General features: G+C 72.7%; 47 protein-coding genes, 1 tRNA gene and 2 pseudogenes (1 of these 50 running past the window's edge). 18 read left to right on the forward strand and 32 right to left on the reverse strand.

Features of this window, described 5'->3' with window-relative positions; translation table 11 throughout:
* Nucleotides 1-734 precede the first annotated feature (734 nt).
* A complete protein-coding gene (locus Ani05nite_RS28970; RefSeq protein WP_203773599.1) occupies nucleotides 735-2,093 on the reverse strand; it encodes a cystathionine beta-synthase in 1,359 nt (452 codons plus the stop codon).
* Nucleotides 2,094-2,142: 49 nt separating this feature from the next.
* Complete coding sequence (locus tag Ani05nite_RS28975; protein ID WP_203773601.1) at nucleotides 2,143-2,499, reverse strand: YkvA family protein; 357 nt, start codon at nucleotides 2,497-2,499, stop codon at nucleotides 2,143-2,145.
* Nucleotides 2,500-2,697: 198 nt separating this feature from the next.
* Here Ani05nite_RS28975 and Ani05nite_RS28980 point away from each other — a divergent pair, with 198 nt between their 5' ends.
* The 3 genes from Ani05nite_RS28980 (at nucleotide 2,698) to Ani05nite_RS28990 (ending at nucleotide 5,939) form a co-directional block, all read left to right on the forward strand.
* The gene (locus Ani05nite_RS28980; RefSeq protein ID WP_377882381.1) at nucleotides 2,698-3,792 is read left to right on the forward strand and encodes an SGNH/GDSL hydrolase family protein; all 1,095 of its coding nucleotides are present in this window, start codon (nucleotides 2,698-2,700) and stop codon (nucleotides 3,790-3,792) included.
* 28 nt (nucleotides 3,793-3,820) lie between these two features.
* Nucleotides 3,821-4,627, forward strand: a complete 807-nt coding sequence (locus Ani05nite_RS28985; RefSeq protein ID WP_203773605.1) for an SGNH/GDSL hydrolase family protein — start codon at nucleotides 3,821-3,823, stop codon at nucleotides 4,625-4,627.
* 67 nt (nucleotides 4,628-4,694) lie between these two features.
* Nucleotides 4,695-5,939, forward strand: a complete 1,245-nt coding sequence (locus tag Ani05nite_RS28990; protein WP_203773607.1) for an acetyl-CoA C-acetyltransferase — start codon at nucleotides 4,695-4,697, stop codon at nucleotides 5,937-5,939.
* Nucleotides 5,940-7,223: 1,284 nt separating this feature from the next.
* On the opposite strand, the gene Ani05nite_RS28995 is transcribed toward Ani05nite_RS28990, so the two are convergent.
* The 18 genes and pseudogenes from Ani05nite_RS28995 to eno form a co-directional block, all read right to left on the reverse strand.
* Entirely contained in the window at nucleotides 7,224-7,541 is a 318-nt protein-coding gene (locus Ani05nite_RS28995; RefSeq protein ID WP_239130726.1) for a hypothetical protein, read from the reverse strand.
* Between the two features lie 83 nt (nucleotides 7,542-7,624).
* Nucleotides 7,625-8,458 (reverse strand): Bax inhibitor-1/YccA family protein, encoded by an 834-nt coding sequence (locus tag Ani05nite_RS29000; RefSeq protein ID WP_203773609.1) that lies wholly within the window; start codon nucleotides 8,456-8,458, stop codon nucleotides 7,625-7,627.
* Between the two features lie 108 nt (nucleotides 8,459-8,566).
* Nucleotides 8,567-8,648 (reverse strand) — tRNA-Leu (locus Ani05nite_RS29005).
* Nucleotides 8,649-8,717: 69 nt separating this feature from the next.
* Nucleotides 8,718-10,073: an NAD(P)/FAD-dependent oxidoreductase gene (locus Ani05nite_RS29010; protein WP_203773611.1), complete on the reverse strand. Its 1,356-nt coding sequence runs from the start codon at nucleotides 10,071-10,073 to the stop codon at nucleotides 8,718-8,720.
* Between the two features lie 106 nt (nucleotides 10,074-10,179).
* A complete protein-coding gene (locus Ani05nite_RS29015; protein WP_203773613.1) occupies nucleotides 10,180-10,743 on the reverse strand; it encodes a hypothetical protein in 564 nt (187 codons plus the stop codon).
* Between the two features lies 1 nt (nucleotide 10,744).
* On the reverse strand, nucleotides 10,745-12,088 hold the full coding sequence (locus Ani05nite_RS29020) for a DUF58 domain-containing protein (RefSeq protein ID WP_239130734.1): 1,344 nt from the start codon (nucleotides 12,086-12,088) through the stop codon (nucleotides 10,745-10,747).
* A gap of 20 nt (nucleotides 12,089-12,108) precedes the next feature.
* Complete coding sequence (locus tag Ani05nite_RS29025; protein ID WP_203773615.1) at nucleotides 12,109-13,119, reverse strand: AAA family ATPase; 1,011 nt, start codon at nucleotides 13,117-13,119, stop codon at nucleotides 12,109-12,111.
* 13 nt (nucleotides 13,120-13,132) lie between these two features.
* On the reverse strand, nucleotides 13,133-13,738 hold the full coding sequence (locus Ani05nite_RS29030; RefSeq protein ID WP_239130727.1) for a hypothetical protein: 606 nt from the start codon (nucleotides 13,736-13,738) through the stop codon (nucleotides 13,133-13,135).
* Nucleotides 13,735-14,433 carry a DUF4129 domain-containing protein gene (locus Ani05nite_RS29035; protein ID WP_203773617.1) on the reverse strand — a complete coding sequence of 233 codons (699 nt, stop codon included), beginning with the start codon at nucleotides 14,431-14,433 and terminating at the stop codon, nucleotides 13,735-13,737. The genes Ani05nite_RS29030 and Ani05nite_RS29035 overlap by 4 nt, the downstream gene beginning before the upstream one ends.
* Before the next feature lie 53 nt (nucleotides 14,434-14,486).
* Nucleotides 14,487-15,224 carry a uracil-DNA glycosylase gene (locus tag Ani05nite_RS29040; protein ID WP_203773619.1) on the reverse strand — a complete coding sequence of 246 codons (738 nt, stop codon included), beginning with the start codon at nucleotides 15,222-15,224 and terminating at the stop codon, nucleotides 14,487-14,489.
* 69 nt (nucleotides 15,225-15,293) lie between these two features.
* Nucleotides 15,294-15,881: an LppU/SCO3897 family protein gene (locus Ani05nite_RS29045; RefSeq protein WP_203773621.1), complete on the reverse strand. Its 588-nt coding sequence runs from the start codon at nucleotides 15,879-15,881 to the stop codon at nucleotides 15,294-15,296.
* An 82-nt stretch (nucleotides 15,882-15,963) separates the two neighbouring features.
* Entirely contained in the window at nucleotides 15,964-16,965 is a 1,002-nt protein-coding gene (locus tag Ani05nite_RS29050; RefSeq protein ID WP_239130728.1) for an HAAS signaling domain-containing protein, read from the reverse strand.
* Entirely contained in the window at nucleotides 16,962-17,291 is a 330-nt protein-coding gene (locus Ani05nite_RS29055; RefSeq protein ID WP_203773623.1) for a PadR family transcriptional regulator, read from the reverse strand. Before Ani05nite_RS29055 ends, Ani05nite_RS29050 begins: the two co-directional genes overlap by 4 nt.
* Before the next feature lie 321 nt (nucleotides 17,292-17,612).
* Nucleotides 17,613-18,512: pseudogene (locus Ani05nite_RS29060) on the reverse strand (Ppx/GppA phosphatase family protein); the annotation flags it as partial.
* 9 nt (nucleotides 18,513-18,521) lie between these two features.
* Nucleotides 18,522-19,025, reverse strand: a complete 504-nt coding sequence (locus Ani05nite_RS29065) for an amino-acid N-acetyltransferase (protein WP_203773625.1) — start codon at nucleotides 19,023-19,025, stop codon at nucleotides 18,522-18,524.
* 10 nt (nucleotides 19,026-19,035) lie between these two features.
* Nucleotides 19,036-19,536, reverse strand: a complete 501-nt coding sequence (locus Ani05nite_RS29070; RefSeq protein WP_203773626.1) for a DUF501 domain-containing protein — start codon at nucleotides 19,534-19,536, stop codon at nucleotides 19,036-19,038.
* 1 nt (nucleotide 19,537) lies between these two features.
* Complete coding sequence (locus Ani05nite_RS29075) at nucleotides 19,538-20,161, reverse strand: FtsB family cell division protein (protein WP_203773628.1); 624 nt, start codon at nucleotides 20,159-20,161, stop codon at nucleotides 19,538-19,540.
* A gap of 109 nt (nucleotides 20,162-20,270) precedes the next feature.
* Complete coding sequence (gene eno, locus Ani05nite_RS29080; protein WP_203773630.1) at nucleotides 20,271-21,554, reverse strand: phosphopyruvate hydratase; 1,284 nt, start codon at nucleotides 21,552-21,554, stop codon at nucleotides 20,271-20,273.
* Between the two features lie 169 nt (nucleotides 21,555-21,723).
* Between eno and Ani05nite_RS29085 the strand changes: the two genes are divergently transcribed.
* The 3 genes and pseudogenes from Ani05nite_RS29085 to Ani05nite_RS29095 form a co-directional block, all read left to right on the forward strand.
* The gene (locus Ani05nite_RS29085; protein WP_203773632.1) at nucleotides 21,724-22,341 is read left to right on the forward strand and encodes a hypothetical protein; all 618 of its coding nucleotides are present in this window, start codon (nucleotides 21,724-21,726) and stop codon (nucleotides 22,339-22,341) included.
* Nucleotides 22,342-22,399: 58 nt separating this feature from the next.
* A complete protein-coding gene (locus Ani05nite_RS29090) occupies nucleotides 22,400-23,089 on the forward strand; it encodes a hypothetical protein (RefSeq protein ID WP_203773634.1) in 690 nt (229 codons plus the stop codon).
* Nucleotides 23,090-23,553: 464 nt separating this feature from the next.
* Nucleotides 23,554-24,111, forward strand: a pseudogene (locus Ani05nite_RS29095) (transposase); the annotation flags it as partial.
* Nucleotides 24,112-24,127: 16 nt separating this feature from the next.
* Here the strand turns inward: Ani05nite_RS29095 and Ani05nite_RS29100 are convergent.
* The 4 genes from Ani05nite_RS29100 to mfd are packed head-to-tail and all read right to left on the reverse strand — an operon-like array spanning nucleotide 24,128 to nucleotide 31,195.
* Entirely contained in the window at nucleotides 24,128-25,744 is a 1,617-nt protein-coding gene (locus tag Ani05nite_RS29100; protein ID WP_203773636.1) for a DUF885 domain-containing protein, read from the reverse strand.
* A 59-nt stretch (nucleotides 25,745-25,803) separates the two neighbouring features.
* Complete coding sequence (locus Ani05nite_RS29105) at nucleotides 25,804-26,757, reverse strand: nucleoside triphosphate pyrophosphohydrolase (protein WP_203773638.1); 954 nt, start codon at nucleotides 26,755-26,757, stop codon at nucleotides 25,804-25,806.
* On the reverse strand, nucleotides 26,754-27,512 hold the full coding sequence (locus Ani05nite_RS29110; RefSeq protein WP_203773640.1) for a hypothetical protein: 759 nt from the start codon (nucleotides 27,510-27,512) through the stop codon (nucleotides 26,754-26,756). The genes Ani05nite_RS29105 and Ani05nite_RS29110 overlap by 4 nt, the downstream gene beginning before the upstream one ends.
* Nucleotides 27,513-27,568: 56 nt before the next feature.
* Nucleotides 27,569-31,195: a transcription-repair coupling factor gene (mfd, locus tag Ani05nite_RS29115; RefSeq protein ID WP_203773642.1), complete on the reverse strand. Its 3,627-nt coding sequence runs from the start codon at nucleotides 31,193-31,195 to the stop codon at nucleotides 27,569-27,571.
* Nucleotides 31,196-31,421: 226 nt separating this feature from the next.
* On the opposite strand from mfd, the gene Ani05nite_RS29120 reads away from it, so the two are divergent.
* The 4 genes from Ani05nite_RS29120 (at nucleotide 31,422) to Ani05nite_RS29135 (ending at nucleotide 38,147) form a co-directional block, all read left to right on the forward strand.
* Nucleotides 31,422-33,215: a hydrogenase maturation protein gene (locus Ani05nite_RS29120; RefSeq protein ID WP_203773644.1), complete on the forward strand. Its 1,794-nt coding sequence runs from the start codon at nucleotides 31,422-31,424 to the stop codon at nucleotides 33,213-33,215.
* 82 nt (nucleotides 33,216-33,297) lie between these two features.
* Nucleotides 33,298-35,127, forward strand: coding sequence for a glycosyltransferase family 2 protein (locus tag Ani05nite_RS29125; RefSeq protein ID WP_239130729.1), 1,830 nt, complete (start codon nucleotides 33,298-33,300; stop codon nucleotides 35,125-35,127).
* Nucleotides 35,124-37,073 (forward strand): radical copper oxidase GlxA, encoded by a 1,950-nt coding sequence (gene glxA, locus Ani05nite_RS29130; protein ID WP_203773646.1) that lies wholly within the window; start codon nucleotides 35,124-35,126, stop codon nucleotides 37,071-37,073. The genes Ani05nite_RS29125 and glxA overlap by 4 nt, the downstream gene beginning before the upstream one ends.
* Before the next feature lie 3 nt (nucleotides 37,074-37,076).
* Entirely contained in the window at nucleotides 37,077-38,147 is a 1,071-nt protein-coding gene (locus Ani05nite_RS29135; RefSeq protein WP_203773648.1) for a glycoside hydrolase family 6 protein, read from the forward strand.
* A 57-nt stretch (nucleotides 38,148-38,204) separates the two neighbouring features.
* Here Ani05nite_RS29135 and Ani05nite_RS29140 read toward each other — a convergent pair whose 3' ends face one another.
* Together Ani05nite_RS29140 and Ani05nite_RS29145 are read right to left on the reverse strand one after the other, a co-directional pair.
* Nucleotides 38,205-39,779, reverse strand: coding sequence for a lysyl oxidase family protein (locus Ani05nite_RS29140; RefSeq protein WP_203773650.1), 1,575 nt, complete (start codon nucleotides 39,777-39,779; stop codon nucleotides 38,205-38,207).
* Nucleotides 39,780-39,910: 131 nt separating this feature from the next.
* Entirely contained in the window at nucleotides 39,911-41,479 is a 1,569-nt protein-coding gene (locus tag Ani05nite_RS29145; RefSeq protein WP_203773652.1) for a lysyl oxidase family protein, read from the reverse strand.
* 209 nt (nucleotides 41,480-41,688) lie between these two features.
* Between Ani05nite_RS29145 and ppc the strand changes: the two genes are divergently transcribed.
* Nucleotides 41,689-44,466 carry a phosphoenolpyruvate carboxylase gene (gene ppc, locus Ani05nite_RS29150; RefSeq protein WP_203773654.1) on the forward strand — a complete coding sequence of 926 codons (2,778 nt, stop codon included), beginning with the start codon at nucleotides 41,689-41,691 and terminating at the stop codon, nucleotides 44,464-44,466.
* 54 nt (nucleotides 44,467-44,520) lie between these two features.
* Here the strand turns inward: ppc and Ani05nite_RS29155 are convergent, their stop codons facing one another.
* On the reverse strand, nucleotides 44,521-45,213 hold the full coding sequence (locus tag Ani05nite_RS29155) for an SDR family oxidoreductase (protein WP_203773656.1): 693 nt from the start codon (nucleotides 45,211-45,213) through the stop codon (nucleotides 44,521-44,523).
* A 74-nt stretch (nucleotides 45,214-45,287) separates the two neighbouring features.
* Between Ani05nite_RS29155 and Ani05nite_RS29160 the strand changes: the two genes are divergently transcribed.
* The 6 genes from Ani05nite_RS29160 to Ani05nite_RS29185 all read left to right on the forward strand — a co-directional run bounded on the left by Ani05nite_RS29160 (nucleotide 45,288) and on the right by Ani05nite_RS29185 (nucleotide 49,856).
* Entirely contained in the window at nucleotides 45,288-45,650 is a 363-nt protein-coding gene (locus Ani05nite_RS29160) for a MerR family transcriptional regulator (RefSeq protein WP_203773658.1), read from the forward strand.
* A 5-nt stretch (nucleotides 45,651-45,655) separates the two neighbouring features.
* Complete coding sequence (locus Ani05nite_RS29165; protein WP_203773660.1) at nucleotides 45,656-46,108, forward strand: MarR family winged helix-turn-helix transcriptional regulator; 453 nt, start codon at nucleotides 45,656-45,658, stop codon at nucleotides 46,106-46,108.
* Nucleotides 46,105-46,752, forward strand: a complete 648-nt coding sequence (locus Ani05nite_RS29170; RefSeq protein ID WP_203773662.1) for a maleylpyruvate isomerase family mycothiol-dependent enzyme — start codon at nucleotides 46,105-46,107, stop codon at nucleotides 46,750-46,752. The genes Ani05nite_RS29165 and Ani05nite_RS29170 overlap by 4 nt, the downstream gene beginning before the upstream one ends.
* An 85-nt stretch (nucleotides 46,753-46,837) precedes the next feature.
* Nucleotides 46,838-48,022: a S8 family peptidase gene (locus Ani05nite_RS29175; RefSeq protein ID WP_239130730.1), complete on the forward strand. Its 1,185-nt coding sequence runs from the start codon at nucleotides 46,838-46,840 to the stop codon at nucleotides 48,020-48,022.
* 86 nt (nucleotides 48,023-48,108) lie between these two features.
* The gene (locus Ani05nite_RS29180; protein WP_203773664.1) at nucleotides 48,109-48,828 is read left to right on the forward strand and encodes a hypothetical protein; all 720 of its coding nucleotides are present in this window, start codon (nucleotides 48,109-48,111) and stop codon (nucleotides 48,826-48,828) included.
* A gap of 95 nt (nucleotides 48,829-48,923) precedes the next feature.
* The gene (locus Ani05nite_RS29185; protein ID WP_239130731.1) at nucleotides 48,924-49,856 is read left to right on the forward strand and encodes an endonuclease/exonuclease/phosphatase family protein; all 933 of its coding nucleotides are present in this window, start codon (nucleotides 48,924-48,926) and stop codon (nucleotides 49,854-49,856) included.
* Between the two features lie 15 nt (nucleotides 49,857-49,871).
* Here the strand turns inward: Ani05nite_RS29185 and Ani05nite_RS29190 are convergent, their stop codons facing one another.
* Genes Ani05nite_RS29190 through Ani05nite_RS29205 form a run of 4 tightly spaced genes read right to left on the reverse strand, consistent with a single transcriptional unit; the run spans nucleotide 49,872 to nucleotide 53,262 of the window.
* Entirely contained in the window at nucleotides 49,872-50,582 is a 711-nt protein-coding gene (locus Ani05nite_RS29190; protein ID WP_203773666.1) for an ABC transporter permease, read from the reverse strand.
* Between the two features lies 1 nt (nucleotide 50,583).
* The gene (locus tag Ani05nite_RS29195; protein WP_203773668.1) at nucleotides 50,584-51,495 is read right to left on the reverse strand and encodes an ABC transporter ATP-binding protein; all 912 of its coding nucleotides are present in this window, start codon (nucleotides 51,493-51,495) and stop codon (nucleotides 50,584-50,586) included.
* Nucleotides 51,492-52,355, reverse strand: coding sequence for an ABC transporter permease (locus Ani05nite_RS29200; protein ID WP_203773669.1), 864 nt, complete (start codon nucleotides 52,353-52,355; stop codon nucleotides 51,492-51,494). Before Ani05nite_RS29200 ends, Ani05nite_RS29195 begins: the two co-directional genes overlap by 4 nt.
* On the reverse strand, nucleotides 52,348-53,262 hold the full coding sequence (locus tag Ani05nite_RS29205; RefSeq protein WP_203773671.1) for an ABC transporter ATP-binding protein: 915 nt from the start codon (nucleotides 53,260-53,262) through the stop codon (nucleotides 52,348-52,350). The genes Ani05nite_RS29200 and Ani05nite_RS29205 overlap by 8 nt, the downstream gene beginning before the upstream one ends.
* 146 nt (nucleotides 53,263-53,408) lie before the next feature.
* On the opposite strand from Ani05nite_RS29205, the gene Ani05nite_RS29210 reads away from it, so the two are divergent.
* On the forward strand, nucleotides 53,409-57,428 hold the full coding sequence (locus Ani05nite_RS29210; protein ID WP_203773673.1) for a hypothetical protein: 4,020 nt from the start codon (nucleotides 53,409-53,411) through the stop codon (nucleotides 57,426-57,428).
* A gap of 1 nt (nucleotide 57,429) precedes the next feature.
* Here Ani05nite_RS29210 and Ani05nite_RS29215 read toward each other — a convergent pair whose 3' ends face one another.
* Nucleotides 57,430-57,671, reverse strand: partial view of a glycoside hydrolase family 26 protein gene (locus Ani05nite_RS29215; protein WP_239130732.1) — the 3' end only. Its footprint extends 1,078 nt past the window's final position; 242 of the gene's 1,320 nt are visible here — the last part of the coding sequence; the start codon falls outside the window, past its right edge — the gene reads right to left on this strand; it ends in the stop codon at nucleotides 57,430-57,432.

Here is a 57,671-nt window from a genome sequence, read left to right on the forward strand (position 1 = left end):
CCTGGACCCGACAACCACAAGATCCAACCGACAAGCGACCCCCAGGACGCGACAGCGCGGCGCCAGCAAGATCCGGTGGTCCCCCATCGCGGACCTTGGAGAGCCAAGGCATCTCCTTGGGTGCGGGAGCCACAAGATTCGGCCGAAGAGCGACCTCGAAGGTGCAGCGCGGCGGTGCGGACAGGGTCGAAAATTCTGGCATCGGGTCGGCAACCTGACGCGTCGAGAAACTGACGAGACGGGAGGCCGCGCGGCAAAAGGGCGGGGTACACATCGAACCGCGCGGCGCAAGCGAACCGCGCGGGCGCACGGCGAACCGCGCAGGCGCAAGCGAACCGCGCAAGCGAAGCGAACCGCGTGGGCGCAAAGCGCAGCGCGGACGCACGGCAACCTCGGGGAAGCGCGGCGAAGCTCGGAAACATGGCAAACCGAGCAGGCGCACAGCCGCAACGCGAAGGCCGCCGTAGCGCCAGCACCGCGCCGCAAAGCCGCCGAGCCCCCGGCCGCCCACCGCAGGATCCAGCAGCCGAAGGCACCCACCCGAACCACACCAGGGCTCGGCGGCGGGGATGCCCCACGCAGGGATCAAGCCTGACCGCCCGAAGTGGGGCATCCCCGCCCCCAAGCCCAGCATGCACTCACCAGAAACCGACTAGAACAAAGCACGAACCCCGCGTTCGGCGGGAGCGACGGTCAGCACCATGCACCCACCCACGACATGAAATTGATCTTGCTCAGGACAGATGCGCGAGAAGATCCTGCCGAGTGAGGACCCCCGCCGGCTTGCCGTCGACCAGGACCATCGCCGCATCCGCGTGCTCCAGCAGCGACACCGCCTCGCTCACCGGCTGCCCGCCGCCGATCATCGGCAGCGGCTCGGCCATGTGCCGTTCGATGGTGTCGTGCAGGTGTGCCTGGCCGGTGAACAGCGCGTCCAGCAGCGCCTTCTCCGCGATCGAGCCGGCCACCTCGCCGGTCACCACCGGGGGTTCGGCCTTGAGCACCGGGAGCTGGCTGACGCCGTACTCGCGCATGTAGTCGATCGCGTCGCGGACCGTCTCGGTCGGGTGCACGTGGACCAGCGGCGGCATCGCGCCGCTCTTGGCGCCCAGGGCCGCCGCCACCGTGGCCTCGTCGCCGCCGGTGGTCAGGAAGCCGTAGCGGGCCATCCAGGTGTCGTTGAAGATCTTGGACAGGTAGCCGCGGCCGCCGTCCGGGAGCAGCACCACGACCACGTCGTCGGGGCCGGCCTTGCGGGCCACCTCCAGCGCCGCGACCACTGCCATGCCGCAGCTGCCGCCGACCAGCAGGCCCTCCTCGCGGGCGAGCCGGCGGGTCATCGCGAACGAGTCCGAGTCGGACACCTCGATGATCTCGTCGCAGATGCCGCGGTCGTACGTCTCCGGCCAGAAGTCCTCGCCGACGCCCTCGACCAGGTACGGCCGGCCGCTGCCGCCGGAGTACACCGAGCCCTCGGGGTCGGCGCCGATGACCCGGACCGGGCCCTGTTCCTTGAGGTACTTGCCGACGCCGGTGATGGTGCCGCCGGTGCCGACGCCCGCCACGAAGTGGGTGATCCGGCCCTCGGTCTGCTTCCACAGCTCCGGACCGGTCTCCTCGTAGTGCGAGCGCGGGTTGGCCGGGTTGCTGTACTGGTCGGGCTTCCACGCGCCGGGGATCTCCCGGGCCAGCCGGTCCGAGACGTTGTAGTAGGAGCGCGGGTCCTCCGGCGCGACGGCGGTCGGGCAGACCACCACCTCGGCCCCGTACGCCCGCAGCACGTTCTGCTTGTCCTCGCTGACCTTGTCCGGGCAGACGAAGACGCACCGGTAGCCGCGCAGTTGCGCCACCAGGGCCAGGCCGACGCCGGTGTTGCCGCTGGTCGGCTCGACGATGGTGCCGCCCTCACGGAGCAGGCCGGCCTTCTCGGCGTCCTCGACCATCCGCAGGGCGATGCGGTCCTTCACGGATCCGCCGGGGTTGAAGTATTCGACCTTGGCGAGGACGGTCGCCGCTATGCCGTCGGTGACGCTGTGCAGCCGTACCAGGGGGGTGTCCCCGATGATGTCGACGACATTGTCGTAGTACCGCACGTCGCTGTGCCCTTCTGCGCTGCTGACCTGGATCCGGCCAGCCTACGGCTCAGCTCACCACGGAACCCGGCAGGACGGCGTCGCGCGCCTTCTCCCACTCCAGGAAGCGTTCGGTCTCGCTCAGCACCGAACCCGCCAGCCAGGTGATCATCACCGCGTCGTCGGCCAGCCCGAAGACCAGCAGGGCCGCCTCAGGGACGGCGTCGATCGGGGAGACGACGTACAGCGTCGCCGCGGTCATGAGGGCCACCCGCAGGCCGCCGTCGTACTCGCCCTTGGCGGTTGCCTTGATCATCCGGGGCAGCGCGGAAACGCGCTTGCCGATCGACGGGCCGCCGCGGGCCCCTGCCATGAGCGCCTTCGCCAGCGCCGTGAACGCGGCGGTCCGGCGCAACGTTCTGGCCATGTCGTCCCCTTTCGCTCTCACCAGCATGACGGCAATGCGCTAGTAGTGCCCTCTCGGCGCGGGGTTCAGACAGTTGTCGCATGGGCGAGTTAGCCTCGAAAGCCCCACCATCGCCGGCAGCCGGGCTTCTCGACCCTCGGCTGACGGGCAGGTTCCCACCGAGCGAGAGCGAGGGAGAGCGTGCGGCAGGTGCGCAGTTTGACGGCGACGGAGTGGCAGCGCCTCCGTTTCGCGGGTCAGGTAGCGGGCGGCGTCACCGGCGCCGCGGCGGGGCTGACCGTCCTCTCGGCGGGCGTGCTGCTGCGGCAGGCCGCCGAGGCCCGCCGGATCATCCCGATGGCGGAGGCGCCCCCGCCCCGCGGCGACGGCGTGTACGGCCCGAAGTTCCCCGGCAAGCCCCTGAGCATGGTGATTCTCGGCGACTCCACCGCGGCCGGGTACGGCGTGCACCGGCCCCGCGAGACCCCCGGAGCGCTGCTGGCCACGGGGGTCTCGCGACGCCTGCGCCGGCCGGTCCGCCTGCACCGGCTCGCCGTGGTCGGCTCGATGTCGTCGGGCCTGCCGTACCAGGTGGACGCCGCCCTGGAGTACGAGCCGGAGGTGGCCGTCATCCTGGTCGGCGGCAACGACGTCACCCACTTCTCGGCCCGCAACGCCGCCGTGCGCCACCTCGCCGACTCGGTGCGCCGGCTGCGCTCGGTCGGCTGCAAGGTGGTCGTCGGCACCTGCCCCGACATCGGCGCCATCCAGCCCATCAAGCCGCCGCTGCGCTGGCTGGCCCGCCGGTGGAGCCGCCAGCTCGCCGCCGCGCAGACCGTCGCCGTGGTCGAGGCCGGCGGCCGCACGGTGTCCATCGGCGACCTGCTCGGCCCGGCCTTCGAGGCCGATCCGGTACGGATGTTCAGCTCCGACCGCTTCCACCCGTCGGTCGAGGGTTACGCCCGCGCGGCGGCGGTCATGATGCCCACGCTGATGGCCATGCTCGGCGAGGACGACCGGGCCCCCGCCACCGGCGCCGACGGCGTGCGCAGCCTGCCGGAGGCGGCGCACGAGGCGGTCCGCGCGGCGGGCACCGAGGTCAGCCCGGCGCAGGTCGACGGCCACGAGCGGGGGCCGGCCGGCCGCTGGGCCCAGTTGCGGCACCATCCGTGGTTCGGCGAGCCACGTCTGTGGTTCGGCCACCGCGCCGCGTCGTTGTCGTTCGGCGGCGGTCCCGTTCGCAGCGTGCCCGGCCGGTCGGCCCCGAGCGCCGTAGGCTGGACCCCAGCGGATCATCAGACAGCCGTCGACTGACGGAGTGGCACTGCGGCAGGGAGGCGACATGGCGGGCCTGGCGGGACGGATCGGCAAAGCGACGGCCACGACGTTGTTCGCCGGGGCAGTCGGCAGTGTCGCGCTGCTGGCGGGCGAGGCGATCGCGGCCCGCACCCGGCGGTACGCCAAGCCCACTATGGGTCTGGCCCTGCGCACCTCGATGGGCCCGTCGGCGGCCCCCGCGCTGCGGCTGGTGCTGCTGGGCGACTCGGCGGCGATCGGCGTCGGGGTGGAGTGGCTGTCCGAGACCGTCGGCGGCCAGCTCGCCCGGCTGCTCGCCGAGGGCACGCCGGAGACCGGCCAGCGGCACGTCCTGCTGTCCAGCGTCGGCGTGGCCGGCTCCCGGTCGACCGATCTGGCCACCCAGGTGGCCCGGGCGCTGCTCGGGGACCGCCCGGACGTGGCGGTGGTGCTCATCGGGGCCCGCGACGCGACCGGCCTGCGCAGCGCGGAGGAGTCGGCCGCCCACCTCGGCGACGCCGTGCGGCGGCTGCGCAAGGCGGGCGTGCAGGTCGTTGTCGGCACGTGTCCCGACCTGGGCGCCGTACGCTCGATCGCCCCGCCGCTGCGGCAGCTCACCGGCTGGGTGGGCCGCCGGGTGGCCCGGGCCCAGGCGGCCGCGGTGACCAGCGCCGGCGGGGTCGTCGTGGACCTGGCCGACGAGACCGGGGCGGTGTTCCGGGCGGACGCGGGCACCCTCTGTTACGACGGCTTCCACCCCTCGGCCGACGGTTACCGGGTGTGGGCGCACGCGCTGTACCCGGCCGTGCTGGACGCGGCCCAGGCGGCGGGCCGACGCTCGACCCAGGAATAAGTCGGACAATTTGGTGTGACGAACTGATGCTTCCGCGTCAAGTTACCGGCGCGTTAACGTGGGCTCCATGCCGGAAGCTGTCATCGTCGCCACCGCCCGCTCCCCCATCGGCCGAGCCGTCAAGGGCTCGCTGAAGGACCTGCGCCCCGACGACCTCGCCGCGACCATCATCGACGCCGCGCTGAGCAAGGTCCCGCAGCTCGACCGCACGCTGATCGAGGACCTGTACCTGGGCTGCGGCCTGCCCGGCGGCGAGCAGGGCTTCAACATGGCCCGCGTGGTCGCCACCCTGCTGGGCCTGGACGGCCTGCCGGGCGCCACCGTGACCCGGTACTGCTCCTCGTCGCTGCAGACGACCCGGATGGCCTTCCACGCCATCAAGGCCGGCGAGGGCGACATCTTCCTGTCGGCCGGCGTCGAGACGGTGTCCCGGTTCGGCCGCGGCAACTCCGACGGCCTGCCGCCGGAAGCCCAGGCGCTGGTCGGCGGCGGCTGGGAGAACCCGAAGTTCGCCGAGGCCCGGGCCCGCACCACCGAGGCCGCGAAGAACGGCGGCGTCTGGCACGACCCCCGCGAGGACGGCAACCTGCCCGACATCTACCTCGGCATGGGCTACACCGCGGAAAACCTGGCCCAGGCGTACGACGTGAGCCGCCAGGACATGGACGAGTTCGGCGTCCGCAGCCAGAACCTGGCCGAGAAGGCCATCGCCAACGGCTTCTGGCAGCGCGAGATCACCCCGGTGACCACCCCCGACGGCAAGGTCGTCTCGACCGACGACGGCCCCCGCCCCGGCGTCACCATGGAGGCCGTGTCGGCCCTCAAGCCGGTGTTCCGCCCCGACGGCCGGATCACCGCCGGCAACTGCTGCCCCCTGAACGACGGAGCGGCAGCCGTGGTCGTCATGAGCGACACCAAGGCCCGCGAGCTGGGCATCACCCCGCTGGCCCGGATCGTGTCGACCGGCGTCACCGCGCTCTCGCCGGAGATCATGGGCCTGGGCCCGGTCGAGGCGTCCCGGCAGGCCCTGAAGCGCGCCGGCATGACCATCGACGACGTCGACCTGGTCGAGATCAACGAGGCCTTCGCGGCGCAGGTCATCCCCTCGTACCGCGAGCTGGGCATCCCGCTGGAAAAGCTCAACGTCAACGGCGGGGCGATCGCGGTCGGCCACCCGTTCGGCATGACCGGCGCCCGCATCACCGGCACGCTGCTGAACTCCCTGGACTGGCACGACAAGAGCATCGGCCTGGAGACGATGTGCGTCGGCGGCGGGCAGGGGATGGCGATGGTGCTGGAGCGGCTCAGCTAGAGGTTTCCGCCGGGTCCGGCTGCCGTAGGGGGTGGTCGGGCTCGGCGGTTCGCATTTCGCTTCTGCTCTGAGCAAATCCAGATCAAGATCTAGATCATGTCGTGCCTGGTTGCAGATAACTGACCGTCGCTCCCGCCGATTGAGTGCTGATTGCATGGCTTCATCCGGCTTGAGCTGGTGGCGACATCGCACTGCTGATTCCGCGCACCCTTCTCGGTTTCCGGCCGTGTGCGGGGTCTCGGCCGCGGCTCGCTTCCGACCGTGCCCGACTCCTGGCGGTGCGCGGTTTCTGGCGGTGCGCAGAGTCTTCTCGTTCTGCTCTTCAGGGCTCCGCGTCACCCGTTGACGTCCCTCCCCGCCGGATCTTGATGACTTAGCGCCCGAAAAGCGTCTGTGCGTCCCAAGATCCGTGCAGGTGGGGCGGACATGATGCGGCTGCTGCTAGTCGGCTGGATCTTGTTGCACCGCAGCCTCGGAGACCACCCTTACTCACCAAGATTCGTGCGGTGGGCAGTGTGGGTAGGTGTTGCTGACCCACGATCTCAGCGCCGCGGCGTCCCGCTGGGCCGCCGATGCCAGCGCGACGCAGCCAGCACTAACGCCAACCCAGCGCCAGCGAAGCCACCCCCGAGTTACCCGTTGCCGCGAGGCACCCCGTCGTCGGCCCGGGTTGTTTCCGTGGAGGAACGCGGAACCTACGCGCCCGGACCTCCGGTCGAGATCTTGGTAACTCATGGCCCTCAGAGGGGCCGATTCTCATCAAGGTCTCTAGTGGCTTCGAGCGCCGCCCCCGGCCCGCCGTGCACTGGGAGCCCCGCGAGCCGCCGACCCGCCGCAGCTCCCGAGTCGCCCGAGTCGCGCAAGCCCCCAGGCCGCGCGTCCAGCCGCGGCTTCCGAGCCGCCCGAAGCACACAAGCCCAAGGCCGCTCGAGCCACCGCGCCCCTCCGACCCACCGCACGCCTCCGAAGCGCGCGAGCCGTGGAGCCGTCATACGTCACGGGCCCCGCCGGCCTCGCCAGCCGAGGGAGCCACGCCAACCGCGCGAAACCCGCCGACCGCGGAAGCCCAGCAAGCCGCAGGAACCCCGCCGGCCAAGGCAGCCGCGCGAGCCCCAGATAAGGCGACCGCAACGACGCCGTCCGCGACCCCAACGCCCCGTCGGGCCGGCCCCCACGAGCCGCGCGAGCCCCACGAGCCGCGCCCGTTCAACCGCCGCGCCCTCAATCGCCGCGCCGTAGAGCCGCCCCCCTCCCGCACAGAGTGAGCCCTCGCGGGTGAGTGCGTCAGAGCTGAGTCCGGGTTCTCGACACCGCTTCGGTAGCCGAAGACAGGACGTCGTCCGGCGGCTCTGCGATGAGCAGGTCGTCTGCCATCACCCGGAGCTGGTCGGGCAGGACCGTGTCGGCCAGGCGCGGGATCGGGCGGCGCCGGCGTTGTTCGGCGTCCGCGGCGGCGTCGGCCAGTTGTTGGACGAGTTTGCGGACCGCCTCGGCGCGGGTGGTGTCGCCGGCTGCGGCTGGGGCGTTCCAGCGGCTCGCCTCCCAGTGCCCGACCTGCGTGATCAGCCGCTGCACGGCGGTCTCGAACTCATTTGCGCCCACCCGGCGACACTACCCGCAGACGGGGCAGCGCCCGGTCCGCGGGGAGGCGGGCCGGGCGCTGCCGGGTGTTGCTGGCGGGGCGGCTAGTCGTCGCCTTGGAGGAAGCTCAGCAGGCGCAGCACCTCGAGGTACAGCCAGATGAGGCTGACCAGGATGCCGAACGCCGCCGTCCAGGAGTAGCGCTGCGGCAGACCCATCCGCACGCCCTCCTCGACCTCGTTGAAGCTGAGGATGAAGCTCAGCGACGCGACGACGATGCAGATGATGCTGAAGCCGATGCCGAGGGCGCCGTTGCTGCGCAGCCCGGTGGTGACGTCGAACAGGGACAGCACGAAGTTGATCAGCATGACGGCGAACAGGCCGGCCATGACCGCGATCATGCCGCGGACGAACTTCGGGGTGGCCCGGATGACGCGCGCCCGGTAGAGGAACGCCATCAGGAAGAACACGCCGAAGGTGGCGATCACCGCCTGCAGGACGATGCCCTGGTAGCCGGCGATCTCCTGGTAGAACTTGCTCACCAGGCCGACGAACGCGCCCTCGATGACCGCGTAGGCCACGACCAGGGCCGGGTTCGCCATCCGGGAGAAGGAGATGATCAGGCCGAGCACCAGGCCGACCACCGCGGCGCCGATCCAGGCCACGCCGAGCAGCGAGTCGGGGATCAGGTTCCAGGCCGCGACGGCGGAGACGCCGGTGATGCCGAGGAGCGTGACGGTCTTGACGACCACGTCGTCGATCGTCATGGGTTGCACTGCCGGCGCGGACGCCGGATATCCCGGGGCGCTCGGGTACGGCTGCCCGTAACCCGGCTGACCGGCGGCCGGGCCGTACGGTCCGGCCGGGTTGTATCCGGCGGTCCGCTCCCGCTCGGCCGCCTGGCCGAGGCGCGAGAGCACCGGGTTGGAAGTCTTCACTGTGTCCAGCCTCCCTTGAGGTTGAGGCACGTAGGGGCCGTGCCGTTCAAGGGTAAGCGCAATACCACCTGGATGACGCCCGGGGAAGCTGTGAGCAGGCTGAAAACGTGCCCGGGGCGGGTCTCGAACCCGCACGCCTTTTGGGCAGCCGCTTTTAAGGCGGCCGTGTCTGCCGTTCCACCACCCGGGCGGAGGTGATGATGCCCACCGTAGCGGGTCGAGCCCGCCCGGCAGTACGCCGGACGGGCACAAACCACGCTCAGCGGGAGCCCGCGCCCACCGGCTCGGCGCCGCGGTCGTTGCCCAGCGGCGGCGTCACGTGGGTGAACTCCTCCCGCGGGGTGTGCAGCTGCCCCAGCGAGATGACCTCGCGCTTGAGCACGAACGCCAGCGTCCAGTCGACCAGCACCCGCACCTTGCGGTTGAACGACGGGATGCGGCTCATGTGGTACGTGCGGTGCATGAGCCACGCGGGCAGGCCCTTGAGCTTGATGCCGTAGATCTTGGCCACGCCCTTGTACAGGCCCAGGCTGGCGACGCTGCCCGCGTACTTGTGCCGGTAGTCCTTGGGCTGGGCGCCGATGATCACCGCGCGGATGTTGTCGGCCAGCACCGAGGCCTGGCGGACCGCGTGCTGCGCGCTCGGCGAGCACCAGGCGCCGGGGCTGGTCAGGTCGGGGACCTGCGCGCAGTCGCCGGCCGACCAGGCGCCGTCGAGCACCCGGTCGCCGTCGACGACCTGCAGGGTCGTGGCGCAGGTGAGGTGGCCGCGCGGGCCGCGGGGCAGGTCGGTCTGGTCGAGCATGGGCGACGGCTTGACGCCGGCCGTCCAGACGATGGTCTCGGCGCGGAAGACCTCGCCGTCGGACAGGTGCACCTCGCCGTCGACGCAGGACTCCATCCGGGTCTCGAGCCGGATGTCGATGCCGCGCTTCTGCAGCTGGCGGGCCGCGTACGCGCCCATCTCGGGGCCGACCTCGGGCAGGATGCGGTTGGACGCCTCGACCAGGACGAAGCGGAGCTCCTGCTGCTCCAGCTCCGGGTAGTACTTGAGGCCGTCGCGGACCACGTCCTCCATCTCGGCCAGCGCCTCGACGCCGGCGTAGCCGCCGCCGACGAAGACGAAGGTGAGCGACGCCTTGCGCATCTGCTCGTCCGGGGTGGTGGCCGCGATGTCCAGCCGGTCCAGGATGTGGTTGCGCAGGTAGATGGCCTCGCCGATGGTCTTGAAGCCGATGCCGCGCTCGCGCAGGCCGGGGATCGGCAGGGTGCGCGACACGGAGCCCGGGGCCACCACGATGTGGTCGTAGGCGATCTCCTTGACCGGCCCGTCGATGGGCTGGACGGTGACCGTCTTGCGGGCGTGCTCGATCCGGGTGACCTCGCCGGAGACGATGCGGCAGCGCTTGAGCTCGCGGCGCAGCGGCACCACCGAGTGGCGCGGCGAGATGTTGCCGGCCGCCGCCTCCGGCAGGAAGGGCTGGTACGTCATGTGCGGCTGAGGATCGATGACGATCACTTCAGCCTGCGCCGAGTTGAGCTTCCTCGACAGGCGCAGGGCCGCGTAGAGCCCCACGTGACCTGCCCCTACGACAACGATCCGCTGAGGTTTCACCGTTTCATTGTCCCGATGCGGGCGGCGCCGTGCGCGGTTCTGTGACCAAGCACAACCCCGTTGGTCAAGGGCCGTTACGCACAAGTTGCGCTTTCATTTCCCCCGGTCACGACCGGCGCAGCAGCCGGCCCAGCAGCAGGGTCACGGCCACCGCCGCGGCCAGCCCCACCAGCGTCGCCACCAGGAACGCTCCCCCGGCCAGCTCGGCCGTCAGGCCCAGCGTGATCACGGTCAGCACGGCCGAGATCAGCACCACCAGCAGGGCGCGGACCAGCCAGCCGCCGACCACGTCGACGTTCACCAGCGCGTCGTACGGCAGCACCGCCGCCAGCGCGGCCAGCGTGTGCCCGACGTAGAGCAGGGCGGCCAGGCTCAGCACCCGCCACAGCGCGACCCGGGCGTCGTACCAGGTGGTGTCGAGGATCCAGCCGCCCACCACGACCAGCACGGCGAACGTCACGCCCCGCCCGCGCGGCGCGATCGCCGGGTAGACGCCGGCCAGGCCGAGCAGGACGACGTAGCGCGTCGAGGTCAGCGCGGACGGCCAGGCCACCAGCAGGGCCAGCACGAACGCCAGGGCGATCCCGCCCCGGACGAGCAGCGGCAGGGCGGTGGCGCGGGCCGCGACGGTCCGCGTCCGCTCGATCCGCCGGGTGATGCCGTCGAGCATGTCAGCGCCCCCGGGGTGCGGAGGCCAGCCGGGACACGTCCCGCAGCACCAGGTCCAGGCTGCCCGCCCCGGCCCAGGTCACCACCGGTACGCCGTGTTCGCGCAGCCGGCCCAGCACGTTCTCGCGTTCCATCCGCCACAGCCGGGTGGCCAGCGGCGTCCAGGTGCTGCGGTTCGGCGGGGCGGCGCCGGCCGGCAGCGTGTCGACCGCGACGGTGAAGCGGCCGGACTGGGTGAGCCCGGCCAGCATGTCGGCCGAGCGCGGGTCCACCAGCGGGGTCAGCACCACCACCAGCGCGTCGGAGGACACGTGGTGGGCGCCGAACACGTGCTCGTGCGGGCCCTGGTCGCCGGTGTCGGCGCGGACGTCGAGCAGCCACTCGAGCACGGTCAGGTACTGCCGGCGGCCGGTGGCGGCGCGCAGCCGGCGGGCCGAGGAGCCGTACTCCATCAGCGAGACGCGGTCGCCGCGCTGCAGGTAGTGCTCGGCGATCGCGGCGGCCGCGCGGACGGTCGTGTCCAGCACCGACGCCCGGCCCTTGACGCCGCCGGACGCCCCGGCCTCGCCGAGCACGTCCAGCAGCAGCAGCACCTCGGCGTCGCGGTCGCTGAGGGTGGAGGCGACGTGCAGGTCGCGGGTGCGCAGCGACACCCGCCAGTCGATGCGGCGCAGCCGGTCGCCGGGCGCGAACGGGCGTACCCCGGCCAGCTCGCCGCCCTCGCCGGGCCGCCGCGAGCGGTGGTTGCCGACCAGGCCGGCCGCCGCGGGCATCGCCTCGGTGGCCGCGAACGGCTCGGTCTCGGGGTAGACGCGCACCCGCCGGGCGGGCGTGACGACCGGGCGGCAGGCGAGCAGGCCACCGCAGGCGGCGACCCGGGCCGCGGCGGGGCCCACCTCGTGCCGGCCCCAGCGGGTCGCCCGGCCGGGCAGCTCGACGGCGGTCCAGCCGTCGGGCGCCACCGTGACCGCGAACGGCCGGTCGGCGTCCGGCAGGTCCAGCCACGGCGAGGTCCGGGTCCGCACGACCACCAGGTCGTACGGGATGACGTCGGGGTTGGCCACGGTGAGCCCGGCGCCGACCTCCCCGCCCTCGACGATGTGCTCCTCGGCCGCGTCGACGGTCAGCTCGGGCGCGGACCGCGGCATCCGGCGCAGCCCGATGGCCGCGCCGATCGCGAACGGCGCCGCCAGCAGCACCAGGTCGACCCGGCCCAGGGCCACGCCGAGCACCAGCAGCAGGCCGGTGAGCAGCACCGTGCGGCCCAGCGCCCGGGTGGGCACCCAGGCGGGCGCCGCCCACCCCTCGTCGGCCGCCGACGCCGGAGGCGGTACGGCGGCCCGCAACGACGGCGGCTCGATGGCTGTCACTGGCCGGTGTACCCGCCCGCGTACGTCGGCAGGGCGCCGCTGGCCGGCGCCGGCACGTTCTGCAGCACCTCCTGGACCACGAACGACGGGTCGACCCGCCGCAGCCACATCTCCGGCCGCAGCGTGATCCGGTGGGCCAGCGCGGGGACCGCCACGTCCTTGACGTCCTCCGGCACCACGAAGTCGCGGCCGGCCATCGCCGCCCGGGCCCGGGCCAGCAGGAGCAGGGCCAGCGAGCCGCGCGGCGACGAGCCGACCAGGGCGGAGGCGTGCTCGCGGGTGGCCGAGGTCAGCGCCACGATGTACCGGCCGATCGAGTCCTCGACCGCGACCTGCTCCAGCCCGGCCTGCATGGCCATCAGCCGGTGGGCGTCGACCACCGGGGCCAGCTGCGACTCCTCCTGGCGGCGGGACATCCGCCGGCGCAGCACCTCCCACTCCTCGTCGCGGGTCGGGTAGCCGAACGACACGCGCAGCAGGAAGCGGTCGAGCTGGGCCTCGGGCAGCGGGTAGGTGCCCTCGTACTCGATCGGGTTGGCGGTGGCCAGCACGTGGAACGGCGGGTCGAGCCGGTATGTGACGCCCTCGACGGAGACCTGCTTCTCCTGCATCGCCTCCAGCAGCGCGGCCTGGGTCTTCGGCGGCGTCCGGTTGATCTCGTCGGCGAGCAGCATGTTGGTGAAGACCGGCCCGGCGCGGAAGGCGAAGTCCCCCTTGCGCTGGTCGTAGAGGAAGGAGCCGGTGACGTCGGCGGGCAGCAGGTCGGGGGTGAACTGCAGGCGGCGGAAGTCGAGGCCGAGCGCCTGGGCGAAGCAGCGGGCGGTCAGCGTCTTGCCGAGCCCGGGCAGGTCCTCCAGCAGCACGTGACCGCCGGCCAGAATGCCGGCCAGGACCAGCTCGAGGGACTCGCGCTTGCCGACCACCACGCTGCCGACCGAGTCCAGGACAGCGCCGGCCAGCCGGCCCACCTCGTACGGCGGCAGGGCCTCCACGCTCGCGTCCGTCACCGAACCACCCTTCTCAGATCTTCTCTAGTGCCTCGACGTACGTGTCCAGGTCGCGGGGCTTCGGCGCCCGCCGGCCCGGCTGGTCCAGGAACTCCCACAACGGCCCGCCGAGCAGCTCCCGCGCGCGCCGCGGGTCGGACGCGCGGGTGATCCCGTGCCGGAGCCGGAGGCGCTCGTCGGCGAGCTCGGCGAGTACGGGCAGGACGTTACGCGAGAACTTCTCGGCGTCACGCTGCGACCAGTCCAGCTGTTGCTCCCAGCGGCGCACCGCCACCCGCAGGGTATCCGTGCCGGCCCAGCGGTAGTCGCCGTCGTCCTCGCCGCGCCGGGCCGCCGACCGGGGCAGCGGCGGCGGCGCCACTTCGGACACGGCGAGCATCAGCAGGCGCAGCGCCACGAACGCGGCCACGATCAGCAGGACGGACACGCTGATGCCGCGGGACCGCAGCGCCGCCACCGTGACGACGGTGGCCACCCCGACGAGCAGCACGTTGCGGACGGCCCAGCCGAGCCGGGACCGCGGCCGGTCGGCGGTGTCCTCCGGCGGGTCCGGGAGCATGACCTCCGCCGGCCGGCTGCCGAAGAGGTCCTCGAGCCCGCCGTCCTGCTCGCGGCTCACGACGGGACCCCGGCGCCGAGGTCGACGCGCAGCCGTTCGAGGGCCGTGCGGGCCTGCCGGCGCATCTGGTCGTCGACGGTGTGGGTCGCGTACCGGGCCTGGCGGTAGACCGCGGCGAAGGGGGTCAGCACGCCGGCGTCCAGGTGCTGCTCGGCGAGCAGGCGGGCGACCAGGTCGGTGGGGCTGTCGCCGGCGTGCCGGGGGGTACCCGCGGCCGCGGCGGCCTGTTCCAGCCGTACCCAGCACGCGATGACCGCGCGGCGGGGGTCACGGTCGGTGTCGGACAGCTCCTGCAGGCCCGCGTCCAGGGCGGCGACCAGGTCCTCGGCGGTGCGTGACTCCGGCCGGCGCGGATCCCGGCGGCCCGTGCGGCCGGCCCGCCGGCTCAGCGTCTGGCGCACCAGCGCCCAGGCGACCAGGCCGAGGACCAGCACAGCCAGGACGCCGAGCACCACCAGGGCGACGGTGCCGGTCCAGTCGGGCAGCTCGCCGCCGGCCTCGGCCGCCTGCTGCGACGGCTTGACGGCCGGCTCCAGCGAGGGCGGCAGCAGCGGCGGCGCCTCGGTGGTCGGCGCGGCGTCCGGGTTGAACCGCTCCAGCTGCGGCGCCGAGCGGGTGGCCGCCAGCGAGGCCAGGAAGAGCAGCCCGAGGACGGCGGCCAGCGGCCACCAGCGACGCAGTGCGGCGAGATCCAATACGGCAGGCCCTCAGTTCGTCCGCACGGGGCGGAAAATCGGCAGAGAACGCATCATGCCAGGCCCGCCAGGTCTTTGGCACGGCCGAGGACGTCGTCCAGCATCGCCGGGGTGAGCCGGCCGGTGAACGTGTTCTGCTGCGAGACGTGGTAGCAGCCCAGCAACTCCGGCACCCCCGGCTGGCTGACCTGGGCGCCGTGGCCGAAGGCGGGGCGCGGCACGGGCGGGCGTACGCCGTAGACGGCCGTCATCGCGGGCCACCAGGCCGCCCAGGCGAACGCGCCCAGGGCGATGACGACCCGCAGGGTCGACCGGATCAGGGACAGCTCGCGGTGCAGCCACGGCGCGCACGTGTCCCGTTCCACCGGCAGCGGTTTGTTGTCCGGCGGGGCGCAGCGGACGGCCGCGAAGATCCGGGTGTGCCGCACCGCCAGGCCGTCGTCGGCCGCCACGCTGGTCGGCTGGTTGGCCAGGCCGGCCCGGTGCAGCGCGGCGAAGAGCACGTCGCCGGAGCGGTCGCCGGTGAAGATGCGGCCGGTGCGGTTGCCACCGTGGGCGGCCGGCGCCAGCCCCAGGATGGCGATGCCGGCGTCGCCGGGCCCGAAGCCCGGGATGGGTCGCGCCCAGTAGGTCTGGTCACGGAAGGAGGCCCGTTTGACGCGGGCGGTCTCCTCGCGCCAGGCGACCAGGCGTGGGCAGGCGAAACAGTCGGTGACGCCCGCGTCGAGGACCGGCAGGGCGGTCGCGGCGGCCGCGTGCGCGGCGACTTCTTCAGGGCTACGGCTGGGCACGGACTCCAGCACAGCACTGCGCGGTACGGCGGGAGCAGCCGGGGTGGCGGCTCCCGCCGTACCGGTGGGTCAGGACGCCTTCGGCCGCAGGCAGAGCAGGTAGCCCTTGCCCGCGGTGCTGCTGTAGACGTAGTACTCCTCGTTCTCCTTGAAGAACTTCTCGCACGACTTGCTCTTGGTGTCGCTCTCGCCCTCGACCCGGCCCACCACGGTGAACGCGGCGTCGGCCGAGCCGCAGTCGACGACCTTGGCGTTCGCCTCGGTCTCCTCGTCGACCTTCACGTCCTCGGAGGAGGCGACGCAGTCACCGACGGCGGCGTCCTTGGCCTTGTCGCCGAAGAACGCGTCCTTGACCACCAGCACGATGACGAAGACGACGATCGCGCCGACGATGCGCAGGACGAGCCGGCCGACCGCGCTCTTCTTCTTGGGCTCCGGCGGGAAGGCGGCGGGGCTGCCGAAGCCCTGCTGCGCCGGGTCGCCGTACGGCTGGCCGGGCCCGGGCTGGCCGGCCACGGGCGGCGCGCCGTAGGGCTGACCCTCGGCCGGCGGGGCGCCGTAGGGCTGGCCGGGCGCCGGGGCGCTGCCGAAGCCCTGGTTGGCGGGCGGCGGGAAGCCGTCACCGGCAGGGGGCGGCGGGGCGACCGGGTTGCTCACGATGAATCCTCTCGGGTCCGGCCGAGGGGGTCGGCCGATCGGAGCACAACCTAACGACCCGGCGGCGGCGCCGCGACCCCGTTCACTTGCCGGAAGGCGAGACGCTCGGCGAGATGGCCGAAGGGCTGGGCGCCGCACTGGCCGAAGGGTTGACCTCGGCGCCGGCGTCCGGCACGGGCCCCGGGCCGGTCGCCGTGGCCGCCGGGTCCGCGCTGGCCGCGGCGGACGGCGCCCGGAACGGGTCCCGGTCGGCGCAGTACGGGTACGTGAGCGTCTGCACCTCGGTGTAGTTGCCGGAGTCGTCGTAGCAGTACGCGTTGCCCAGCCGCAGCGGCGAGCCGTTCTGGTCGAAGATGCGCGCGTTGCTGACCAGCCGGCCCTGCTCGTCGTACACGAAGAGGTCCTCGATGTTGCCGTACGGGTTGTCGTAGTTGACGTCGGCGTAGGGCGCGCCGCGGCTGGTGCTGTCCGCCTCGAGGAAGCCGCCCAGGGCCACCAGCACCAGCACCACCGAGCCCGCGTAGAGCGCCATCTGCGGCCAGTGGGCCAGCCGCTTCGAGCGGCGGCCGAGCCAGATGGAGCCGAGGACCCCGGCGGCGAGCAGCAGCAGCGCGACGAATTCGCTGCCGCCGATGCGCGGCAGCAGGCCGATGGGCTGGCCGCTGTCGTCGAGCATCCAGGCGAGCACCATGGCCGCCAGGTAGCCGCGCAGCACCCACCACGCCGGGCGCAGCTGCACCAGGAAGTCGCTGGCCCGGGCGGCGCCGAAGAGCGGGCCGAGCCGCCGGTCGGCGACCCGCAGCCGGGCCAGCGCCAGGTCGCGCATCTCCTTGACCTGGTCGGTGCGCTTCGGCGGATCGGGGAAGCCGCCGACGAAGCCGGCGGTGGTGCGCAGGTCCGCGGCGTACGCCTCGGGGCTGCCCAGGCGGTCGGTCAGCGAGCCCTCGCCGTCGGCCACCACTTCGGCCAGGTGTTCGGGCAGGTCCTCGAGCAGTTCGTCGCGCAGCGACTCGGGCAGGTCGCCGAGGGCCGCGCGGACCGCGAACACGTACAGATTGATCTCGTCCTGAGCTGTGGTGATCACGCCGTCTCCCGCTCGCGAAGCAGATCGTCCATCGTGGATGCGAAACCGTGCCAGGTCTTGCCGGAACGCTGCAACTCGGCCCGGCCGGCGGGGTTGAGCGCGTAGTACTTGCGGTGCGGCCCCTCGTCGCTGGGCACCACGTAGGTGGTGAGCAGGCCGGCGTTGAACAACCGGCGCAGGGTGCCGTAGACGGAGGCGTCGCCGACCTCGGTCAGCCCGGCCGTCCGCAACCGGCGCAGGATGTCGTAGCCGTAGCCGTCCTCGTCGCGCAGGGCGGCGAGGCAGGCCAGGTCCAGGACACCCTTGAGGAGCTGGGTCGTATCCACGCGGTGCACACTACTTCGCGATACGAAGTAGTGTCAAAGGCGGGTTACCGCGCGGGGCATCGACCGTTGTCGCACCACGATGGCACCGGCGGTCAAGCCGCGGGGCCCTCAGTCGCGGTGGGTGACGGACCGCAGCGACGACCAGAACTTGTGCAGCGTCGATTCGCCGGGCGCGCGCTCAGCGGTGGGGACGTCGTCGCCCGACGCCGTTCCCGCGGTCGGGGCGTGCGGACGGGGGGCTGCTCCCGCGGTCGGCGCGGTGGCTTCGGGGACGGGTGCCGCTTCCGCGGTCGGCGCGTCGGCGCGGGGTTCGGGGTCGGCCAGGGAGAAGGCGATGCCGTCGAGGATGTCGTGCTCGCTGGCGATCACCGAGGTCTTCCCCGCGCGCTCCATGATGACGCGCAGGATCAGGGCGCCCGCGCCGATCACGTCCGCCCGCCCGGAATGCATCACCGGCAGGTCCCGGCGGTCGGCCACCGTCGAGCCGAGCAGGTCGTGCGTCACCTTGGCCACGTCCTCGTACGGGATCCGCGCGTGATGGATGCGCCGGGAGTCGTACCCCGGCAGGTGCAGAGCCAGCGCCGCCACCGTCGTGACCGAACCGGCCAGCCCGACCAGCGTCGCCGCGCCGTGGCCGGACACCGTCCGCAGGGCGGCGTCCACCGCCTTGACGATGTCCTCCTCCGCCGCCGCGACCTCTTCCGCAGTCGGCGGGTCGCTGTGCAGGTGCCGCTCGGTCATCCGGACGCAGCCGATGTCGACCGAGACCGCGTGCTCGACGTGGTCGCCGCCGACCACGAACTCGGTCGAGCCGCCGCCGATGTCGACCACCAGGTACGGCTGATCGGCCACCAGCCCGGTGACCGCGCCGGCGAACGACAGCCGGGCCTCGTCGTCGCCGGTGATCACCTCGGGGTCCACGCCCAGGGTGGCGCGGACCATCGCGGTGAAGTCCGCCGCGTTCGCCGCGTCCCGGGAGGCCGAGGTCGCGCACATCCGGACCCGGCCGACGCCCAGCTCGGCGATCTCGGCCGCGTACCCGAGCAGCGCCTTGCGGGTCCGCTCGATCGCCTCCGGGCTCAGCCGCCCGGTGCGGTCGACGCCCTCGCCCAGCCGAACGATCTCCATCCGGCGGGCGACGTCGGTCAGCCGCCCGTCGGCGACGTCGGCGATGAGCAGGCGGATCGAGTTGGTACCGCAGTCGATGGCCGCGACTCTCACGCTGACTCCCTAGAGATGGAGAAGCATCCTGGTGTTACCGAGCGTATTCGGCTTGACCCGTTCCAGGTCGAGGAACTCCGCGACACCCTCGTCGTACGAGCGCAGCAGCTGCTCGTAGACGCTGTGCGGCACGGGCGCGCCGTCGATCTCGGTGAAGCCGAACGAGCCGAAGAAGCGGGTCTCGAAGGTCAGACAGAACACCCGGGCCACGCCCAGCTCCCGCGCGACCTTCAGCAGCTCGTTGACCAGCCGGTGGCCGATCTTCAGACCACGGTAGGCCGGGTCGACGGCGACCGTGCGGATCTCGGCCAGGTCCTCCCACATCACGTGCAGCGCTCCGCAGCCCACCACCCGGTCGGCGGCCGCGTCCACGGCGACCCAGAACTCCTGGACGGACTCGTACAGCGTGACGGTCGCCTTGCTCAGCAGCCGGCGATCCGACGTGTAGGTGTCCACCAGGTTCCGGATGGCCCGGACGTCGGACGTGCGCGCGCGACGGATCTCCACCTGCATGCGGCCGAGTTTAGGCAGCCGGCGGCGGCACGCACGGACCGCCTGTCCACCACGGCTCCACCGCGGCGCGGACCTCGTCACCGAACGGGTTGACGCCCGGCCCGGCCGCCAGGGCGTGCCCGAGGTGCACGTGCAGGCACTTGACCCGGTCGGGCATGCCGCCCGCCGAGACGTTCCCGATCTCCTCGACGTGCTCCACCGCTTCGCGGCGCCGCAGGTAGTCCTCGTGTGCCCGCCGGTAGTGCTGCGCGAGCACCGGGTCGGTGGAGAGCCGCTCCTGCATGTCGCGCATGACGCCCGCGGACTCCAGCCGGCTGCACGCCGCCGTGGCGCGCGGGCAGGTCAGGTAGAACATCGTCGGGAACGGCGTGCCGTCGTCGAGGCGCGGCGCGGTCTCCACCACGTCCGGGTTGCCGCAGGGGCACCGGTGGGCGACGGCCCGGGTGCCCCGGGGACGGCGGCCGAGCTGCTCGGCGACGGCCTGGAGATCGGTCTCGGAGGGAGTCGTCATACTACTTTCGCTGATCGGAGTTGGCGGCGGCGACGCTGCCCCAGAGCGTGTCGTACCAGCGGTTCGGGGCGTCCGCCGCGGTGGCCTGGCCGGCGTCGCGGGCCGCGCCGGCCGGGTCGTTCAGCACCAGCAGCGGCACCTCGCCCGGGCGCACGTAGAACAGCCGGTCGCGGGCCTGGGTGCGGATGTACTCGTCGTCCTGCCACTTCAGCACCTCCTCGGTCAGCCCCGCGATCCGCGCCTGCTGCGCGGCCTGGTCGGCCTGCATCTGGGCGATCTGGGACTCCTGGGCGAGGTAGACGCGGACCGGATACGTGTACGCCAGCGCGAGCGCGACCAGCACGACGATGAGCACGGTGGCCCGGCCGGTGAAGGCCTTGGGCCGGGTGGCGACGGTCCGCTTGGTGGCGCCCGCGGCGGCCGCGCGGCGTGCGGCGGCCGGCCGGTTGCCGGACCGGATGCCGCTGGTGGTGCGGGTGGCGGGCAACCGCCGCGGCTCGATCCGGGTGGCGGCGGTGTCACGGGTGCGGGTCGGACGGGCGGCAGTGCGGCTTCCCGGCCGTCCCGCGGCACCGGTGGGACGACGGGACGGACCCTGACCACTCGGTGTGCGGCGCTGCGTCATCCCTGCCCCTCCCCCGGAACTCGCCATGGACCATGGAGTTGCGGCACCCGCCCTGGACACTATGCCCAGCGAACGCGGAGCCACAACTCCATGATCCGTCGACGCAGCGTTACGCGGTGCGGTAACGCGGGAACGCGCCCGCGCCGGCGTACCGGGCGGCGCTGCCGAGCTCTTCCTCGATGCGCAGCAGCTGGTTGTACTTGGCGACGCGGTCGGAACGGGCCGGCGCGCCGGTCTTGATCTGGCCGCTGCCCACAGCCACGGCCAGGTCCGAGATCGTGGTGTCCTCGGTCTCGCCGGAGCGGTGGCTCATCATCGTCTTGAAGCCGGCCCGGTGCGCCATGTCCACGGCGTCCAGGGTCTCGGTCAGCGAGCCGATCTGGTTGACCTTGACGAGGACCGCGTTGGCGGCGCCCTCGGCGATGCCCCGGCCGATGCGGGTGGGGTTGGTGACGAACAGGTCGTCGCCGACGATCTGCACCTTGCCGCCGATCTGGGCGGTCAGCGCCGTCCAGCCGGCCCAGTCCTCCTCGTCCAGCGGGTCCTCGATGGAGACGATCGGGTACGTCTCGGCGAGCTTGGCGTAGTAGTTGATCATCTCGTCGGTCGACTTCGGCGCGCCCTCGAAGACGTACGCCCCGTCCTTGTGGAACTCGGTGGCCGCGACGTCCATGGCGAGCACGATGTCGGTGCCCAGGGTGAAGCCGGCGGCCTGCACGGCCTCGGCGATCAGGTCCAGCGCGGCGGCGTTGGTCGGCAGGCTCGGCGCGAAGCCGCCCTCGTCGCCCAGCCCGGTCGACAGGCCCTTCTTCTTCAGCACCGACTTGAGCGCGTGGTAGACCTCCGCGCCGGTGCGCAGCGCCTCGCGGAACGAGGGCGCGCCGATCGGGGCGATCATGAACTCCTGCACGTCGACGTTCGAGTCGGCGTGCGCGCCACCGTTGAGGATGTTCATCATCGGCACGGGCAGGACGTGCGCGTTGGGGCCGCCGACGTAGCGGAACAGCGGCAGCTCGGCGGAGAGCGCGGCGGCCTTGGCCACGGCGAGCGAGACGCCGAGGATGGCGTTCGCGCCCAGCTCGGACTTGTCGGCCGTGCCGTCGATGTCGAGCATCTTCTCGTCGATCAGGCGCTGCTCGCTGGCCTCGTAGCCGAGCAGCTCGTCGGCGATCTTGTCCTCGACGTTGCTGACCGCCTTCTCGACGCCCTTGCCGAGGTAGCGGCCCTTGTCACCGTCCCGCAGCTCGATCGCCTCGAAGGCGCCCGTGGAGGCGCCCGAGGGCACCGCCGCGCGTCCTACCGTGCCGTCGTCCAGGCCCACCTCGACCTCGACGGTGGGGTTGCCCCGCGAGTCGAGAATCTCCCGGGCGACGATCGCTTCAATGGTGGCCATCTGTCGTGTCGCTCCTCATGCTCGTATGGATAGATTCCAGACCGCGACCCTGCGGCCCACCACGCGCTAGAGCGTATCGACCCGGGGTGTCGCGCGTGGCGGCGGCCGGTGAACTTCCGCCGCCACATGCCTCAGGCGAACGCGGAAAATGCCGATCTCGGGTATCGCCATGACTACTACCGTGCTCCTTCCCGATGCCGGCTCGTACGTCGAGATGACCGCCTCCGACGAGCAGGCCGCCCGTGTCCGTGTGGTCCACGCCGAGGGCAAAGGTCTGACGCTGTCGGCGCCGCTGGTCGCCGTCCCCGGGGTCGGCACGGACGTCACCCTGCGCTGGTCGGCCGCCCCGCGGGGCCGGTACGCGCTCAAATGCGCCGTGACCGGCATCGACGAGAACCGGCTGCGCGTGGAGGCCCGCGGGGAACCGCTGGTCGAGCAGCAGCGCCACTTCGTCCGCGGCGGCGGCGGCGAACAGGTGATCATGCACCGGGCCGGGTTCCCGTCCGCCAGCGGCTGGATCCGCGACATCAGCGAGCACAGCATGCGCGGCCACTTCGAGGGCACCAACGTGCGCGACGGCGAGAGCCTGCGGCTGCGCATCGAGCTGGGCAGCGAGATCATCGAGATGGGGGCCCGGGCGGCGAAGGTCGAGGCGCTGCCGCAGCAGGTGCCGCCGGGGCCGATGTCGGTGGAACTGGTGGCGATCTTCGAGGCCAGCGAGGCGCAGGCCCGGATCATCCGCCGGTACGTGATGCGCCAGCAGTTGCTGAGCCGCAGCAGAGCCTGAGAGTCACCGGCCGAATACCGGTTTGCGCGGGGTTGCCGCCATCGGCAAAGGTGGGCGGGTGCCTGTCTTCCGCCGACGCCTCGCCACGGCCGTGCTCCTGCTGTGCGCCGCGACGGCGGGCTGCTCGGAGCTGGACGAGTCGGGCCAGGGCCTGACCCGCAACGACCTGGTGGCGGACCTGGCCGCGCAGATGACCTCGGCGGCGGACCTGACCTACGAGGCGAACTATCAGCTGGCCGGCGGCGAGCAGGCCACGGTGGCCCAGACCCGCAAGCCGGCCCGGACGGCGTACGTCTACCCCGGCGGCAAGGTCACGGTGACGGCGGAAGCCACCACGGAATGCCGTACGGCGAAGCCGACGACGTGCACGATGACCGCGCCGGCCAGCGCGGCCAGCCCGCCCCCGGCCGCGGTCTTCGCGGGCGCCGACGAAACCGGCATGGTGACCCCGGCGACGGTGCTGACCCTGCTGAACGCGGCGGTCCTGGACAACGACGTGGAAGTCGACCAGCACGACACGACGATCGCCGGCCGGCACGCGACCTGCGTCCAGCTCACCGGCGTCGACGACGCGGCGGCGCGCGACTTCACCACCTGCATCACCAACGAGGGCGTGCTGGGCAGCTTCAACGGCATCCTCGACCAGACCCGGGTGGACGTGGCGATGACGCACTACACGGAGCAGGTGGAGGAAGCGATGTTCGAGCTCCCGAAAGCGGCCAAGCTGATCGACCGCCGCGCCAACTGACTACCGATCCGGAGGGGCCGCTACGGGCGCCACCCGCAGACCCGCAGACCCGCCGCACCGGCGCCGGCGGAGTCAGGTCCGGGTGGCTCGGTCCGAGTGGCCGCGCACGGGGGCACGCACCCGTCGACCGGCGAACGGGCGTTCGAGTCACGGCCGACCGCGAAGCCCCGCGGAACGGCGCACCAGGTCGTGGCCGGCGGACCACGCCGCCGGTGCGACATCTTCAGACCGGCGGTCCCGCAACGGCCCGAGGATGCGCCCGGCTCGGGCTGATGGCACGGGACGGCCGGGTGTGCACGTACCGGAAAAGGACTGTCCGCGCCCACCGGAAAGCCCCGGGCCAGGCCGGCGACAACCCCATCGCGGAACGCGCCGGGCTTCGATGATCGGCCGGAGATGGCCCAGGTGTCCTGCCCGATCAGTTGATCAGTTCTGGTTGATGTGCGGGTGTTGGGCGTGGAGAGCTGACGGACAAGGCGTGGGCGGTGATCGAGCCGCTGCTGCCGGAGCCGGGTCGCAGGTCTGGGCGGTGGCGCGATCACCGTCAGGTGATCAACGGGATCTTGTGGAAGCTGCGCACGGGGACGCCGTGGCGGGACCTGCCGGAACGCTATGGGCCGTGGAAGACCTGCCCTGAACGGCTGCGCCGATGGACCGATGACGGGACCGCCAGCACCACGACGCTCTCGCCCCGCCCGTCCGCGGGATCGCCATACCGGCGGCGGATGGTGAAGCGCTGGGCCGCTCGCGGGGTGGCCTGAGCACCAAGATTCACGTGGCCGTCGACGGCCGTGGCCGGCCGCTGGCGGTGCTGCTCACCGCCGGACAGGCCGGCGACAACCCGCAGCTGTACGCGCTGCTGGACGCGATCCGGGTGCACGCCACGGCGGACGCCCGCCGAACTTCGACAAGCAGGCCCACCGGCAGCGAACGTGGTGGAACGCTGCTTCAACCGGTTCAAGCATTGGCGCGCGTTGGCCACCCGCTACGCCAAAACGCGCCGCTCTGATCTGGCTTCGATGAGCGGCCGGACACGCCCTAGACGCCGAGCAGGGTGCGCAGGTGGCGGGGTGGCGGGGAGCCGTGGGCCAGCATGGCGTCGTGCCAGGCCTTCGGGGTGGCGCCGAACGGCCGCGCCGCCGCGATCGCCGACACCTCCGTGTATCCCACGAAGTACGTGGAGAGCTGGGTGGAGGTCAGCAGGGCCCGTTTCCACTTGCCGGCCGCCTCGCCCTCCTCCTGGAAGCCCCGGTCGCGCATCAGCGCCATCGCCTCGTGCTCGCTGAGGCCCTCGCAGTGCACGAGCTGGTCCAGGATCGCGTTCAGGCTCATCCGGAGCTGCATCTTGAGCTGCTGGAGGCGCACCGGCAGGCCGCCGAAGCCGAGGCCGGCCATGAGCTCCTCGGCGTAGACCGCCCAGCCCTCCACGAACGGGCCGGAGAAGCCCAGCGCCCGCACCCGGGTCTCCGCGCGGAACCGGCGGGAGTGGGCGAGCTGCAGGAAGTGGCCGGGCATGGCCTCGTGGACCGTCAGGTTGCGCAGCATGTGGTCGTTGTACTCGCGGTAGAACGACTCCACGCGTTCCCGGGGCCAGTCGGCGGGGGCCGGCGCGATGCAGTAGAACGTCGGCACCGGCGCCTTTTCCAGCGGCCCGGGCGGATCGCAGTAGGCCACCGCCACGCCGCGGGCGAATTCCGGCATCTCCTCGATCACGCAGGGGTCGTCGATCAGGGTCAGCAGCGCGTGCTCGCGGACGAACTCCGTCGCCTCGCCCATCGTGTGCTTGGCCAGGCCGACGATCGTGGCGTCGTCGGGGTGCTGGGCGGCCAGCGCGTCCAGGGCGCGGCGCACGGTCTCGTCGGTGGCCGGGCCGCCGGCCAGCTCGGCCGCCGCCTCCCGCAGCTGCTCGCCGACCTCGGCCACGGTGCGTTCCGCGCGGGTCAGGACCTCGGCGGCCGGCAGCTCCGTGTCGAGCGTGTGCCACAGCCGGGCCTCCCAGAGCGGCCGGCCGAGACGGGGGTCGCGGCCCGGGTCGCCGCCCTCCAGCCGCTGCCTGAGCCAGCCGTCGAACTCGGCCAGGGCGGCCAGGGCGGTCGCGGCGGCCGGCTCGATCGCCGGGCGCAGGCCCGGCGCCTCGGCCAGCAGGCCGGGCACCTGCTCGCGGATCAGCGCCGACGCGCCGGCGAACTGGCCGACCGCCACCTCGGTGTGCAGCCGCGGCACGTCGCGCAGGACGGCGCGGGCGGTGGCCAGCGCGTCGGGGATGGCCGCGAGCCGGCCGCCCAGGCTCGTGAGGCGTTCCTCGGCCGGGGCGAACGGGCGGGACAGCAGCGTGTGCAGCAGCGGGGCGGGATTGTGGACCAGCGGGTTCCACTCGTGCTCGCGGATGTCGCCGAGCTCGAACATGCCGCGCTCGACGATCGCGGACAGGATCGCGTGGTCGACCTTGTCCTGGTCGTCGAAGTCGTCGGGGTCGGTGCCGGACAGGGCGTCGGCGGCGTCCCGCAGCATGGTGACCCGCTCGGCCACCGCGCCCGGGGACAGATCGGGCAGCCGATCGTCGAACCGGTGGTCGCCGGCGTGCGACGCCAGTGACGGGTCGGACTCCAGGATGGCGTCGACGATGCTCTCCGCGAGCGGCACGAACTCCGGCATGCAGCGCAATCTACTCGGCGGGTACGACATTCTCGCCCCGACGACGGACCGGGACCGGCCTAGCCCTCGGCCTGGCGCACCTCGGCCGCCAGTTCCAGCGCCGCCTCCCGCAGGGCGGCCTCCGGATCGAGACCCTGCGACCGCGCGTCCGCGACCAGCCGCAGCAGCGTCGCCCCGAGCCCGGGGCCCGCCGGCAGCGCCACCGCCACCCCGGCCCGCTCCGCCCGCTGGAGGATCTTCGCCGCCAGCGACAGCGCCGGCTGGCTGAGCGCGATCCCGTCCAGGACCGAGTCCCGGGACTTCTCGGCCTTCTTGATGCGCTCCCAGTTGTCGATGATGTCCTCGACGCTGCCGGCCGGCTCGCCCGCGAAGACGTGCGGGTTGCGGCGGATCATCTTCTCCACCAGGCCGCCGGCGACGTCGTCCACGCTCCAGCGTTCGCCCTCCGGGAGGTTCTCCGCGAGCCGGGCGTGCAGGACCACCTGGAGCAGCACGTCGCCGAGCTCCTCGCGCAGGGCGTCCAGATCCGCCGCGGCGATCGCGTCGTACGCCTCGTAGCTCTCCTCCAGCAGGTACGGCGCCAGGCTCGCGTGGGTCTGCTGGAGCTTCCACGGGTCGCCGCCGGGCGACGCGAGCCGGTCCATCACCGCCACCGCGTCCAGCAGCCGGGCGCCCGGCGGGTCCCAGGAGCCGTAGCAGAGCTCGAGCTCGGCCAGTGCGGGCTCGCGGGCCAGGCGCAGGCCCAGCCGCCGGGCGAAGTCCTCGTCACCGGCCGCCCCGGCCAGCCAGATCACCGTCCGGTGCCCGGCCAGCGCCGCGATGAGGATCTCCGGGTCGGGCTCGATCACGGTCACCGGGACGCCGGCGGAGCGCAGCGCCGTCGCCTGGTCGCTCTCGGCCGGGGTGAAGACCGGGTGGGCGCGGAGCAGGTCCCACGCCTCGGCCGTGAGCAGGCCGGCCGGCAACCGGGGCGAGGTGACCAGCAGGACGATGCGCGCGGCCGGGGCCGTCAAGAGACGTCGGTGACGAACGGCGCGCGGGACGCGTCGGCCCCGCCGAACGGCACCGCGACCAGCGGGACGTCGCCGGTGCCGGCCTGCGCCGACAGCAGCACGAGCTGCTGGTCGCCGTAGCGGGGGTTCAGCTTGACGTCGTCGTCCGCGAGGATCTTGGCGAGCTCGTTGCGCAGGCCCAGGCTCTGCTGCAGCGCCTTCTTGTTGGCGTCCGAGAGCTGGCTCTTGAACTGCTCGTAGGGCGTCGCGTCGGGCGCGCCGGCGGAGAGCCGATCGTAGACCGGGCGCAGGTCGGCGTCGGTGAGCTCGGCCGGGGTCACCTTGGGCAGCAGCGCCGCCCGCAGCTGGAACGTGCGGGTGTAGAGCTTGGTGTACTCCCAGTTCGGCGAGTAGCTCGAACCCTGGGCGACCTGCTCGACCGTCGGTTCGGCGGCCGCCTGCACGCCCTTGGCCGCCGCCGCCTTCTCCAGCACGTCGATGGTCAGCAGGGCGTTCAGCACGTCCTTCTGCTTGAACGGCACCTGCACCGGCGGCACCGCCTGGGGCGAGGCGCCGGCCTGCTGCTGCTGTTGCTCGCGGGCGCTGCTCAGCTCGTCGCGGGCCTCGTCGTAGACGCCCTCGACCCGCTGCTCGGTGATCGTCTTGCCGTCGCCGAGATACGCGGCCACGTCGGGCTCGGCGCGGCAGGCCGACAGCCCGCCCACGGCGAGGGCGGCGACGACGACGGTGGATGCGAGTCGGCGGGCATGCAGCATGACATTGACTCTCTCACGGCCGGTGTGACGTACGCCGCCCACCCCCTGATATCGGATCATGCCGGCACCCGGACCGGCACGTCGCCCAGCACATCCTTGAGCAGCTGGGCGCACCACTGCAGTAGGGCCTGGTCGCGCAGCGGCTCCCCGCCCACCCGGCGGGTCGTCGGGCGCGGCACGCTGACCTGGTCGTTGGTGGTCTTGTAGACCGCGTCCGGGTGGTAGCGCTTGAGCCGCAGCTGCTTGGAGTCGGGCAGCGGCAGCGGCGAGAACCGCAGGTGCTTGCCCTGCACGGAGACGTCGGTGAGGCCGTACGCGCGGGCCACCAGCCGGAACCGGGCCACCGCGATCAGGTTCTTCACCTGCTCCGGCGGCTCGCCGTAGCGGTCGGTCATCTCGGCGACGACCTCGTCCAGGCGGGCGCCGTCGCGGGCCTCGGCGAGCTTGCGGTACATCTCCAGGCGCAGCCGCTCGACCGCGATGTAGTCGGTCGGCAGGTGCGCGTCGATCGGCAGGTCCACCTTGACCTCCGGCTCCTCCTCGGGCCGCTCGCCCTTGAAGGCGCTGACCGCCTCGCCGACCATCCGCACGTACAGGTCGAAGCCGACGCCCTCGATGTGGCCGGACTGCTCGCCGCCGAGCAGGTTGCCGGCCCCGCGGATCTCGAGGTCCTTCATGGCCACGTACATGCCCGCGCCGAGCTCGGTGTGCTGGGCGATGGTGGCCAGCCGCTCGTGGGCGGTCTCGGTGAGCGGCTTCTCCCGCGGGTAGAGGAAGTACGCGTACGCGCGCTCGCGGCCGCGGCCGACCCGGCCGCGGATCTGGTGCAGCTGGGACAGGCCGAGCAGGTCGGCCCGCTCGACGATGAGGGTGTTGGCGTTCGGGATGTCGATGCCCGACTCGACGATGGTCGTGCAGACCAGCACGTCGAAGTCCTTCTCCCAGAAGCCGACCATCACCTTCTCCAGGGCTTCCTCGCCCATCTGGCCGTGCGCGACCGCGACCCGGGCCTCGGGCACCAGCTCGCGCAGCCGGCGGGCCGCCTTGTCGATCGACTCGACCCGGTTGTGCAGGTAGAAGACCTGGCCGTCGCGCAGCAGCTCGCGGTGGACCGCGGCGGCCACCTGCTTGTCGTCGTACGCCCCGACGAAGGTGAGCACCGGGTGCCGCTCCTCGGGCGGGGTGGCGATGGTCGACATCTCGCGGATGCCGGTGATCGCCATCTCCAGGGTCCGCGGGATCGGGGTGGCGGACATGGTCAGCACGTCCACCGAGGCCCGCAGCGTCTTGAGCTGCTCCTTGTGCTCGACGCCGAAGCGCTGCTCCTCGTCGACGATGACCATGCCGAGGTTCTTGAAGCGGGTCGCCGCGGCCAGCAGCCGGTGGGTGCCGATGACGATGTCGGCGGTGCCGTTGGCCGCCTCCTCCAGCGTCTGGGCGGCCTCCTTGGGCGTCTGGAAGCGGGAGAGCTGTTTGATGGCCACCGGGAACTGGCTCATCCGCTCGGCGAACGTGTTGTAGTGCTGCTGGGCCAGCAGCGTGGTGGGCACCAGGATGGCGACCTGCTTGCCGTCCTGGACCGCCTTGAACGCCGCCCGGACCGCGATCTCGGTCTTGCCGTAGCCGACGTCGCCGCAGATCAGCCTGTCCATCGGGACGGCCAGCTCCATGTCGTGCTTGACCTCGACGATGGCGGCCATCTGGTCGGGGGTCTCGGTGTACGGGAACGCGTCCTCGAGCTCGCGCTGCCACGGGGTGTCCGGGCCGAACGCGTGGCCCTTGGACGCCTGCCGGGCGGCGTACAGCTGGATGAGCTGGGCCGCGATCTCGCGGACGGCCTTGCGGGCCCGGGCCTTGCTCTTCTGCCAGTCCGAGCCGCCCATCTTGTGCAGCGTCGGGGACTCGCCGCCGACGTAGCGGGAGAGCTGGTCGAGCTGGTCGGTGGGGACGAACAGCCGGTCGCCGGGCTGGCCGCGCTTGCTGGCCGCGTACTCGATCACCATGTACTCGCGCTCGGCCCCGTTGACCGTGCGTTGCACCAGCTCGACGTACTTGCCGATGCCGTGCTGCTCGTGCACGACGAAGTCGCCCGGCTTGAGCTCCAGCGGGTCGATGGTGTTGCGCCGCCGGCTGGGCATCTTGCGCATGTCCTTGGTGGACGCGCCGCGGCCGCCGGTGATGTCGTTGCCGGTGATGATCGCGAGCCGGGAGCCCTCGTCGACGAAGCCGTGGTTGAGCCCGCCGCAGGTGACCAGCAGCTGCCCCGGCTCGATCGCGGTGGGGATGGCATCGACCGGGGTGACGCCGAGGCCGGCGTCGCGCAGCAGCTCGGTGGCCCGCTGGGCGGTGCCGTGGCCCTCGAAGACCAGGGCGATGGCCCACTGCTCGCCGGCCCACTGCCGCAGGTCGGCCGCGAGCTTGCCGGTGTCGCCGTGGTAGAGCGGCACGGGCTGGGCGTGCAGGGCGATGGCGTCGCCCAGGTCGGGTGACACCTCGACCTCGGGCGTCTCCAGCCAGGGCGTGTCCGACCCGGCGGCCGGCTCCTCGCCGTCGGCCAGGCCGAACGGCGAGATGGTCCACCACGGCTGGTGCAGGACCGCGGCGTGGGCGCGGACGTCCGCGAGGGTCTTGAACGCGGCGGCGCCGACGTCGATCGGGGCCTGCCCGCCGACCGCGGCCGCGGCCCAGCTGGCCTCGAGGAACTCGTCGGAGGTACGGGTCAGGTCGTGCGCGCGGGTGCGGATCCGCTCGGGGTCGCAGAGCAGCACGTGGGTGCCCCGCGGCATGCAGTCGATCAGCAGCTCCATGGAGTCGGTGCCGTCCATGAGGGCGGGGGCCAGCGACTCCATGCCCTCGACCGGGATGCCGTCGGCCAGCTTGTCCAGGATCTCGCCGATCTCCGGGTGCTGGGCGGCGAGCTCGGCGGCCCGGGCGCGCACCTGCGGGGTGAGCAGCAGCTCGCGGCAGGGCGGGGCCCACAGGCGCGGCACGGCGTCGATGGTGCGCTGGTCGGCGACGGCGAAGGTGCGGATCTCCTCCACCTCGTCGCCCCAGAACTCCACCCGCGACGGGTGTTCGTCGGTGGGCGGGAAGACGTCGAGGATGCCGCCGCGCACGGCGAACTCGCCGCGCTTGGTGACCAGGTCGACCCGCGCGTACGCCATGTCGGTGAGCCGCCGGGCGACCGCTTCGAGCTCGGCGGCGCCGCCGGTGGCCAGCTCCACCGGCTCGAGGTCGCCGAGGCCCTTGAGCTGGGGCTGGAGCAGGCTGCGGACCGGCGCGACGACGACCTGGACCGGCTCGCTGCCGGACGCGCCCGGGTGGGCGAGGCGGCGCAGCACGGCCAGCCGGCGCCCGACGGTGTCGGAACGCGGCGAGAGGCGCTCGTGCGGCAGCGTCTCCCAGGAGGGGAAGACGGCGACGCGGTCGGGCGAGATGAGGCAGCCGAGCGCGTCGGCCAGGTCGTCGGCCTCGCGGCTGGTGGCGGTCACCGCGAGCACCGGGCGCCCGGCGCCGCCGCTCTCGGTGGGGCCGGCCACGGCGGCCACGACGAACGGGCGCAGCGCGGCGGGCGCGGTGAGGTCGAGCGCGTCGGAGTCGGCGCCGCCCTTGCGGGCCAGGTCACGGGCCCGGGCCAGCCCGCGGTCACGCAGGGCGGCCGGGATCAGGCCACTGAGCTGCATCAGCGGAACTTCCGCGAAGATCCATCAGGTCGCATGGAAAAAGACTCCCGTGAGGCACATCGAAAAACCCCGACGCCAGTTGGACGGGGGGTATGCCCCAAAGCTTAGTCCGCCGGCCGGCATCCTCGGGCCGCCGGACCGCTATCGGACAGCATGTCCGACAAATGGGCTAACGGGTGCCAAAGACTGCCCGCTGGTCGTTGGGGGAATTGTCTGGGGAGGCAATGTGCGGGTTCTGCTGCTGGTGTCGGCGTTCAACGGTCTGAGCCAGCGGGCCTGGTGCGCGCTGCGGGAGGCGGGCCACGACGTCGGTGTGCTGCTCGCCACCAACGCCCAGGCCGTCATCGACGGGGTCGCCGCCGCCCGGCCGGAGCTGATCCTCTGCCCGTACCTCAAGGACCGGGTTCCCGCCAAGGTCTGGCGCCGCTACCGCACGGTGATCATCCATCCCGGACCGGTCGGCGACCGCGGCCCGTCGTCGCTGGACTGGGCGATCACCGAGGGCGCACCCACCTGGGGCGTCACCGCCCTGCAGGCCGTCGAGGAGATGGACGCGGGCCCGATCTGGGCCACCCGGACGTTCCCGATGCCCGCCGCCCCGCGCAAGTCGTCGCTCTACAACGGACCGGTGGCCGACGCGGCCATGGAGTGCGTCTTCGAGGTGCTGGCCAAGGCGGCCGATCCCCAGTTCCGCCCGGTGCCGGCCACCGAGATGACCATCGAGGTGCAGGGCGCCCGGCCGCGGCCGGCGATGCGGCAGGACGACCGGGCCTTCGACTGGTCCGAGCCGGGCGAGCACATCCTGCGGCGGATCCGCGCGGCCGACGGCAATCCCGGCGTGCGGACCGCCGTGGGCGGGCTGGAGGTCTTCGCCTACGACGCGCATCCCGGCCTGGCCCGGGGCGCGCGACCCGGCACGGTGCTCAGCCGCCGCCAGGGCGCGGTACTGGTGGCCACCGGCGACGGCAGCCTCTGGCTGGGGCAGCTGCGCGACGCGACCCGGCCCGGCACGGTGAAGCTGCCGGCCACCACCCTGCTCGGCAAGCGCCTGCACGGCGTACCGGACTCGCCGCTGCCGCCCGGCGCGGAACCGGAGGGACCGTCGTACCGGCAGGTGCGGTACCGGCGCACCGGGGCGATCGGCTGGCTGGGCTTCGACTTCTACAACGGCGCGATGTCGACCGGGCACTGCCGGCGGCTGCTGGCCGCGCTGCGGCACGCCGCGACCCAGGACACCCGGGTGCTGGTGCTGCGCAGCGGGCTCGACGCCTTCAGCAACGGCATCCACCTCACCGCGGTGCACGCCGCCGCCGATCCGGCCGCCGCGGCCTGGGCCAACATCAAGGCCATCAACGCGGTCTGCAAGGAGATCATCGCCTGCACGCGGCAGGTCGTGGTGGCCGCGTACGCGGGCAGCGCCGGCGCCGGCGGCGTGATGCTCGGCCTGGGCGCCGACGTCGTGGCGGCCCGCCGGGGCACCGTGCTCAACCCCTACTACGACATCGGCCTGTACGGCTCCGAGCTGCACACGTACACCCTCCCCCGGCGCGTCGGGCCGGAGACCGCGCAGCGGCTCATCGACGAGAAGCTGCCGGTCGGCGCCGAGCAGGCCGCGACGCTGGGCCTGGTCGACGAGGTCGGCCCGCGCCACCCGGAGGCGTACGCCGAATGGCTGACCGCCCTCGCGCAGCGGCACGCCGAAGCCCGGCCGGCCCGCCGCCGCCAGACCGCGAAGGCCCGACGGCTGGCCGACGAACGGGTGCCGCTGGACGTGTACGAGGCGCGCGAGCTCGCGGAGATGAGCAGCGACATGTTCGGCGACCGGGCCGGCTTCGCCGCGGCGCGCCAGGCGTTCGTGAGCAAGGCCCGGCCCGCCGCGACGCCCGAGCGCCTGCTGCCCGGTCCCCGGGCGGGGCAGTCCGCGACCCGGCCGCGCCAGCTCAACCGGCCGCGCGCCACCGGCGAGAGTCCCGCCGAGACGCCGGTGCGGGTGCGTTCCGCCGTGCCGCTGTCCGCCTGAGGCCGCCTGCCCGGCATCCGGCGAGCGCCTGCGGGCGGCTCGCCGTCATGCCATGCCCGGGTCCGATCGTGAGAGGACGCCGATGAGCGACCCCGCAAAGTCGTCGCAACCCGTACCGGCGCCGCGGGCGCCGGTCGATCCCGCGCTCGCGCGGATGCTGAACACACCCACCCTGCTGCTGCCCGGCCGGTACGAGTACAGCGGCTACAGCGTGCTCGCCGGCCCGGCCGAGGTGCCCGCGCCCGGCCCGGCCCGGGTCCGGATGCGCCCGCTGGCCCGGCGCCGCCCGCTGACCACCGTGCTGATCACGCTGTTCGCCTTCACCTTCGAGACCACGTTCTTCGCGTGGCTGCTGTCCTCGATGGAGGTTCCCGACGCGCGGCTGCACGGCTGGCTCTACGCCGCCACCGTCGTGATGATCGCGTCGACCGGGCTGATCGAGCTGTTCCGGCTGGTCAACGTCTTCACGCTGTGCCTGGCCACGCTCTGGGCCCGCGACCCGGTGCCGATGGTGCCGGACCGCGCGCTGCGGGTCGCGTTCCTCACCACCATCGTGCCCGGCAAGGAGCCGGTCGCGATGGTCGAGCGCACCCTGCAGGCGGCGCGGGCCATCCGCCACCCCGGCACCTACCACGTCTGGCTGCTCGACGAGGGCGACGACGACGAGGTCAAGGCCATGTGCGCGCGCACCGGCGTGCACCACTTCAGCCGCCGCGGCCGGGCCGAGTTCAACACCGCGGCCGGCGCGTTCAAGGCGAGGACCAAGCACGGCAACTACAACTCGTGGGTCAGCGAGCACGGCGACGCGTACGACGTCTTCGTCTCGGTCGACCCCGACCACGTGCCGATGCCCAACTTCTGCGAGCGGCTGCTCGGCTACTTCCGCGACCCGGACGTGGCGTTCGTGGTGGGCCCGCAGATCTACGGCAACTACGACAACGTGGTGACCCGGTGGGCGGAGTCCCAGCAGTACCTGTTCCATTCGCTGTTGCAGCGCGCCGGCAACCGGCTCGGCGTGTCGATGCTGGTCGGCACCAACAACGCGGTGCGCATCTCGGCGCTGCGCGGCATCGACGGCCTGCAGGACTCCATCACCGAGGACATGGCCACCAGCCTGGCCGTGCACAGCGCCCGCAACCCGGACTCCGGCCGGCGCTGGCGCTCGGTCTACACCCCGGACGTGCTGGCGGTCGGCGAGGGCCCGTCCTCGTGGACCGACTACTTCACCCAGCAGCACCGCTGGTCACGGGGCACCGACGAGGTCGTCGTCACCTCGTTCCCGCGGTTCGCGTGGCGGCTCGGGTTCCGGCGGGCGCTGCACTACGGGCTGCTGATGTCGTACTACCCGCTGACCGCGCTGGCCTGGCTGCTGGGCGCCGTGAACGCCGTCTGCTACCTGGTGCTGGGGGCCAAGGGCGTGCAGGTGCCGCCGCAGGTGTGGCTGATGCTCTATGTGGACGCCGCGCTGTTCCAGCTCGGCCTGTACGTGTGGAACCGCCGGCACAACACCAGCCCGCACGAGGAGGCCGGCTCCTCCGGGCTCACCGGCATGCTGATGTCCACCCTGTCCACCCCGGTGTACGTGTCGTCGTACCTGAGCGCGCTGCTGCGCCGGCAGAGCGGCTTCGTGGTGACCCCCAAGGGCGACTCGGCCAGCCCGGACCGGTTGCTGACCTTCGGCCCGGGCCTCCGCTGGGCCGCGTTCTACCTGGTCCTGCTGGTCTGCGCGCCGATCGGCGGCCACGTCGACGGCACGATGTGGCTGTGGCCGAGCCTCAACCTCGTGATCTGCCTGCTGCCGCCCGCGATCTGGGCCGGCCAGGAGTACCGGCGCCGCCGGCCGGCGCCGCCGCCGGCCGGCGGCACCCCGCAGAAGAAGTCCGCCGCAGAACCCGTGGAGTCCCTCGCATGAAGCCCCGTCCCCGCCCGTCGCTGCCGCGCCGCCTGCTCAGCGGCCTGATCGGCCTGGTCGTCCTGGGCCTGCTCGTCTTCGTCAACCGGCCCGTGGTGGCGTTCGGCTCGGAGGCGCTGCACGACTTCACCATCAACCGCCAGTCCTACAAGGAGAAGTACGGCCACTGGGCGCGCCTGCCCGTGCCGGCCGGGTTCCGGGTCAACGCCATCCACGCCGCGCTGCTGAGCACCGGCAAGGTGCTGATCGTGGCGGGCAGCGGCAACAACCGGGACAACTTCGAGGCCGGCACCTTCCGCTCGGTGCTGTACGACCCCGCGCGCGACACGTTCAGCGAGGTGCCCACGCCGACCGACGTGTTCTGCGCCGGGCACACCTTCCTGCCCAACGGCAACCTGCTGATCGCGGGCGGGACGAAGTCGTACGAGGTGCTGGCGAAGAACATCACGCACGCCGCCGGCGTCATGAAGCTCAAGAACGAGTCGCCGGCCGGCGGCCCCCGGGTGTTCGCCAAGGGCACCCGGCTGACCGGCCCGGACGGCCAGGGCTACCTGACCCGCACCGACGTGACCCTGCCGGCGGCCACCACGATGAAGCACGGCGGCGCGGTGATGACCCACGCCGGCGAGGTCGAGGTGTGGGTCGACGCCGCGGTCGAGGGCGACGCCCCGGTGGTGGACCACCCGGCGCAGTACGCGGTCGACGGCCTGCAGGGGCTGGACCGGCGCAACATCTACGGCGTCTCGGACAAGATCACCCGGGAGAAGCAGGAGTACGGCGGCGACAAGACCTCGTACGAGTTCGACCCGCGCACCGAGCGCTACGTGCGCACCGGCGACATGGTCAAGAGCCGCTGGTACCCGACGCTGGCGGAGCTGCCCAACGGCGACGTGCTGGCGGTCTCCGGGCTGGACGAGTTCGGCCGGATGCTGCCCGGCGACAACGAGCGGTACGTCAAGGACCAGCGCCGCTGGGTCGACGCGCCGAAGCTCAAGCGGGTCTTCCCGACCTACCCGGCCCTGCACCTGATGCGCGACGGCCGGCTGTTCTTCTCCGGCTCCAACGCCGGCTACGGCTCGGACACCGTCGGGCGCACGCCCGGGCTGTGGGACGTGCGGCAGAACAGGTTCGAGGTGGTGCCCGGGCTGCGCGACCCGCGGATGACCGAGACGAGCTCGTCGGTGCTGCTGCCGCCGGCCCAGGACCAGCGCGTGATGATCTTCGGCGGCGGCGAGGTGGGCGAGTCCGCCGTGTCGACCCGGCGGACGGCCATCGCGGACCTGGACGAGGCGGCGCCCGCGTACCGGCCCGGACCGGACCTGCCCCAGCCGGCGCGCTACCTGAGCACGGTGCTGCTGCCCGACGACACCGTGCTGACCACCGGCGGCTCGTCGGGCTACCGCGGCGGGGAGTACCGCGGGCGGACCCGCAGCGACCTGTTCAACGTGCAGATCTACCGGCCCGCCGGCAACCGGTTCTCCACGGCGGCGGAGTCCACCATCGGCCGCAACTACCACTCCGAGGCGCTGCTGCTGCCCGACGGACGGGTCATCACCATGGGCAGCGACCCGCTCTACGACCCGGCCGGCAAGGACCCCGGCACCTTCGAGCAGCGCGTCGAGGTCTACTCCCCGCCGTACCTGTTCAAGGGCCGGCGGCCGGTCGTCGGCGCCGCGCCGGCGTCGGCGCAGCGCGGCACGACGGTCGACGTCGCCACCCCGGACGCCGGCCGGGTGCGGGCCGCCCGGCTGCTGCGGCCCAGCGCCGTCACCCACGTCACCGACGTGGACCAGCGTTCGGTGGCGCTGGACGTGACGCCGTCGGCGGGCGGCGTGGCCCTGTCGATCCCGAAGGACCGGGGCCTGGTGCCGTCCGGCTACTACATGCTGTTCCTGGTCGACGACAAGGGCGTGCCGTCGACCGGGCGCTGGATCCGGGTGCGCTGAGCGATGGCCAGACACGCCATCGGCGGACCGGGCCGCTGGGCGCTGCCCGCCGCCGGGCTGGCCTTCGTGCTGGTCGTCGCGGCCATCGTGGTGCTCGCGCGGCGCGGCGAGGACTCGCCGGTGGTGCAGGGCCCGGCGTCCGGCCGGTCCGGTGGGCCCGCCGCGGTGGCGGGCGGGCGGCTGGCCGGCGCCGAGCTGTACGTGGACCCCCACGGCGCGGCGATGAACCAGGTCGCGGCGTGGCGGGCCACCGGGCGTACCGCCGAGGTCGCGATCATCCGGCGGATCGCCGACCAGCCCACCGCGACCTGGTTCGCCGACGAGAACCCCGGTTACGACCGGCGGGCCCGCGAGCTGGTCACGGCCGCGACCGCGGCCGGCCGGCTGCCGGTGCTCACCCTCTACAACATCCCGGACCGGGACTGCGCCGGTCAGTCGGCCGGCGGCGCGGCCGGCGCCGAGCAGTACCGGACCTGGGTACGCACCCTGGCCGAGGCGTTGCGCGGCCACCGGGCGCTGATCGTGCTCGAACCCGACGCGGTGCCGCAGGCCGTGCAGGGCTGCCTGGACGACGACGCCGCGGGCGAGCGCTACGACCTGCTGGCCGAGGCCGTCGACGCGCTGCGGGCCGTCCCGGGGCTGCTGGTGTATCTCGACGCGGGCAACCCGACCTGGATCACCGAGCCGTCCCGGTTGACCGCCGCCCTGCGCCGGGCCGGCGTCGCGCGGGCCTCCGGCTTCTCGCTCAACGTGGCCAACTTCGAGACGACGGCGGACAACGTGGCCTACGGCAAGCGGCTGTCCCGGCTGCTCAGCGGCGCGCACTTCGTCGTGGACACCAGCCGCAACGGCAACGGCCCGGCGCAGAAGGGCGGCGGCAACCGGCACTGGTGCAATCCCCCCGGCCGGGCCCTCGGCGAGACGCCGACCACCCGGACCGGCGTGCCGCTGGCCGACGCGTACCTGTGGATCAAACGGCCCGGCGAGTCCGACGGCGCCTGCGGCCGGGGCGCTCCCCCGGCCGGCGAATGGTGGCCGGAGTACGCGCTGGACCTGGCCCGGCCGCCGTCCTGACCGGCCCGCGGGCGCCGGCCCCCACGCTGGAGCCGGCGCCCGCGGACGTTCGGTGGGTCAGCCCTCGATGCCGTGGACCGGGGGCACCTCGAGCGTGCGCGCGGCCGGCGTGCCGCCGAGAACGATCTTGCGCAGCGCGGTGTTGTTGGTGGTGCTGAGCTCGGTCAGCTTGTTGGCCGGGTTGGCCTTGACCTCGATGTAGTAGGTGCCGTTGGGCAGGTCGGTGATGTCGAAGGACTGGCCGGGCCGGTCCTGGGTGTACGTGTCACCGTTGCCGATGTCGAGCACCTCGCGCACCGCCACCGCGGTGTTCTGCCCGCACGAGCTGGACAGGTCGGTGTTCTCCGGGCGCCACTTGGCGTTCGGGATCGTGTAGTCGACCGCGTCGGTGTTGGCCAGGCAGAAGGCTTCCTTGCCGCTGCGCACGGCCAGCTTCTGGTCGGCGCCGAGCAGGTTGTACTGCGCGAAGTCGGTGAAGTGCCAGTGCCGGTGACCCTCCCGGGCGTCCCACTCCATCGTGCCCGCGGCGACCGAGCCGACCTCCTTGCCCTTGGCGTCGAAGAAGTACTGGTACGCGTCCATCAGCTCGGTGCCGGTCTGCCGGAAGCCGTCCACCAGCAGGGGGGACGTGCCGCCGTTCCACACCGTCGCGCCGAAGTTCACGAACCACTTGTCCTCTTCCTGGGACAGCGAGATCCCCCAGGCGGGCAGCGAGCGCAGGTCGGGGCGCGGGCCCTTGGCGATGCTGGACGCCCGGACCGCCTTCGGCTTGCGGGCCGGCGGCCGGAACTGCGGGTCGTACGCGGAGACCTGGAGCTTGGGGTCGCCCTGGCCGGCGTGCTCGCCGTGCTCGGCGACCGCGGCCGCCTCGGCGGTGTCGGAGCCCTCACGGGCCGCCTTGACCTTGGCCTTGACGGCCTCGCCGGCGCCCTTGCCCTCGTCGACGGTCTCGACCTTGACGTTGACGCTGAGCGCGGACCCGCCCGCCGCGATCTTGAAGTAGTCCTGGTACTTCTTGTTCAGCGTGACGGTGGCCGTGTAGTCGCCGTCGGCGAGGTCCAGGGCGCCGGTGCTCGGCAGGCTGTCGGTGGTGCCGTTCCAGCCGGCCTGGATGCCCCAGACCGCGCCGAGCGTGAACGGGTTCCACGAGCAGCCCTGCGGGTACGGGGTCTCGGCCGGGGCGTCCCGCCGGGTCCGCGCCGAGCCGTACGAGTTCGGGCAGAAGTCCGTCTGGTAGGTCGCGACCTCGGCGCCCGCCGCGTTCTTGATGGTGACCGTGGTGAAGTCCTTGAGGCCGTTCCACCCGGTGACCATCCCGGCCGGCAGCGTGACCTCCGTCTTCTTGCCGTTCTTGAGCACGATCTGCTTGGCGACGATCGGGTCGGCGTACGACTTGCGGGTCGCCCGGATCTCGAACGGGTTCTTGCCCGCGATCACGTTGACGCCCAGATCGAAGTACAGGTAGCTCTCGTCACCCCACACGTAGCGCTCGGCGACCACGTTGGTGGTGGCGAGGGTGAGCGCCAGCGGCGGCGGATCGGTGGCCGCGTTCGCCACGCCCATGCCGCCGGCGGTCAGGCCGACGGCGGTGGCGACGGCGCCGGCCACCAGGATCCGGGTCCTTCTTGTCATGCTTTTCCTCCCCAGAGGGCTGCGATGCGCCCACACAAGCGGGTAAGGCGTGAAGCGGACGTGAGGATCGATGAGACCCGAATCGAATCACGCACGTAAATGCGCGAAACGGTGGCCGGCGCCGTCGCTCATCAGTCGAGCCCGTTGACCGACGGCACCTTGAGCGTGCGCGCGGCCGGCGTGCCGCCGAGGATCACCTTGCGCAACGCGGTGTTGTTCTTGGTGCTCAGCTCGGCCAGCTTGTGGGCCGGGTTGGCCTTGACCTCGATGTAGTACGTGCCGTTGGGCAGGCTGGTGATGTCGAACGACTGGCCCGGCCGGTCCTGGGTGTACGTGTCACCGTTGCCGATGTCCAGCACCTCACGCACCGCCACCGCGGTGTTCTGCCCGCACGAGCTGGACAGATCCGTGTTGTCCGGGCGCCACTTGGCGTTCGGGATCGTGTAGTCCACCGCGTCGGTGTTGGCCAGGCAGAACGCCTCCTTGCCGCTGCGCACCGCGACCTTCTTGTCGGCCTTCAGCAGGTTGTACTGGGCGAAGTCGGTGAAGTGCCAGTGCCGGTGACCCTCCCGGGCGTCCCACTCCATCGTGCCCGCGGCGACCGAGCCGACCTCCTTGCCCTTGGCGTCGAAGAAGTACTGGTACGCGTCCATCCGCTCCGTGCCGGTACGCCGGAAGCCGTCCACCAGCAACGGCGACGAGCCCCCGTTCCACACGGTGGCGCCGAAGTTGACGTACCACTTCTTGTCCTCCTGGGACAGCGAGATGCCCCAGGCCGGCAGCGAGCGCAGGTCCGGGCGCGGGCCCTTGGCCACGGCCGACGCCTTCACGGTCTTCGGCCGCTTGGCCGGCGGCCGGAAACCCGGCCGGTACGCCGAGACCTGCCGGCTCTCGTCACCCTGGCCGGCGTGCTCGCCGTGCTCGGCCACCGCGGCCGCCTCGGCGGTGTCGTCGCCCGCCCGGGCCGCCCGGATCCGGGCCACGGCCGCTTCCTCGTCCTTGCCGTCGTCGACGGTCTTGACCGTGACGTTGAGCTTCAGCGTCGCGTTCTTCGCCGCGACCTTGAAGTAGTCCCGGTACTTCTTGTTGACCGAGACGGTCGCGGTGTACGCGCCGTCGGCCAGGTCGAAGCCCCGGGCCGGGGGCAGGCTGGCAACGGGGGCGTTCCAGCCGGCCTGGATGCCCCACACCGCGCCCAGGTTGAACGGGCTGTCCGAACAGCCCCGTGGGTACGGGTTCTGGGCCGGGGCGTCGCGCCGGGTCCGGGCCGATTCGTAGGCGTTCGGGCAGAAGTCCGTCTGGTAGGCGGCGACCTGCTTGCCGGCGGCGTTCCTGAGCGTGATGGTGGTGAAGTTCTTGAGGCCGCCCCAGCCGGTGACCATCCCGGCCGGCAGCGCCACCGCCTTTTTCTTGCCGTTGCGCCGCACGATCTGCTCGGCGGTGATCGGCTTGGCGTACGACGAGCGCTTCGCCCGGATCTCCAGCGGATCCCGGCCGGCGATGACGTTGACCCCGAGGTCGAAGTCCAGGTACGCCTCACCGTCGTACACGTACCGCTCGGCCAGTACGTTCGGTGTGGCCATGGTGAAGGCCAGCGGTGGCGGGGCGGTGGCGGCGTCCGCCACCCCCATCCCGGCGACGGCCAGGCCCAGCGCCCCGGCCACGGCGCCGGCCACCGCGATTCGTGTCCTTCTCGGCATTCTTGTCCTCCCCGGAGATTTGTGCGCACAGGTAATCCCGAAGGGCGTGAAGCGGGCGTAAGCGCCTATGAGACTTGCCTCAAATCACCCCGCCGGAGCGGGGCACCGATACGATCGGCGAAGTCGGGACAGCGCTGTCCTCCGCACGCGATGCCGATCCCGTCCGCGGCGGAAATCCCCCTGCAGGCCCTTCGTTGAGGAGCGCTCCGATGACAGACCAGCACGACCCCGACGCGGCGCTGCGCGCCGACATCCGGCGCATCGGCACGCTGCTCGGCCAGACCCTGGCCCGCCAGGAGGGCAAGCCCCTGCTCGACCTGGTCGAGGAGGTCCGGGCGCTGGTCCGGGCCGACGCCCCGGCCGCCGCCGAGCGCCTCGCCGCCATGGACGTCACGACCGGCACCAAGCTGGCCCGGGCGTTCTCCACCTATTTCCACCTGGCCAACATCACCGAGCAGGTGCACCGCGCCCGCGACCTGCAGCGCCGCCGGGCCCGCGACGGCGGCTGGCTGGACCAGGCCGCCAAGCGCATCGCCGAGCACGGCGTGCCCGCCGACGAGATCGCCGCGGCCGCCCGGCGGCTGGCGGTGCGCCCGGTCTTCACCGCGCACCCCACCGAGGCCGCCCGCCGGTCGATCCTGTCGAAGCTGCGCCAGCTGGCCGACTCGCTGGACGGCGAGGCGGCCGCCGCGGTGCTGTACGGCGCCTCCGACACCACCGCCTCGACGCGCCGCTTCGCCGAGCTGATCGACCTGCTCTGGCAGACCGACGAGCTGCGCCTGGACCGGCCCGACCCGACCGACGAGGCCCGCAACGCCGTCTACTACCTCAAGGACCTGTACGCCGACGCCGCCCCGCAGGTGCTCGACGACCTCGCCGAGACGCTGCGCGGGCTCGGCGTGGAGACCTCGCCGACGTCGCGCCCGCTGACCTTCGGCAGCTGGATCGGCGGTGACCGCGACGGCAACCCGTTCGTCACCCCGGCCGTCACCCGCGACGTGCTGATCATCCAGCACGAGCACGGCATCCAGGCCACCGAGGCGGCGATGGACGCCCTCATCGACGAGCTGTCGGTCTCCAAGCGGCTGCGCGGGGTGTCCCTCGACCTGTCCGCCAGCCTGGCCAAGGACCTCGACGCGCTGCCCGAGGTGGCGCCCCGGTTCCGGCGCACCAACGCCGAGGAGCCGTACCGGCTGAAGGTGCGCTGCATCAAGGCCAAGCTGGCCAACACGCGCAAGCGGCTGGGCAGCGGCACCGCGCACGTGCCGGGCCGCGACTACCTCGGCACCGACGAGCTGGTCGGCGACCTGGAGCTGATCCGGGCGTCGCTGGCCCGCAACTCGGGGCAGCTCACCGCGGTCGGCACGGTCGCCTCGGCGATCCGTACGGTGTCCGCCTTCGGCCTCCAGCTGGCCACGCTCGACGTCCGGGAGCACGCCGAGAAGCACCACGAGGTGCTGGCCCAGATGTACGGCAAGGTCGGCGAGGTCGACGACTACCTGTCGCTGGACCGGCCCGAGCGCACCAAGCTGCTCGCCACCGAGCTGGGCGGCCGACGCCCGCTGTCCAGCATCGACACCCCGCTGACCGACGCGGCGCGCAAGACCTTCGACGTGTTCACCACGATCCGCGACGCGCAGGACCGGTTCGGCGCCGACGTCGTCGAGTCGTACATCATCTCGATGACCCTGGGCGTGGACGACGTGCTCGCCGCGGCGGTGCTGGCCCGCGAGGCCGGCCTGATCGACATCCACACCGGCCGGGCCCGGATCGGCATCGTGCCGCTGCTGGAGACGCCGGCCGAGCTGGACGCCGGCGGCGAGCTGCTGGACGAGATGCTGTCCCTGCCGGCGTACCGGGAGATCGTGCGCAGCCGCGGGGATCTCCAGGAGGTCATGCTCGGCTACTCCGACAGCAACAAGGAGGCCGGGATCACCACCAGCCAGTGGTCGATCCACAAGGCGCAGCGGGCGCTGCGCGACGTCGCGGCCCGGCACGGCGTGCGGCTGCGGCTGTTCCACGGCCGCGGCGGCACGGTGGGGCGCGGCGGCGGCCCGACCCACGAGGCGATCCTGGCCCAGCCGTACGGCACGCTGGACGGCGCGATCAAGGTGACCGAGCAGGGCGAGGTCATCTCCGACAAGTACACGCTGCCCGCGCTGGCCCGGGAGAACCTGGAGCTGACGGTGGCGGCCGTGCTCCAGGCGACGCTGCTGCACACGTCGCCGTCGGTCGACCTGACCTCGCTGGCCCGCTGGGACGGGGCGATGGACACCGCGTCGGCGGCGGCCTTCGGGGCGTACCGGGCGCTGGTCGAGAACCCGGACCTGCCGGCGTACTTCTGGGCGGCGACCCCGACCGAGCTGCTGGGCGCGCTGAACATCGGCTCCCGGCCGGCGAAGCGGCCGAACGCGGACGCCGGCCTGGGCGGCCTGCGGGCCATCCCGTGGGTGTTCGGCTGGACCCAGACCCGCCAGATCGTCCCGGGCTGGTTCGGCGTGGGCACCGGCCTGGCCGCGGTCCGCGAGTCCGGCCAGGCCGAGGTCCTGCGGGAGATGTACGCGAACTGGCAGTTCTTCCGCACGTTCATCTCCAACGTGGAGATGATGCTGCAGAAGACGGACCTGACGATCGCCCGCCGGTACGTCGACACCCTGGTCCCGGCCGAGCTCAAGGGCATCTTCGGCACCATCGAGCGGGAGTACGCCCGCACGGTCGAGCAGGTCCTGGCCATCACCGGCCGCGACACCCTGCTGGCCGACCAGCCCGAGCTGGCCCGCACGCTGGGGGTCCGGGACACGTACCTGGAGCCGCTGCACCACCTGCAGGTCGCGCTGCTGCGCCAGTACCGCGAGCTGAACGCCGAGGGCAACGAGGTGTCGACGGGACCGGGCGCCCGCCGCTCGCCGTCGGACGTGACGGCGCTGGAACGCGCGCTGCTGACGACGGTCAACGGCATCGCGGCCGGCATGCGCAACACCGGCTGATCCCTTGTGGACACCCGGCCGGGTCCCGCCGCGCGGGGCCCGGCCGTCGCCCGGTCAGACCGCCGCGGGGTAGAGCAGCCGCGGGTCGCCGGCCAGCGCGGCCTTGACCTGGGCGGTGGCCTCGTCCGCGACCACCTCGATCGCGCCGGCCTCGATGCCGTCGAGCGCGGCCCGGGCGATCACGGCGGGATCGGTCTTGTCGATGGCGAACCCGGCCATCATGTCGGTGTCGGCCGCGCCGAGCAGCAGCCCGGTCACCAGCGTGCCCTGGGCGGCCAGCTCCAGCCGGACGCCGTTGGTCAGGCTCCACTCGGCGGCCTTGGCCACGCTGTAGGCGTTCGCGCCGTCGTAGGAGACCCAGGACAGCCGGGACAGCACGTTGAGGATCGCGCCGCCGCCGAGCACCGGCGCGAACGCCCGGATGACGTGCAGGGTGCCCCAGAAGTGCGTGTCCAGCTCCAGCCGGATCTTGTCGAGGTCGCCGGTGACCAGGTTGCTGAAGGTGGAGACGCCGGCGTTGTTGATGAGCAGGTCGACGTCGCCGGCCCGCGCGGCCGCCGCGGCGACCGAGGCCGGATCGGTGATGTCCAGCGCCAGCACCTCGGCCCCGGGGATGTCCACGAGCTCGGGCCGGCGCGCGGTGGCGTAGACCTTGGCCGCGCCCCGGGCGAGCAGTTCGAGGGCGAGCTGCCGGCCGATGCCGCGGTTGGCGCCGGTGACCAGCGCGACGGATCCAGAAATCTTCATGGCGGCTACGCTAGAACCTGACGTTGACGTCAGAGGCAAGGGTGGTGGCGGGCGTCACCCCCGGGAGGAGCACCGTGCGGATCGGCGAGCTGGCCGGGGCGGCGGGCGTGAGCGTCCGCGCGCTGCGGTACTACGAGGAGCAGGGGCTGCTGGCGGCCCAGCGCACGCCGCGCGGCCAGCGGGTCTATCCCCCGGCGGCGGTGGACCGGGTGCAGCTCATCCAGCAGCTCTACGCGGCGGGGCTGCCCAGCCGCACGATCCTCGAGCTGCTGCCCTGCGTGGACGCGGGGGTCAGCACCCCGGAATCGCTGGCGCGGCTGGCGGCGGAGCGCGACCGCATCGACGAGCAGATCGCCGGCCTGATCGCCACCCGGGACCGCCTCGACCGGGTGATCGCGATCGCCTCGGACCCCACCCACCCCTGTATGACATCATAGTTGTCATGTTGGATCGGGGCGCGGCGCTGTACGAGGTCCTCCGGCACGTCCGGCCGCTGGTGCTCAACTCGGCCCGCGTGGTCGAGGCGGCGCTGCGGCCGTACGGGCTGAGCGTGGGGACTCGCGCGGTGCTGGAGGTTCTCGCCGAGCACGGCCCGGCGCCGGTGCCCACCATCGCGGACCGGCTGGAACTGGCCCGGCAGGGCGTCCAGCGCCACGTCAACGACCTGCTCGCGCTCGGGTTGGTGGAGTCGCGGGCGAATCCGGCACACCGGCGCTCGGTGCTCATCGCGCTGACTCAGGCCGGGGCCGGGACGATCGACCGGATCCGGGCCGAGGAGCTGCGGCAGCTGGCCTCGCTGGCGCCGGACCGCACGCCCGAGGAGATCGCGACGGCGGCCGAGGTCCTGCGATCGCTGAGCCGCGACATCCGCCGGCGAGCCGGCGGCGCAGCATGATCACCGACGCCGAGGTCTACGCCCGGACCACCGGCAACCGCCTGATGATCGCCGACTTCCTCGACACGCTCGACGACGAGCAGTGGCGGGCCCGGACGTTGTGCGCCGGCTGGACCGTGCACGACCTGGCCGCGCACCTCGTCCAGCCGATGCTGGTCGGCTTCGGGCGGTTCTTCCTCGCCGCCCTGCGTCACCGCGGCGACACCGACCGGACCGTTGACCACCTCACCCGGCGACTCGCCCGCCGGCCGCGCCGGGAGCTGACCGCCCTGCTCCGGCAGCACGCCGGGGATCGGGTGAACCCGCCGCGGATCGGGCCGCTGGGCCCGTTCACCGACACGTGCGTGCACCTGCGGGACATCGCCCGGCCGCTCGGCCTGGCCGCGGACGTGCCGATCGAGCACTGGCGGGTGCTGCTGGAATACCTCACCTCGCCGGCCGTGGCGTCCACATTGGTGACCCCGGGCCGGCTGGACGGGCTGAAGCTGGTCGCCACCGACACCGACTGGCAGGGCGGGTCGGGCACCGTCGTGACCGGTCCCGCCGAGGCGCTGGTCATGGCGGCCTGCGGACGGGCGGCCGCCCTCGCGGACCTGTCCGGCCCCGGCCGGCCGAGCCTGGCGGGCCGGATCGGCGACCCCTGACCGACGTTTTATATTTCCGTCGGTCGATACGGCTGGTAATTTCACTTGGCGTGGTTGCTTGACCACTCGATGTGGGGAGGCTCAGGTGGGAACAGCCATCCGTCGGGGCGCCGCTGCGGCGAGCGCCGTTGTTCTGTCGATCCTCGGGTTCAGCACCGGTGCGCAGGCGGCACCGGCCGAGGCAGCCGTCCTCTCGGCGCCCGGGGCCGAGGTGGTGCCCGACAGCTACGTCGTCGTCCTCAAGTCCGGCCGGGTCGCTCGCACGGTTGCCGCCGAGCACGACGCGACTGTGCTACACACGTACACGCGGGTCTTCAACGGCTTTGCGGCGACCATGTCGGCGCGCCAGGCGCGGCAGGTGGCGGCCGACCCGGACGTCGCGTTCGTGCAGCCCAACATGATCCATCACAGCTCCGACACGCAGATCAACCCGCCGTCCTACGGCCTGGACCGCATCGACCAGCGCAACCGCCCGCTGAACCAGGCGTACACCTACAGCACGACCGCGGCCAACGTGCACGCCTACATCATCGACACCGGGATCCGCACCACCCACGGCGACTTCGGTGGGCGGGCCACCAGCGGATACGACGCGGTCGACGGCGGCGCGGCGGACGACTGCAACGGCCACGGCACGCACGTCGCCGGCACCGTCGGCGGCAACTCCTACGGCGTCGCCAAGGGCGTCCAGCTCGTCGCCGTACGCGTGCTCGACTGCGAGGGCAGCGGGACCACCGCGCAGGTCGCCGCCGGCATCGACTGGGTCACCGCCAACGCGGTCAAGCCCGCCGTGGCCAACATGAGCCTCGGCGGCGGCGCCGACACCGCCCTGGACAACGCCGTACGCGCCTCGATCGCCTCCGGCGTCAGCTACGCGATCGCGGCCGGCAACGGCCTGTTCGGCCTCTTCGCCCTGGACGCCTGCACCCAGTCGCCGGCCCGGGTCGACACCGCGATCACCGTCTCCGCGACCAACAGCAGCGACGCCAAGCCGTCCTGGGCCAACCGCGGCACCTGCGTCGACGTCTTCGCCCCGGGCATCAGCATCACCTCCGCCTGGTCCACCAGTGACACCGCCACCAACACGATCAGCGGCACGTCGATGGCCACCCCGCACGTGACCGGCGCCGCCGCGCTGTACCTGGCCACCCACCCGGGCGACTCACCGGCGCAGGTGCACAGCGCCGTCGTCGCCGCCGCGACCGCGGGCGTCGTGACGAGCCCGGGCTCCGGCTCACCGAACCGGCTGCTCTACACGGGCACGTTCTGAGCTGTTCCGCCGATGCGGGCGCCGGGCGCATCCTGCCGGCTGCGCCCGGCGCATCGACGATCGACCGTTGTCCCTAAGCTCCACCCATGATCCGTCTTCGGTCCACCGTGCTGCTGCTCGCCGGCCTGTCGCTCACGGCGTGCTCGCACCCGGCGGCAACCGCACCCGCCGATCCGAAGGCGGCCCTCGCCGCGTCGCTCGCCGGCCTGACCGCCGGCAACTACCGCTACACGATCGCCATGCCCGACGTGCGGATCGCCGGCACCACCGACCTGGCGCACGCCGCGGCCACCCGGACCACCACGTTCAGCGACCCGGACGGCGAGGTGATCGACGAGGTGGTGATCGGGCCGGACAAGTACTCGCGGACGAGCCGGACCAGGCGGGACGCCCGCTGGGAGCACCTGGACCTCGCCCGGATCCCGGAGGCCGCGGCCCGGCACGGACTGGCCGTCACGAAACCCGACCGCACCGGGGCGACGAACCTGTTGAGCGCGGTGGAGACGGCCACGATGGACGGCTCGACCGTCCGGGGCACCCTGGCCGTCACCGGGATGATCGGCGGTGGCATCGCCCTGCAACCGGTGGAGCGACGCCTGGAGGGCAGGCCGGCCTTCACCGCGACCCTGGACGCCCAGGGCCGCCTCGGCCGGCTGGTGGTCGACCTGCCCGCGGGCACGGTGCCGCCCGAGCCGGCCGGCACCTGGACTCTGGAGATCAGCGGGTACGGCAGCGCGCCGGCGCCCGAGCCGCCCACCCCGACCAGGGAGGCGCCGGAGGATCTGTACGAGACCATGGGGTCGTGAGCACGAACCGCTGACGAACGAGCCGCGGGCAGCCGCCGGCGAGGTCAGGAGCCGATCGAATTCAGCCGTTTGCGCGGGCCTGGCAGCATCGCGACGTGCGCAGCCTCGGTCGTCGTCGCGGGAGTGGCCGGCTCGTCGCGGCGCTCGCCGTGATCGTGGCCTTCCTGCTGGTCTTCCACCGGGCCGTGCCGAACACCGTCGGGCGGCTCGGCAGTCTCGTCGAGACGTTCCTGCCCTGGCTCGGCCTGACCATCCCGCCGCTTTTCGCCCTCGCCTGGTGGCGCCGCTCGCGCCTCGCCGCTCTCGCCGCGCTGCTTCCCCTCGTCGCCTGGCTGGCGGTCTTCGGCGGCCATCTCCTGCCGCGCGACGATGCGCCGTACGACCTCACCGTCGTGCAGCACAACGTCAGCGACGAGAACCGCGACCCGGCCGGCACGGCCCGGGCGCTCGCCGCGGCCCGGCCCGACCTGATCGCGCTGGAGGAGCTGACGCCGGCCGCCCTGCCCGCCTACGCCGCCGCGCTGCCCGCCGAGTACGCGCACCACACCGTCCAGGGCACCGTCGGGCTGTGGTCGCGGTTTCCGCTCAGCGGGGCGCGGCTGGTGGACATCCGGCCGCGGGCGTTCGGCGCGGACTGGAACCGGGGGCTGCGGGCGGTCGCGGCGACGCCGGGCGGGGACGTCGCCGTCTACGTCGCCCATCTGCCGTCGGTACGGATCGGCCCGGGTGGGTTCGGGTCCGCTCCGCGGGACGAGAGCGCCCGGCGGCTCGGCGCGGTCCTCGCCGCCGAGCCGCTGCCCGAGGTGATCGTCATGGGCGATCTCAACCTCACGGTGGACGATCGCGGGCTGGCCGCGCTGGGCCCGCTGACCACCGCGCGGTCGACCTTCGCGTTCAGCTGGCCGGCCCGGGCCCCGGTGGCCCGCATCGACCAGGTCCTGGGGCGGTCGGTGACCGTCACCGAGCTCCGGACGCTGCCCGCGACCGGCAGTGACCACCGGCCGATCGCGGCGCGCATCCGGCTGTGAGCCCGGCGCCCGGGCTCAGCTCGTCTCGCCGGCCATGCTGAAGCTGCGCAGCCGGTCCACCGCCGCCAGCGTGCAGCCCACCACGAAGATCACCGTCATCACGAGCGAAACGGTCGGCGAGACCCGGGCCTCCAGGATGCCAGTCGGCGCGATCTTGTCGGCAATCGTGATCACGTACTGCTCGATGGACAGCACCCGGGTGCCGCTGACGAAGCGGCCCAGCAGGCCCTCCCAGACCAGGATGTAGACCAGGCCGAGCAGCACCGGCCGCCGGGTCAGCAGGCTCAGCAGCAGGAAGAAGGCGGCGTACGCGCAGGCGCCCACCGCCGCGGCCGCGGCCAGGCCCAGACCCAGCCGGACCGAGTCGGCCAGCGCGCCGGCCACGAACAGCGGCACCGCCGACGTCACCGCGCTCACGCCGATCGCCACGCCGAGCTTGGCCAGGATGATGTCGCGGCGCGGCAGCGGCTTGGTCAGGATGTGCACGATCGTGCCGTCGTCCACTTCGGAGCCCAGCACGCCGGTGCCCACGATCAGGGTGATCACCGGCAGCATCACGGCCAGGCCCAGGCCGACCAGCACCGGCGTGCCCCACTCGGCCGGGTTCACGTCGTACGCCCGGCACAGCAGGGCCAGGCCCACCAGCAGCAGCGGCAGGGGCAGCAGCAGGAGCACCCGGCGCCGGCCGAACAGCCCGCGGGCGGTGATCCACGCAACGGTCGACACGTCAGGCCTCCAGCAGGTAGGAGAAGACACTCTCCAGGGATTCGTCGGAGGGCAGCAGCTTGCGCAGCCGGATGCCCTCGTCGATGGCGATGCGCGGCAGGGCGCGGGTGAAGCTGCCGTAGTCCGACGCGCGCACGGTCAGCCCGGCCGGGTCGATCTCCACGCCGCTGACCGACTTCTCGCCGATCAGCGCCACCGCCAGCCGGCGGTCGTCGGACGACTGCACGGCGAACACGTGCGGGCGGTTGGTCATCAACCGGCGGATCTTGCGGTAGTCGCCGGAGGCGGCCAGCCGGCCGGCCACGATCACCTGGACCGTGCCGGAGACCTGCTCCACCTCCTCCAGGATGTGCGAGCTGAACAGCACCGTGTGACCGCGGTCGCCGAGCTCGTGCAGCAGGCCCATCATGTGCATCCGCTGCCGCGGGTCCATGCCGTTGAACGGCTCGTCCAGCAGCAGCACCTGCGGGTTGTGGACCAGCGCGGCCGCGACCCGGGTGCGCTGGCGCATGCCCTTGGAGTACGTCTCGATGCGGCGGTCGGCGGCGTCGGTCATCTCGACCATGTGCAGCGCCTGCTCGGCCGCGGCCGCGGGATCGGGCAGCTTCTGCATCTTGGCGCTCGCGCGGACGAACTCGCGGGCGGTGAGGAAGCCGTGCACCGCCTCCCGCTCGGCGACCAGACCCAGCTGCCGGTAGACCCCGGGGTTGCGCCAGGTCGGCGAGCCGTCGACGGTGACCGTGCCGCGCGAGGGCGACAGGAAGCCCGCCATCATGTGCAGCACGGTGGTCTTGCCGGCGCCGTTCGGGCCGAGCAGGCCGGTGACGCCCGGCTCCAGCGTCATGCTGATGTCGTTGACCGCCACCACGTTGCCGTACCAGCGGGACACGTTCTCGAGTTGCACCGTGGTCACAGCGAGGCCACCCTCCGGTAGCGGGCCAGTAGCAGCAGCAGGCAGGTGGCGACCAGGGTGATCGCCTCGATGGCGTACACCGGGCCGAACTCGCCGATGTTCAAACCCGTGTTGGCCCCGCTGATCAGCCACTGCCCGACGCCGCTGACCAGGGTCATCGGGCTGGCCAGGCCGGCCAGGTCCTGGGCCGTCGAGGACGGCAGGATGGACAGCACGCCGACCACCGGGGTGGTCATCAGGAAGACGGCGACGATGCCGCCGGCGGCGAACGCCCGCTTGCCGGTCAGGGAGGCGATCAGCATCCCGATGCCGGTGAAGACCAGCGCCCAGATCAGGCTGTAGCCCCACGCCGGCAGCAGGTCCTCGATCTCGTTCCAGACCCCGGACATGCCGGTCTTGGTGGTGAAGGCGCCGCCCAGGAAGATGATCAGCTGCGGCCCGGCCAGCAGGATCCACACCGCCGTCACCATCGCGGCGACCTTGGCGCCGATGTAGTCGGCGGCGCGCAACGGGCGGCTGAAGTACAGCGGCAGCACCCCGGCGCGCAGGTCCCGGGAGACCAGCTCGGGCGCCACGATCGCCACGAAGAAGATGATCAGCCAGCTCATCGCGTCGGCGAACTGGATGTAGTTCAGCGGCAGCGTGCCGAGCTGGGCCCGGACCGCCGCGAGGATGACCGCGACCAGCGCGACGATCCCGAAGACCAGCCACGGGAAGATCTTGGACTTGGCCGACCGGCCGAAGCCGTACGCGGCGCGCAGGCCGTGCACGTAGATCGCGCCGAACACGGCGGCGCGGCCCAGCCGCGGGCCGGTGTAGCGCTGGTATCCGATGTCGTGGATGACGCTCGACTCAGGCATCCGCGGTCTCCCTCGTGGCGAAGAGCTCGGCCACCCGGTGGCGTCGCTGGTCCAGGCGGTGCAGCGGCAGGTCGAGATCGGCCACCACCCGCAGGACGTGGTCGTAGGTGGCCTCGTTGGTCAGCGGCACCAGCACCATCCGGCCGTCGCGGGTGACCGGCAGCTCCAGCGCCGTCAGCGCCGCCGCCAGCTCGTCCGTACCCTCGCTGACCTCGATCGCGAGCACCTCGCTGGCCTCGGTCATGGCCGAGATCCGGTCGGCCCGCAGCAGCCGGCCGCCCTCGATGGCCACCAGCGAGTCGCAGATCCGCTCGACCTCGCCGAGCAGGTGCGAGCAGACCACCACGGAGATGCCGAACTCGCTGCCGATCCGCTGGATCAGCGCCAGCATGGCGTCGCGCCCGGCCGGGTCGAGGCCGTTGGTCGGCTCGTCGAGCAGCAGCAGGTCGGGGTCGTGCACCAGCGACTGGGCCAGCTTGACCCGCTGCTTCATGCCGGTCGAGTAGCCGCCGATCTGCCGGTAGCGCTCCTCGTAGAGCCCCACGTGGCGCAGCGCCTCGGAGGCGCGCTCGCGGGCGGCGGTGCGCGGCAGCCCGCTGATCCGGCCCAGGTGGGTGACGAACTCGGCCGCGGAGACGTCCGGTGGCAGCGCGTCGTGCTCCGGCATGTAGCCGACCTTCGCCCGGACCCGGTCGGGGTCGACGGTGGGATCGATGTCGAAGACCCGCACCTGCCCGCCGGTCGGCGCGATCAGTCCCAACATGATCTTGATGAAGGTCGACTTGCCGGCGCCGTTGGCGCCGACCAGTCCGATGATCCCGGGCTCGACAGCGACGGTCAGGTCATGCAGGGCGGTCACCTGCGTGCCGTACGTCTTGGTCAACCCTTGGGTAACGATGAGGCTCACAGCCGACAGCCTAGAAAGCGTTGTCACCGAGGCGGATCAGGTGAACCCCCGAGTCACCCCCTGATACGGGACACACGGAGATCGCGGTGCATGCAAAGATGCCGCTGGATTTCATCGGACATCGAAGCACCACGGGGGTACGGCGCATGGCATCACGCCTGTCGAAGCGCGCACGGCACAGCACACACCGGGTCGTCCGGGCGCTCGCGGGCGTCGCCGTCGCGGCCGCCCTGCTCGTCGCCCCGCAGCAGGCCACAGCCGCCGTGGCGGAGCCCGCGCCGTCCGCGCCGGCCTCCGCCCCGGCCAAGCCGACCCCGACGGCCACACCGTCCCCGTCGGCCCCGGAGCCCGCGCCGACCGCCACCCCGACCGCGGCGGTCAGCTCTTCGCCGTCGGCGCCCGGGCCCGCGAAGCCGGCCACGCCGAAGCCGGGCCGGACCCCCGAGCGCGCCGGGGCGGCCGCGGCCGAGCCCTGCGGCGGGGTGATCGAGCCCGGCGCGGTGCTGGAGTGCCCGGAGATCAAGGACAAGCAGCGTCACGTCTACACGCTGACCACCACGGCGGACAACGAGCGGCTGCTCGTGGTGCTGCGCGCGCTGGTGGAGGGCGGCGACAGCCTGAGCGCCTGGCTCACCGGCGCCGATGGCGAGACGTCCTGCTACCTGGGGTCGTACCCGAACGATTGCGTCCTGGGCGCGGCCGGCACGTACACGATCGCGGTGACCCTCTACTCCGGCTCCGGCAGCAACGGCTACGTGCTCGGCCTCGACTCGCGGTCGCACCCGTCGTCCTGCGCCACCCTGACGAGCGGCTCCCTCGCCTTCCCCACGACCGCCCGCGAGGGCACGCTGGCCGCCGGTTCCGCCGGCCGCTGCCACCGCTTCGAGCAGGCCGAGGGCGCCCTCGTGCGGATCGCGGTGTCCGGCGGCGGCGACGTGCGCGGGCAGCTGGAGAACGCCGCCGGCGAGGAGATCTGCTACCTGCAGGACACCCGCGAGTGCACGCTGACCGGCGCCGGGCCGTACCACTTCTTCCTCACCGAGCAGTACGGCAACGCGACGACGTACCAGCTGGCCGTGACCCGGCTGTCCGACCCGGACGGTTGCGCGGACCTCACGCCGGCGACCTTCGGCGGGCCGGGCGAGCACCTCGTGACCGCGACCATCGAGGGCACGAACCTCACCTGCGCCACCTTCACCACCGCGGTGGCGGGCCTGCACCTGCTCACCTTCACCAACGCCCAGTACCTGAACTGGCGGGTGGCCGACCACACCGGCGCGGCGCTCTGCACCAAGTGGGGCGAGAACGGCGCGCTGTGCCCGCTGCCCGCGGCGGGCACGTACACCCTGTTCGGCGAGCACAGCGACTCGTGGGCGGGTCCGCAGACCTTCACCGCCGCCGTCTACCCGCTCGCCACGACGGCCGGCTGCGGCGCGACCGTGGGCACCTCGTGGGACGCCCCCCGGCTGGAGGTGCCGGCGACGGCGCCGCTGCTGGTCGGCTGCAACCCGCTGGACGCCCGGCCGGGTGACCGGATCGACCTGCGGTCCGGCGGCTGGATCACCGACGGCACCGGCGCGCGCATCTGCGACGCGGTCCGCGAGGACGACGAGACGGGGTGCGTGCTGCCCGGCCCGGGTCCGTACCGGGTCATCACCGAGGCGTCCTGGAGCGAGGACTCCGACAACCGGGGCTACTCGGTCGAGGCCCGCCGGCTGAACGACCCGCAGGGCTGCGCGACTGTCGCCGCCGGCCGGTACAACGCGGCCCCGGCCGGTCCGCTGACGGCGAGCCGGTGCCGCATCCTGTCGGTGCCCGCGGCCGGCGCCTACCACGTCGATGTCGTCGACAAGGACAACTACCACGACTACGGCACGATCTACGACCGGGCCGGCAAGAAGGTGTGCGGCGTCGGGTACTGCACGTTCCCGGCGGCCGGGCCCTACACGCTGACGACCGACGGCGGCACCTACGCCACCGTGTTTCTGCCCGCGGCCGGCACCGACGGCTGCGTGAACGTCTCCGACCAGCCCACCGCCGCCCCGGTCAAGGGAGCGTTCACGACCGCCGGCCAGCTCGACTGCCTGCTGCTGCCCACGCCGACCGGCGCGGGGCTGGCCCTGCTCAAGCCGCAGGACGCCACCGGCACGGGCCGGCCCGAGATGACGGTGTCCGACGCCGGCGGCCGATACGAGTGCGACCTCTCCCAGCTGCGCGACTACTCCTGCGTGCTGGAGGGGACCGCGCCGTTCCGGGTCCTGCTGCACCTCGACGAGGACACCGACACGGTCGCCGGCCCGTACGCGCTGAGCTTCGCCCGGACCACCGGCGGCCCGGCCTGCCCGGTGCTGCCGAGCGGCGCCCAGCCGTCCCTGACGCTCGGCGGCGACAAGTTCGCCGGCTGCTTCACGCTGCCGGCCGGCCAGCACGCCGCCGCCGAGGCGCTGTCGTTCCAGCGCACCGCCGGCACCGGCAAGGCCCGCCTGTCCGTGTTCGGCCCGACCGGCACCCGGCGCTGCGGCACCCAGGCGCTGGAGGCCGGCTTCACCATCTGCGACCTGGAGGCGGGCGCGGCCACGGTCCTGGTGGAGGGCAGCACGGCCACCGGCACGTACCGGTTCTCCCGCAAGGACGTCACCAGCAACGCCACCGGCTGCCAGCAGGTGACGTCCACCGTGGTCGGCGGACCGTCGCTGACCGGCACCCTGAGCTCGCGGGCGGACCTGCGCTGCTACCAGGTCGCGGCGGCGGCCACCGACCGGATCGCGATCGACACCCGCGACCAGGACAACGTGTCGCGGACGATCATCCTGGACCCGGACGGGAAGACCACCTCGTGCGCCGGCTACGTCAGCGCCTGCGCGGTCACCGGCAAGACGAAGTACCAGGTGCTGGTGTGGAGCCTGGGCACCGGCAGCACGGCGTACCAGCTCGACGTGTGGAAGGTGTGGTCCGGGGGCAAGCCGCCCGCCGAGTGCGCCCCGGTGCCGTCCGCCGCGTACGGCTTCGGCCCGTACACCGGCACGCTGAGCAGCTCCAAGCCGGCGATGTGCGTGGTCGCCCCGGCCACCTACTACGACGACCTGGACATCGACGTCAGCAACCCGGTGGACCCGGACGACGCCTACTTCTGGGACGCGGGCATGTACGCCGTCACCGGCAGCGCCGGCATGCAGTCCTGCGCCATCGGCGAGGGCGGCTTCCACTGCTGGTCCGGCCGGGAACGGCTGGAGCCGACCGTGTACCTGCTGACCAACGGGAACCGGGCGAGCGCGCACCCGTACCGGCTGGAGGCGATCTGCCGGAACACCAGCTCGCTGTGCGGCGGTGAGGCGTTCACGGTGACCGCCGCCGCGCCGGCGTCCGTGGCCACCGGCGGCAAGCGCACGTTCACCGTCACCGGCACCGCTCTGCACCTGCGGGACACCGTCGTGGTCACACCGGCGGGCGGCCCGGCGCTGACCGCCACGGTCAAGACGGTGTCGGCGGACCGCAGGACGCTGACGGCCGAGGTGGACCTGACGACCGCGCCGGCCGGCCCGGCCGCCGTGAGCGTCGACTCGTTCGGCGCCGACGACGAGCCGGTGGTGCTGGCCGCCGCGTTCACGGTCACGCTGTCGCCGCTGCGGGCCACCAAGGCGCCGGCGATCAGCGGGACCGTCGCGGTCGGCTCGACCGTCAAGGTGTCGGCCGGCAGCTGGACGCCCGCGGCGACCTCGTACGCGTACCAGTGGCGGGCCGACGGCGCCGCCATCCGGGGCGCGGGCGGGGCGTCGTTGCTCATTCCCGCCGCGGTGCTCGGCAAGCGGCTCACCGTGACCGTCACGGCGTCCCGTTCGGGCTACCCGCCCGGGACGGCGACCTCGCCGGCCACGGCGGCGGTGGCCAAGGGCAGGGCGCCGGCGGCGACCAAGCAGCCGGCCATCACCGGCACGGCGAAGGTCGGCCGCACGGTCAAGGTCTCGGCCGGCACCTGGTCGCCCCGGGCCGACTCGTACCGCTACGAGTGGCGGCTGAACGGCAAGGTGGTCAAGGGGGCCACCGCGGCGTCGCTCAAGCTGACGTCGTCGATGCGCAACAAGAAGCTGACCGTGACGGTGACCGCCCGCCGGGCCGGCCACGCCGACGGCCGGGCCACCGCCAAGGCGGTCACCGTGCGGCGCTGAGCTACGGCAGGCTGGGCGCGACGTCGACCTGGAAGATCGGCAGCCGGCCCAGCTTGCGGTAGGCCCGCAGCGCGTCCGGGGTCGCGTCCACCGACGAGTCGCGGCCCTCCTGGTTGTGCGGGGTGTCGAAGTGCACCAGGGCCCGGATGTTCGGGAAGTTGCCGATCTGCCGGCCCACCTCCCGGTAGAACTCCGCCTTGTGGCCGGGGTTCCGCCGGGAGGACCAGACGCCCCACTCGGCGA

The sequence above is a fragment of the Actinoplanes nipponensis genome (assembly GCF_016862275.1).
Lineage (GTDB): Bacteria > Actinomycetota > Actinomycetes > Mycobacteriales > Micromonosporaceae > Actinoplanes > Actinoplanes nipponensis.

Coding starts and splice junctions, on each gene's coding strand:
- Ani05nite_RS28975 (WP_203773601.1), bottom strand. CDS start 2,499: ATGGCCAGAACGTTGCGCCGGACCGCCGCGTTCACGGCGCTGGCGAAG.
- Ani05nite_RS28985 (WP_203773605.1), top strand. CDS start 3,821: ATGGCGGGCCTGGCGGGACGGATCGGCAAAGCGACGGCCACGACGTTG.
- Ani05nite_RS28990 (WP_203773607.1), top strand. CDS start 4,695: ATGCCGGAAGCTGTCATCGTCGCCACCGCCCGCTCCCCCATCGGCCGA.
- Ani05nite_RS29015 (WP_203773613.1), bottom strand. CDS start 10,743: ATGCTCGACGGCATCACCCGGCGGATCGAGCGGACGCGGACCGTCGCG.
- Ani05nite_RS29065 (WP_203773625.1), bottom strand. CDS start 19,025: ATGCAGGTGGAGATCCGTCGCGCGCGCACGTCCGACGTCCGGGCCATC.
- Ani05nite_RS29070 (WP_203773626.1), bottom strand. CDS start 19,536: ATGACGACTCCCTCCGAGACCGATCTCCAGGCCGTCGCCGAGCAGCTC.
- Ani05nite_RS29075 (WP_203773628.1), bottom strand. CDS start 20,161: ATGACGCAGCGCCGCACACCGAGTGGTCAGGGTCCGTCCCGTCGTCCC.
- eno (WP_203773630.1), bottom strand. CDS start 21,554: ATGGCCACCATTGAAGCGATCGTCGCCCGGGAGATTCTCGACTCGCGG.
- Ani05nite_RS29085 (WP_203773632.1), top strand. CDS start 21,724: ATGACTACTACCGTGCTCCTTCCCGATGCCGGCTCGTACGTCGAGATG.
- Ani05nite_RS29100 (WP_203773636.1), bottom strand. CDS start 25,744: ATGCCGGAGTTCGTGCCGCTCGCGGAGAGCATCGTCGACGCCATCCTG.
- Ani05nite_RS29110 (WP_203773640.1), bottom strand. CDS start 27,512: ATGCTGCATGCCCGCCGACTCGCATCCACCGTCGTCGTCGCCGCCCTC.
- mfd (WP_203773642.1), bottom strand. CDS start 31,195: ATGCAGCTCAGTGGCCTGATCCCGGCCGCCCTGCGTGACCGCGGGCTG.
- Ani05nite_RS29125 (WP_239130729.1), top strand. CDS start 33,298: ATGAGCGACCCCGCAAAGTCGTCGCAACCCGTACCGGCGCCGCGGGCG.
- glxA (WP_203773646.1), top strand. CDS start 35,124: ATGAAGCCCCGTCCCCGCCCGTCGCTGCCGCGCCGCCTGCTCAGCGGC.
- Ani05nite_RS29135 (WP_203773648.1), top strand. CDS start 37,077: ATGGCCAGACACGCCATCGGCGGACCGGGCCGCTGGGCGCTGCCCGCC.
- Ani05nite_RS29140 (WP_203773650.1), bottom strand. CDS start 39,779: ATGACAAGAAGGACCCGGATCCTGGTGGCCGGCGCCGTCGCCACCGCC.
- Ani05nite_RS29145 (WP_203773652.1), bottom strand. CDS start 41,479: ATGCCGAGAAGGACACGAATCGCGGTGGCCGGCGCCGTGGCCGGGGCG.
- ppc (WP_203773654.1), top strand. CDS start 41,689: ATGACAGACCAGCACGACCCCGACGCGGCGCTGCGCGCCGACATCCGG.
- Ani05nite_RS29155 (WP_203773656.1), bottom strand. CDS start 45,213: ATGAAGATTTCTGGATCCGTCGCGCTGGTCACCGGCGCCAACCGCGGC.
- Ani05nite_RS29165 (WP_203773660.1), top strand. CDS start 45,656: ATGTTGGATCGGGGCGCGGCGCTGTACGAGGTCCTCCGGCACGTCCGG.
- Ani05nite_RS29170 (WP_203773662.1), top strand. CDS start 46,105: ATGATCACCGACGCCGAGGTCTACGCCCGGACCACCGGCAACCGCCTG.
- Ani05nite_RS29180 (WP_203773664.1), top strand. CDS start 48,109: ATGATCCGTCTTCGGTCCACCGTGCTGCTGCTCGCCGGCCTGTCGCTC.
- Ani05nite_RS29200 (WP_203773669.1), bottom strand. CDS start 52,355: ATGCCTGAGTCGAGCGTCATCCACGACATCGGATACCAGCGCTACACC.
- Ani05nite_RS29210 (WP_203773673.1), top strand. CDS start 53,409: ATGGCATCACGCCTGTCGAAGCGCGCACGGCACAGCACACACCGGGTC.